Source organism: Mesorhizobium sp. KACC 23794, from assembly GCF_052180275.1.
Classification (GTDB): Bacteria; Pseudomonadota; Alphaproteobacteria; order Rhizobiales; family Rhizobiaceae; genus Kumtagia.
The window spans coordinates 1,959,410-2,000,000 of the sequence record NZ_CP197465.1 but is presented as its reverse complement, the minus strand read 5'-3'; the positions used below and the strand labels follow the sequence as shown (position 1 = coordinate 2,000,000).

At 62.9% G+C, this 40,591-nt stretch carries 36 protein-coding genes and 2 pseudogenes (1 of these 38 only partly in view); 14 read left to right on the top strand and 24 right to left on the bottom strand.

Annotation, left to right across the window (positions count from 1 at the left end; all coding sequences use genetic code 11):
• Positions 1-1,044: 1,044 nt before the first annotated feature.
• On the top strand, positions 1,045-2,004 hold the full coding sequence (locus tag ACSBOB_RS09860) for a DMT family transporter (protein WP_442582228.1): 960 nt from the start codon (positions 1,045-1,047) through the stop codon (positions 2,002-2,004).
• 1 nt (position 2,005) lies between these two features.
• On the opposite strand, the gene ACSBOB_RS09855 is transcribed toward ACSBOB_RS09860, so the two are convergent.
• Genes ACSBOB_RS09855 through ACSBOB_RS09800 form a run of 12 tightly spaced genes read right to left on the bottom strand, consistent with a single transcriptional unit; the run spans position 2,006 to position 14,854 of the window.
• Complete coding sequence (locus ACSBOB_RS09855) at positions 2,006-3,004, bottom strand: oligopeptide/dipeptide ABC transporter ATP-binding protein (protein ID WP_442582227.1); 999 nt, start codon at positions 3,002-3,004, stop codon at positions 2,006-2,008.
• Positions 3,001-3,969: an ABC transporter ATP-binding protein gene (locus ACSBOB_RS09850; protein ID WP_442582226.1), complete on the bottom strand. Its 969-nt coding sequence runs from the start codon at positions 3,967-3,969 to the stop codon at positions 3,001-3,003. Before ACSBOB_RS09850 ends, ACSBOB_RS09855 begins: the two co-directional genes overlap by 4 nt.
• Entirely contained in the window at positions 3,966-4,826 is an 861-nt protein-coding gene (locus ACSBOB_RS09845) for an ABC transporter permease (protein WP_442582225.1), read from the bottom strand. Before ACSBOB_RS09845 ends, ACSBOB_RS09850 begins: the two co-directional genes overlap by 4 nt.
• Positions 4,823-5,830: an ABC transporter permease gene (locus ACSBOB_RS09840; protein WP_442582224.1), complete on the bottom strand. Its 1,008-nt coding sequence runs from the start codon at positions 5,828-5,830 to the stop codon at positions 4,823-4,825. Before ACSBOB_RS09840 ends, ACSBOB_RS09845 begins: the two co-directional genes overlap by 4 nt.
• On the bottom strand, positions 5,827-6,282 hold the full coding sequence (locus tag ACSBOB_RS09835; RefSeq protein ID WP_442582223.1) for a MaoC family dehydratase: 456 nt from the start codon (positions 6,280-6,282) through the stop codon (positions 5,827-5,829). The genes ACSBOB_RS09840 and ACSBOB_RS09835 overlap by 4 nt, the downstream gene beginning before the upstream one ends.
• Positions 6,282-7,976, bottom strand: a complete 1,695-nt coding sequence (locus tag ACSBOB_RS09830) for a long-chain-fatty-acid--CoA ligase (RefSeq protein WP_442582222.1) — start codon at positions 7,974-7,976, stop codon at positions 6,282-6,284. The genes ACSBOB_RS09835 and ACSBOB_RS09830 overlap by 1 nt, the downstream gene beginning before the upstream one ends.
• Positions 7,976-9,211, bottom strand: coding sequence for a Zn-dependent hydrolase (locus tag ACSBOB_RS09825; protein ID WP_442582221.1), 1,236 nt, complete (start codon positions 9,209-9,211; stop codon positions 7,976-7,978). Before ACSBOB_RS09825 ends, ACSBOB_RS09830 begins: the two co-directional genes overlap by 1 nt.
• On the bottom strand, positions 9,208-10,599 hold the full coding sequence (hydA, locus tag ACSBOB_RS09820) for a dihydropyrimidinase (RefSeq protein WP_442582220.1): 1,392 nt from the start codon (positions 10,597-10,599) through the stop codon (positions 9,208-9,210). Before hydA ends, ACSBOB_RS09825 begins: the two co-directional genes overlap by 4 nt.
• Positions 10,596-11,792, bottom strand: coding sequence for a trans-sulfuration enzyme family protein (locus tag ACSBOB_RS09815; protein ID WP_442582219.1), 1,197 nt, complete (start codon positions 11,790-11,792; stop codon positions 10,596-10,598). Before ACSBOB_RS09815 ends, hydA begins: the two co-directional genes overlap by 4 nt.
• Positions 11,789-12,931: an acyl-CoA dehydrogenase family protein gene (locus tag ACSBOB_RS09810; protein WP_442582218.1), complete on the bottom strand. Its 1,143-nt coding sequence runs from the start codon at positions 12,929-12,931 to the stop codon at positions 11,789-11,791. The genes ACSBOB_RS09815 and ACSBOB_RS09810 overlap by 4 nt, the downstream gene beginning before the upstream one ends.
• A gap of 1 nt (position 12,932) precedes the next feature.
• Positions 12,933-13,706 carry an enoyl-CoA hydratase-related protein gene (locus ACSBOB_RS09805; RefSeq protein WP_442582217.1) on the bottom strand — a complete coding sequence of 258 codons (774 nt, stop codon included), beginning with the start codon at positions 13,704-13,706 and terminating at the stop codon, positions 12,933-12,935.
• On the bottom strand, positions 13,703-14,854 hold the full coding sequence (locus tag ACSBOB_RS09800) for an acyl-CoA dehydrogenase family protein (protein ID WP_442582216.1): 1,152 nt from the start codon (positions 14,852-14,854) through the stop codon (positions 13,703-13,705). The genes ACSBOB_RS09805 and ACSBOB_RS09800 overlap by 4 nt, the downstream gene beginning before the upstream one ends.
• Before the next feature lie 163 nt (positions 14,855-15,017).
• Between ACSBOB_RS09800 and ACSBOB_RS09795 the strand changes: the two genes are divergently transcribed.
• From ACSBOB_RS09795 to ACSBOB_RS09760, 8 genes and pseudogenes are all read left to right on the top strand, one after another.
• Entirely contained in the window at positions 15,018-15,428 is a 411-nt protein-coding gene (locus ACSBOB_RS09795; RefSeq protein WP_442582215.1) for a rhodanese-like domain-containing protein, read from the top strand.
• Between the two features lie 101 nt (positions 15,429-15,529).
• Positions 15,530-16,270 (top strand): IclR family transcriptional regulator, encoded by a 741-nt coding sequence (locus tag ACSBOB_RS09790; protein ID WP_442582214.1) that lies wholly within the window; start codon positions 15,530-15,532, stop codon positions 16,268-16,270.
• Between the two features lie 168 nt (positions 16,271-16,438).
• Complete coding sequence (locus tag ACSBOB_RS09785) at positions 16,439-17,278, top strand: MaoC/PaaZ C-terminal domain-containing protein (protein WP_442582213.1); 840 nt, start codon at positions 16,439-16,441, stop codon at positions 17,276-17,278.
• On the top strand, positions 17,275-19,557 hold the full coding sequence (locus ACSBOB_RS09780) for a molybdopterin-dependent oxidoreductase (RefSeq protein ID WP_442582212.1): 2,283 nt from the start codon (positions 17,275-17,277) through the stop codon (positions 19,555-19,557). Before ACSBOB_RS09785 ends, ACSBOB_RS09780 begins: the two co-directional genes overlap by 4 nt.
• Positions 19,554-20,336, top strand: coding sequence for an SDR family oxidoreductase (locus ACSBOB_RS09775; RefSeq protein ID WP_442582211.1), 783 nt, complete (start codon positions 19,554-19,556; stop codon positions 20,334-20,336). Before ACSBOB_RS09780 ends, ACSBOB_RS09775 begins: the two co-directional genes overlap by 4 nt.
• Positions 20,333-21,286: a 3-keto-5-aminohexanoate cleavage protein gene (locus ACSBOB_RS09770; RefSeq protein ID WP_442582210.1), complete on the top strand. Its 954-nt coding sequence runs from the start codon at positions 20,333-20,335 to the stop codon at positions 21,284-21,286. The genes ACSBOB_RS09775 and ACSBOB_RS09770 overlap by 4 nt, the downstream gene beginning before the upstream one ends.
• A 121-nt stretch (positions 21,287-21,407) precedes the next feature.
• Positions 21,408-23,003, top strand: a complete 1,596-nt coding sequence (locus ACSBOB_RS09765) for an ABC transporter substrate-binding protein (RefSeq protein ID WP_442582209.1) — start codon at positions 21,408-21,410, stop codon at positions 23,001-23,003.
• 255 nt (positions 23,004-23,258) lie between these two features.
• Positions 23,259-23,608 (top strand): annotated as a pseudogene (locus tag ACSBOB_RS09760) (hypothetical protein); the annotation flags it as partial.
• Between the two features lie 183 nt (positions 23,609-23,791).
• Here the strand turns inward: ACSBOB_RS09760 and ACSBOB_RS09755 are convergent.
• The 3 genes and pseudogenes from ACSBOB_RS09755 to ACSBOB_RS09745 form a co-directional block, all read right to left on the bottom strand.
• Positions 23,792-24,082 carry a hypothetical protein gene (locus ACSBOB_RS09755; protein WP_442583957.1) on the bottom strand — a complete coding sequence of 97 codons (291 nt, stop codon included), beginning with the start codon at positions 24,080-24,082 and terminating at the stop codon, positions 23,792-23,794.
• 39 nt (positions 24,083-24,121) lie between these two features.
• Positions 24,122-24,295: pseudogene (locus ACSBOB_RS09750) on the bottom strand (hypothetical protein); the annotation flags it as partial.
• Positions 24,285-24,620 (bottom strand): SDR family NAD(P)-dependent oxidoreductase, encoded by a 336-nt coding sequence (locus tag ACSBOB_RS09745; protein WP_442582208.1) that lies wholly within the window; start codon positions 24,618-24,620, stop codon positions 24,285-24,287. The gene ACSBOB_RS09745 and the pseudogene ACSBOB_RS09750, both read right to left, overlap by 11 nt.
• A gap of 706 nt (positions 24,621-25,326) precedes the next feature.
• On the opposite strand from ACSBOB_RS09745, the gene ACSBOB_RS09740 reads away from it, so the two are divergent.
• From ACSBOB_RS09740 to ACSBOB_RS09725, 4 genes are read left to right on the top strand one after another with little or no spacing between them, the layout of a single operon-like run.
• Positions 25,327-28,752 carry a PAS domain-containing protein gene (locus ACSBOB_RS09740; RefSeq protein WP_442582207.1) on the top strand — a complete coding sequence of 1,142 codons (3,426 nt, stop codon included), beginning with the start codon at positions 25,327-25,329 and terminating at the stop codon, positions 28,750-28,752.
• The gene (locus ACSBOB_RS09735) at positions 28,749-29,390 is read left to right on the top strand and encodes a response regulator transcription factor (RefSeq protein ID WP_442582206.1); all 642 of its coding nucleotides are present in this window, start codon (positions 28,749-28,751) and stop codon (positions 29,388-29,390) included. Before ACSBOB_RS09740 ends, ACSBOB_RS09735 begins: the two co-directional genes overlap by 4 nt.
• 2 nt (positions 29,391-29,392) lie before the next feature.
• Positions 29,393-29,782 (top strand): response regulator, encoded by a 390-nt coding sequence (locus ACSBOB_RS09730; protein WP_442582205.1) that lies wholly within the window; start codon positions 29,393-29,395, stop codon positions 29,780-29,782.
• Positions 29,772-30,476 carry a response regulator transcription factor gene (locus ACSBOB_RS09725; RefSeq protein ID WP_442582204.1) on the top strand — a complete coding sequence of 235 codons (705 nt, stop codon included), beginning with the start codon at positions 29,772-29,774 and terminating at the stop codon, positions 30,474-30,476. The genes ACSBOB_RS09730 and ACSBOB_RS09725 overlap by 11 nt, the downstream gene beginning before the upstream one ends.
• 91 nt (positions 30,477-30,567) lie before the next feature.
• Here the strand turns inward: ACSBOB_RS09725 and ACSBOB_RS09720 are convergent, their stop codons facing one another.
• Positions 30,568-30,939, bottom strand: a complete 372-nt coding sequence (locus tag ACSBOB_RS09720; RefSeq protein WP_442582203.1) for an SDR family NAD(P)-dependent oxidoreductase — start codon at positions 30,937-30,939, stop codon at positions 30,568-30,570.
• A 26-nt stretch (positions 30,940-30,965) separates the two neighbouring features.
• Positions 30,966-31,181, bottom strand: coding sequence for an SDR family NAD(P)-dependent oxidoreductase (locus tag ACSBOB_RS09715; RefSeq protein WP_442582202.1), 216 nt, complete (start codon positions 31,179-31,181; stop codon positions 30,966-30,968).
• An 86-nt stretch (positions 31,182-31,267) separates the two neighbouring features.
• On the opposite strand from ACSBOB_RS09715, the gene ACSBOB_RS09710 reads away from it, so the two are divergent.
• On the top strand, positions 31,268-31,447 hold the full coding sequence (locus tag ACSBOB_RS09710; protein WP_442582201.1) for a hypothetical protein: 180 nt from the start codon (positions 31,268-31,270) through the stop codon (positions 31,445-31,447).
• Between the two features lie 193 nt (positions 31,448-31,640).
• Here the strand turns inward: ACSBOB_RS09710 and ACSBOB_RS09705 are convergent, their stop codons facing one another.
• From ACSBOB_RS09705 to ACSBOB_RS09675, 7 genes are all read right to left on the bottom strand, one after another.
• Positions 31,641-32,054 (bottom strand): cupin domain-containing protein, encoded by a 414-nt coding sequence (locus ACSBOB_RS09705; protein WP_442582200.1) that lies wholly within the window; start codon positions 32,052-32,054, stop codon positions 31,641-31,643.
• Positions 32,055-32,151: 97 nt separating this feature from the next.
• A complete protein-coding gene (locus ACSBOB_RS09700) occupies positions 32,152-32,982 on the bottom strand; it encodes an alpha/beta fold hydrolase (protein ID WP_442583697.1) in 831 nt (276 codons plus the stop codon).
• Between the two features lie 228 nt (positions 32,983-33,210).
• On the bottom strand, positions 33,211-33,969 hold the full coding sequence (locus ACSBOB_RS09695; protein ID WP_442582199.1) for an SDR family oxidoreductase: 759 nt from the start codon (positions 33,967-33,969) through the stop codon (positions 33,211-33,213).
• A 1,023-nt stretch (positions 33,970-34,992) separates the two neighbouring features.
• Positions 34,993-36,552, bottom strand: coding sequence for a cyclic nucleotide-binding domain-containing protein (locus ACSBOB_RS09690; RefSeq protein ID WP_442582198.1), 1,560 nt, complete (start codon positions 36,550-36,552; stop codon positions 34,993-34,995).
• A 643-nt stretch (positions 36,553-37,195) separates the two neighbouring features.
• Positions 37,196-39,595, bottom strand: a complete 2,400-nt coding sequence (locus tag ACSBOB_RS09685) for a xanthine dehydrogenase family protein molybdopterin-binding subunit (protein WP_442582197.1) — start codon at positions 39,593-39,595, stop codon at positions 37,196-37,198.
• Between the two features lie 83 nt (positions 39,596-39,678).
• On the bottom strand, positions 39,679-40,347 hold the full coding sequence (nthA, locus tag ACSBOB_RS09680; RefSeq protein WP_442582196.1) for a nitrile hydratase subunit alpha: 669 nt from the start codon (positions 40,345-40,347) through the stop codon (positions 39,679-39,681).
• Between the two features lie 4 nt (positions 40,348-40,351).
• Positions 40,352-40,591: the 3' portion of an SH3-like domain-containing protein gene (locus ACSBOB_RS09675; protein WP_442582195.1), read on the bottom strand. Its footprint extends 57 nt past the window's final position; the window shows 240 of its 297 coding nt (coding positions 58-297); its start codon lies beyond the right edge, outside the window — the gene reads right to left on this strand; its stop codon occupies positions 40,352-40,354.

The window sequence follows — 40,591 nt, the reverse complement described above, 5'->3', positions numbered from 1 at the left end:
TCTTCAATCTTCAATTGTCAAAGAACAGACACCACGCAGACGCGGTGTCGCGGCCCATTCCGCTTTTGGCTTCGGGCCCGTCGAGTGTCGCTCACGCGGCTCTCTTGAATTTCTCGGAGGGCAGATTTAGAAGCGAACTTCTTCGTCGCCAGCGGCGCGCCGCCCTCGTTGGTGAGGCGTATATAGTCGCCGCCCCTCCAAACTGTCAACAACCTTTTCCCCCTTTCTTGAATTTTTTGCGACAATCCCAAAAAAACCCCAAAGACCCTGCGTCAACCCCCAACAGACAAGCCCCAATCCCCGCAACACCCCCCCCTCGCGCACACTTTCCAAGCGGAAAATCAAACCAAAACCCATATCCGGCTATCGATTCCCCATAATCACTCAACGCCGCCGTACACGAAGCCAAACCGCAGCCCCAAAGAACCCCGAGCCGAGGTGCCTACACCGAGGAACTCACAACCGAGGGGCTCGCAACCACAATCCCGAACTGCAAAAGACGTCGAACCATCGCGGACATGCGAGGGCTCCAATCCCTGAGAAGGTCGAGCCAACGTGAGTAAGAGGACGCACAAATTCTGCCCGAGGTGCGGAGGCGTGTCGTGCGGCCAGTTCCGGATTGCAGTTACCTCTCGCTACATTGCGTTACATTGCGTTGCGTTCAGTTCGATCGCGACGAAGGTCGGCTGCGCGGGTCGGACGATCAACAGATAGGCGAAACAGGCCGAGATTGAGCGCGTCGTCGCCGGGAACTCCGAGGTCCGCGGCGCGCAAGATCTGGCACAGATGATGCGGGAGGACGTCATGGTAGCACGCTGCACTGTCGAGCGGCCGACGGGCGATCTCGGTCTTTTCATGGCGTCAGCCACCACTCCTACGCCACGCGGCAGGAGCCAGCCGTGGCTGCGCCACTCAATCCAAAGGACCTTCGGCAAATACCGGACGGTTTAATTCGCCTGGAGGGCTTCAGGGCCAGGCCGCCAAACTTGCGTGTGTTGAAGCACAAAACTTTTCAAATCCGCGCTTGAGTATGCGCCTCGCGGCGTGCAGGATGATGAAATTACGTTTCAAATATTGAACCGATTTGCGTCAGGGCGGGCGGTGCACAGCAACTCACAGACCCCTGCCCCTTCGTCAAAACACAAAAACGGTGAACAGCCCGGCCGCTTCAGAGGCATCCTGCTGATGATTGCCGCCGTGGCGGTGCAATCCTGTTCGGAGGCCGTCGCGAAACTGATGACGGCGTCGCTCCCTCCGGTGCAGGTCACATGGATGCGCTATGCCGTATTCGCGGCAATCATGGTTGGGGTTGCCCTGCTCGCCGGTCCGGCCAAGACCTTGCGCTCCCGGCTGCCGGGCCTTCAGATTCTGAGAGGAGCGGCAGCGGTGGGCGCGGCGACGTTCTTCATCACGTCCCTCTCCATGCTGCCGATGGCGGAGGTTACCGCCATTTCTTTCGTGTCGCCTCTGGTCGTCACCGCGCTGGCAATTCCGCTGCTGGGCGAGATCATCGGCCTGCGTCGATGGACGGCCATCGCGATCGGGCTGGTGGGAGTGACAATGGTGCTGCGGCCCGGCACGCCGGACTTCAGCATCTACATGGTCTTTCCGCTTGCCGCCGCTACCAGTTGGGCTTTCGCGCTTGTGGTTACCCGGCTGATGAGCGTGTCTGACAGCCTGCTCGTGTCGATGACCTACGCCGGATTGGTTGGCTTTGCGCTGACCTCCGTGCTGGTCCCGTTCGTCTGGGTCAAGCCGGATATCCTGTCTCTCGGCCTTGGTCTCGCGACCGGACTTTTCGGCACCATGGCCCAATATCTGACGATTAAGGCGTTGTATCATGAGCGGGCGTCGGTACTCGCGCCGATTTTCTACACCAGCCTCGTCTGGTCCATCCTCTTCGGCTATCTGCTGTTCGGCAACCTGCCGGACGCCTGGACCTATGCAGGCGCTGCGACGATAATCCTCAGCGGCCTCTACACGCTCGGCCGCCAGCGCCGGTAGGTCACGTCGGCGCGGCCGCAAGCGCCTCTTCGGCAAAGTGGCAGCGCACCTGTCGGCCGGGCGCGACCTCCCTCAGCGCCGGCATCGACGTCCTGCACGCCCCCCGTTCGATCGGGCAGCGCCCGCAGAATCTGCATTGCGTGGAGGACGGCGAGATCGGACTCAGCGGATCGCCTTCAAGCTTGATCCGCTCAAGCTTGCCGGGCCGCAGGGTGGGGATCGCGGAGAGCAGCGACCGGGTGTAAGGGTGGGACGGGCTTGCGTAGATCTCGCTGGACGGTCCGCGCTCCACGACTTGCCCCAAATACATGACGACGATCTGGCTGCAGAGCAGCCGCACGACATTGAGATCGTGGCTGACGAAAAGCAGCGCGATCCCCTGCTCCCGCCGCAGTTGGTCAAGAAGCTGCAAGACGGTCGCCTGAACCGACACGTCGAGCGCCGAGGTCGGCTCGTCCAGGACGAGCAATCGCGGCTCGACGACGATCGCGCGCGCAATGCCGACCCGCGCTTTCTGCCCGCCGGAGAGCTGATGCGGCAGCCTCGACAGCAGGGGCAGCGGCAGGTTGACGGCCTCGGCCGCCGCCTCCACGCGCCGCCGCAATTCAGCCTTGCCCGTCCGGGGCAGCAGCATTCTCGCCGGATCGGCGATGAGGTCGAATGCCGTAAACAGCGGATTAAGGCTTTCCGTCGGATCCTGGAAGACCATCTGTATCAGCCGCCGCAGATCCGACCGGGCAAAGCGTGCGGCGGACAGCCGTCCGATATCCTCGCCCTCCAGGAGAAGCTGGCCCTCCGTTGCGTCGAGAAGACGCGAAACCAGCCGCGACAGCGTCGATTTCCCGCAACCCGATTCCCCGACCAGCCCCACCGCCTCGCCCGGATTGATGACCAGATCGACCCCGTCGACGGCATGCAGCTTCGGCGGCGCAGAAAATGGCCATTTCGCAGCCAGCGTGAAATGCTTCTTGAGGTTTCGCGCTTCCAGCAAAGCGGTCATAGCGGATTCCTGCAGGCGACCGCGTGACGGTCCGCGACAGGGCCGAGGTGCAGCTTCTCTGCGTCGCAGACCGGCAGGCGGCGGTCGCAGCGCTCGGCAAAACGGCAAAACGGCAGGTCGATGCGGCGCAGGTCAGGCAGCGAGCCCCTGATCGCCTGCAATTCCCCGATGGTGTCGACAAGCGAAGGAACGGAGCGCAGAAGCTGGGCGGTATAGGGATGGCGCGGGCGAGCGATGATCTCCGCCGTCGGCGCGACTTCGACCGCATGCCCCGCGTGCATGATGATCAGCCTGTCGCAATATTCGGACGCCAGGGCGAGATCATGGGTGATGAGGGCGACCGACATTCCCCGTTCGCGGGCGAGATTGCGGATGAGGTCCATGATGACGGCCTGCGTCGTCACATCGAGGCCGGTCGTCGGCTCGTCGGCGATCAGCAGACGCGGCGCGCAAGCCAATGCGATGGCGATGCCGATCCGCTGGCAAAGCCCGCCGGACAGTTCGAACGGATAGGCCTTGCTGCGCCGTTCAGGGTCAGGAATGCGTACCTGCTTCAGCGCCCCGATGGTTCTGGCGCGGATTTCGGAGGCGGGCGCGGGCATGTGGCGTGCCAGAACGTCGGCGATCTGATCGCCCACCGCCCGAATGGGATTGAGCGCCGTCCGGGGATTCTGGAAGATGATGGAAGCGGCCTTGCCGCGCCACCGATCGAGCTCCGAGCGTTCCATGCCGAGCACATTGCGGCCCTGGAACAGAATCTCGCCGGAGCGGATGCGCGCTGCGTGATCGAGAATGCGCATGATCGAATAGGCCGTCACCGACTTGCCCGATCCCGACTCCCCGATGATGCCGACCATCTCACCGTCGCCAATATCGAACGATACGTCATCGAGCACATGCACCGTGCCATGGCGCGTGATGAAATCGACCGTAAGATTCTGGACCGACAGAAGCGGACCGGTCATGTCCGCATCCTCGGATCAAGGATGTCCCGAAGCGCGTCGCCCATCAGGTTGAACGCGAAGACCGTGATCATCAGCGCGAGGCCGGGAAAAAGAACGACCCACCACTGCCCTGAGGCAATGAAGCGAGCCCCTTCGGCAACCATGATGCCCCATTCAGGGGTCGGCGCACGGACGCCAAGGCCAAGGAACGACAGGCCTGCGGCGTTGAGGACCGCCCAGCCGAGATTGACCGATGCCTGGATGACAAGCGGAGCTGCCATGTTCGGGATCAGGAATCGAGTCAGGATCCGCCAGTCTCCGGAACCGCCCACACGGGCCGCCTCGACATAGCCAAGCCCGCGACGCACGCGTATCTCGTTGCGCGCCAGGCGGATGTAGAAGGGCAGGTTCACCACCGCCGTCGCGTAGACGACATTGGCGACCGTGTTGCCCAGCGCGGCGACCATCGCCATGGCCAGCACGAACAGCGGAAAGGCCATGAGCACATCCACCATCCGCGAGACGGTGCCATCCAAGAAGCCGCCCCAATATCCGATCATCGCACCGATGAGCGAGCCGACGAGACATGAGAGGATCACGGCTCCGAAGGCGATCATGAGGTCGAGCCTGGTGGCGACCATGACGCGGGCAAAAATGTCGCGCCCCAACTGGTCCGTGCCGAACCAGAACGCGGCCGATGGCCCCTGCAGGGCATGGGCAGGGTTGGTCTTCAATGGGTCGTGCGGAACCAGGGAAGGAGCCAGGATGGCAACCAGCAGAATGAGCAGGAAGAGGCCAAAGGCAACGACGTTGAGCGGGTTGCCCAGCACCACATGGCGCACGACCTGCATCCGTTCCCTGATCGCGATTGCCGTCATCGCGTGGCCCTCGGATCGATCAGGGCAACCACGACGTCCGTCGTCAGGTTCACCAGGATGAAGATGCCCGCCATGACCAGCATGAAGCCCTGCAGCGGCGCATAGTCCAGGTTGATGATGCTATCCACGGCGAAGGCCCCGACGCCCGGCCACGAGAACACGCGTTCCACCAGGACGTTGGCGCCCAGCATATAGGAGAAGGTCATCCCCATCGTCGTGACGATCGGCAGCAACGCGTTGCGGAACGCATAGGTCATGATGATTTTGCGGCGCGACAGGCCGGAGGCTCTGGCGGTTCTGATGAACTCCGAGCCAAGCACCTCCAGCATGGAGGCCCTGGCCATGCGGGTGAGCGGCGCGAGAGCAAAAAGCGCCATCGTGACAGCCGGCAGGATCATCTGCTTGAGCGCGGCGGTGAAGAGTTCGAAATCGCCGGCGACGAGCGCATCGATCGTGTAGAATCCGGTCACCCTGTCCGGCTCGAACAGGAAAGGATCCAGCCGGCCGATCGGCTCGGGAGCGACGCCGAGCATGAAATAGAAGAGAAAGATAAGCAGAAGGCCCGTCACGAATGTCGGCATCGACACGCCCAAAGTAGCGATGAGGCGCGACAGGTGGTCGATCAGCGATCCCGGGCGTAGCGCCGCCGCGATGCCGAGCGGCAGCGACACCCCAACGGCGATGAAGAATGCGAGGAAGGTCAGTTCCGCGGAGGCCGGCAGCCGGTTGGCGAATTCCGTCAACACCTGCTGCCCCGTGCTGAGCGAGTTACCGAGATCGCCCTGAAGCAGGTTGCCAAGGTAGATCAGGAATTGCTCCGGAAGCGGCTTGTCGAGGCCCAGGCTCTGGCGCACCGCCTCTATGTCCTGCGCTGTCATTGACGGGTTAGAGGCGAAGAAAACCGCCGGATCGCCCGGCAGCACCCGCGTGAGCAGGAAGGTCACGAGCACCACGCCGAACAACGTTGGTACGGCCGACAGAAGGCGCAGGACGATGCCGTTCATTCATCCTCCGGCCGGTTCAGGAGGAGAATGACATGATCGCCGCTGACCACCACCGTGCCGTCAGACTTGACCAGAAAACCACGCTCGGTGGCAAGCCCACGGCCTGGCGTCCTGGTTGGACGCCGGTCGACAAATTCAAGGCGCAGATGCACCTCTTCGCCGGGCAGCAGCGGAGCGGGAAACTTGACGTCGTTCCACCCGAGCGAGGCGATCACGGACCGCTCGAAGCAGCCGAACGTCGCTTTCAACCCCTCGATCAGCGCGAGGTTGAACAGTCCGTGCGTGATACGGCCGGGAAAACCCGCCGCGCGCGCGAACGCGTCGTCCATATGGACAGGGTGGGCCTCGCCCGTCAGCCGCGCATAGGCATCGATATCGGCCAGTTCGATCCGACGCGGCGCGCTGTTCATGATCGTGCCGGGAACGAAATCCTCATACCACAGCTGGGGCATTATACGTGCCCCTCCCACGCTTCGGCCTGAAGCGCGCGCCAGTCGACCTTGCGGCTGCCCGAACGTGGCAGGGCATCGCGGAACTCGACCTCGCGAGGGACCTTGTAGGCGGCCATCAGAGTCCGCGCGAAATCAATGATGTCGTTTTCGCTGACTTTGCCGCGCTGGTCCGGATGCAGCACCACCACGGCCCGTACCTTCTCGCCACGCCGCGCGTCCGGCGCGGAGATGACCGCGCATTCCGCCACCGCGGGATGGCTGTAGAGCAGCATCTCGCATTCGGCCGGCCAGACCTTGTAGCCCGATGAGTTGATCATGCGTTTCAGCCGATCCACGATGAAGTAGTAGCCATCGGCATCGACATAGCCCAGATCGCCGGTGCGCAGCCACCGCCGTCCGTTCAAATCGATCAGCGCTTCGGCGGTGTCCTTCGGGCGGTTCCAGTAGCCCTGCATGACCTGCGGCCCACTGATGAGGATTTCGCCCAAACCGCCCTGCGCACAAGGCATGAGCGTCTCGGGATCGGCCACCAGGGCATGGGTGTTGTAGATCGGCAGCCCGAGACACTGCGGTTTCGGCGCGTCGAGCGGGTTCAGATGCGTGGCCGATATGGTCTCGGTCAAGCCATATCCTTCCGCGAAGCGGAGCCCCCACCGCTCCCTCAGGCGTCGCACCACCGTAGCCGGCATCGACGCACCACCGCCGGTCATGACCTTCAGACTGGAGAAGCAGTCGTCGGTAAACCCTTTGGACGCCAGGACATCGATAACCATGGTCGGCGCGGCCGACCACCAGGTCGGGCGATGACGGCGGAAGAGCACGGGTATGGCTTCGGCGTCCCACCGGGTCATCAGGATCAGCGCGGCGCCGCACTGGATCGCGGAGGTCATCGACGCCATCATGCCGGCGACGTGGAACAGCGGCATGAAGCTTGTCATGACGGAGTGACTGTCGAGGCGATACCAGCGCACCTGCGCCTTCGTGACAAACCGCGCACCGCGGTGGCTGTGCATGCAGGCCTTGGGTCGGCCCGTCGTGCCCGAACTGTAGGGCAGCACTGCCAGTTCATCGTCGCCCGAAAGCAGAGCCGGCGCCGGCCAATCCTCCGCCAACGCTGTTTTCAGATCCGTGAAACCTTCGCTCGACGCAGGTGCGGCCATGCGCATCACCTCCGGCAGATCGGAGGCGCCGCCCGGCGCCATGTCGGCATAGCGGACGCGTACGATCCGGTCGAACGAGGTGCCGACGAGCGGCGCGAAGCGATCGAGCACTTCCTCGCCGACGATGGCAAAACGTGCCCCGCTGTCAGTCGCGAAATAGGCGAGTTCGTCCGTCGTGTTCATCGGGTTGACCGGAACCACGACACCGTTCGCGCGCAGCACCGCGTAGAAGGCGATTACATATTGCGGGCAGTTCTGCAGGTCGATCATGACCCGGTCGCCACGCTTCAGCCCCTGCTGGGCAAGCCATCCCGCGAGCCGCTCCACGTCCCTCAGGAGTTCCGCGTAGCTGTAGGTCGTACCGTAGTAAAACATCGCCACCTGGGTGGGAAAGGCAGCGGCGGAGCGAACGAGGTCGGAAGCCAGATTGCCGCCGGGCACCGTGATTTCGCCCGGATCCTCCGCCGGCCACAGCGGCGACTGCGGACCGACCTCGAACGGATAGGTGCTATCGCGGGACAGAGCCTCCTGCATCAGCCGGCGATTCCGGATGGATGGGCGGCGATGCGTCTGTCGTCGCGGCGCAATTCGACGACCGTCCGATGCAGGACATCGATCGCGGCCTCGATCTGGCCGAGGTCGGTTTCCTCTTCCGGGCAGTGACTGCGCCCGCCGACCGACGGCACAAACAGCATCCCGGCCGGCACAATCCGGCCGATGATGCCGGAATCATGGTTGGCCCCGGATGGAAGCGTCATGGCCGGATGTCCAAGGCTTGCGGCCGATGATGCCAATGTACGTTGCAACCAGTCCGCCATCGGGACCGGCGTGTCGGAATAGGTACTCCGTATCCGCAGTTCGAGCTTCTCCTCCGCGGCGATCCTGTTCGCCAGTTCCGCAACGCTGTCGAGAAGCTTTGCCAATGTGGCTGAATTGGTACTGCGCATTTCCAGGCCGAGCGTCACCTCGCCAGGCACGACGTTGCCCTGGTTGGGCGAAACGCGGATGATGCCGATCGTGCCCCGCAGATCGCCGTCGCCCGTCGCCAAAACCTCTTCGCGAAACGCCACCGCAAAACGCGCGGCGCCGGCGAAGGCGTCACGCCGCAAGTCCATCGGCACAGTGCCGGCATGATCGGGCTGCCCCGCAAATTTCAGGGACAGACGCTCCTGTCCGGCGATCGAGGTCACAATGCCAAGCGGCACGCCGGCATCCGCCAGAACCGGCCCCTGCTCGATATGAAGCTCCAGCCAGGCCGCGACCGCACCCCAGTCTCTCGGTGCATTGCCCAGCTCAAAGCCTGCCTGCGCCATGGACTCGGACAGGTTCACGCCATCGGGCGAGCGCGCGCGCGTCAGCGCTTCCTCGTCGTGCAGACCGGCCATGGCGCGGCTGCCCGTGAACGGGCCGAAGCGTCCTTCCTCGTCGCGAAAGGCTATGACCTCGACCGGCGCCCCGGGCGTACCTTCGGCCTTGATGCGCCGCGCGACCTCGAGCCCGGCCAGCACACCGATCACGCCGTCAAAAGCGCCGCCATTTTTCACCGTGTCGAGGTGCGAACCGATGAGGATCGCGGGCCCCTCACCCTCCAGTCGCAGGATGGCGTTGCCGAAACTGTCATAGGAGGCTTCCAGGCCGCTGGCGCGGCCTTGCGCCAGAAACCATTCGTGCGCGGCGATATCGGCAGGACCGAAGGCTGGTCGCGACCAGCCGCCGGTAGGATCGGCTCCGATCCCGGCAAGCGCGGAGAAGTCGCGGCGGAAGTTCATGGAGCCGGCCTCTTGGCCGATGCCCGGGCGACGAAACGGCCCTGCCCTTCCCGCCCCAGAAAGACCCCGTCCCTGACCACGACCTTGCCGCGATAGATGGTCTCGGTGGCAAAACCGGTCAGGTCCATGCCGCTATAGGGATTGTAGCCGATGTCGCCGTAGTCGCTGGCCGGAGACATGGTTCGGCGGGTGACCGGATCTATGATGGCCAGGTCCGCGTCATATCCCGGCGCAATCCTGCCTTTTCCCGTAAAGCCGAATATCTCCGCAGGCCAGGTCGAGAACAGTTCTACGAAACGCTGCAGGCCTATCCGCCCCTGGTCGACGCCCAGAGTGAACAGCACCGGCAGGCGCGCCTCGATGCCGGTTATGCCGTTCGCGACGTTTGCGAAGGAAGGCAGACCGAGCGCCTTCGCCTGCGCCGAATAGGAGACCTCGTCCGACGCGACGAGTTGCAGGCCTTTTTCAACGAGCCCCTGCCAGAGGCGATCCTGGTTGGCGCGATCCCGCAGCGGCGGCGACAGGATGAATTCGTGGCCGTTCCCGCGCTCCAGCGCCTCGTCGGTCAGCGCCAGATAGTGCGTGCATGTCTCTGCGGTAACCGGCAGGCCTTCGGCCCGCGCCGCCTTCACCAGCGCAATCGCATCTGCTGCGACGAGGTGCAGGATATGAACGCCACAGCCGGTGGCGCGCGAAAAGGCGATGGCGCGCCCTATGGCCTCGATCTCCACGATTGGCGGACGCGTCAGGGCATGCCAGCGCGGTTCCGTGTGGCCGGCAGCAACCGCCTCCCCGCGCAGGCGCTCGACGATGCCGGCATTCTCGGCATGCAGCACGATGGACATGTCGTTTCGCGCTGCCTCGGCCATCAAGGCATAAAGCTGTCCGTCCTCAAGCTTCAGGCCGTCCTCTTCGTAGACGGTATAGACCTTGAAGGTGGTCACGCCCTGCGCGCGCAATTCCGGGAGTTCGGCAAGCGTTGTCTCGTTCACATCGGTTGCGATCAGGTGGAGCCCGTAGTCCAGCGTGACGTTGGCCTCGGCCTGCCTGCGGCGATGCGCCAAACCCTTCAGCATCGAGCCACCCCGGCGCTGCAGGGCGAAATCGACGATCGCGGTCGTGCCGCCGCGCAATGCCGCGATGCCGCCGGAACCGAAATCATAGACCGAGCGCTGCCCCATGAAGCCGACGAGCAGATGCACATGCGGATCGACACCGGCAGGAATGACCAGCTTTCCCGTGGCGTCCACAAGCTCGGCGCCCGAATGTGCGCGGACAGCTTCACCCGGTGGCAGCAACGCGGCGATGGCCTCGCCCTCGATGACCACGTCGAGATAGCGTGCGCCCTCCGGCGTGACGACCTTTCCGCCTGTTACGATCAAAGTCACCGCGCGGCCTCCAGCGCCTGTTCCAGATCTGCAATCAGGTCTTCTATGTCTTCTATACCGACTGAGACGCGCACCAGCTTGTCCGAGATGCCCATAGCGTGCCGCTGTTCCGGAGGGACCGAAAAATGCGAGGTGTTGCCGGGCTGCGAGATCAGGCTTTCCACGCCGCCGACGGACGGACCGATGCCGAAGAGCCGGGTTCGATCGACCACCGCCTGAGCAGCTTCGGCGTCGTGCATCTCGAAGGACATCAGCCCGCCGAAGCCGGACATCTGCCTGCGGGCAAGCGCGTGGTCGGGGTGGTCAGGCAAGCCCGGATAGAGCACGCGAGCAACCTCCGCACGCCCGGCCAGAAACTCGGCGATCGCATGGCCGGACATGTTATGCTGCCGCATCCTGAGCGCATAGGTGGCCATGCCCCGCATCAGGAGCCACGCCGAATGGGCGTCGACGACAGCGCCGGACACCTGCTGGAGGTTGCGTATGTCGCGGGTCAGCGCACGGTCGCCACACACTGCACCGACGAGGAGATCGCCATGGCCGTTGAGATATTTCGTCGCCGAATGCACGACGACATCTGCCCCCAGCGTCAGCGGCCGCTGGTTCATCGGACTGCCAAGCGTGCCGTCGACGATCAATTTCGCGCCGATCCCGCGCGCCACCTCGGAAATGGCGACGAGGTCGACCACCCGCACCAGCGGATTGGTCGGGGTTTCGGCATAGATGACCCGGGTCTTCGGCGTGACGGCGGCCGCCACATCGGCAGCCTCCAGACCCTTCGCCCAGATCACGTTCACCCCCTGGGCGGGAAGGATGGTGCGCAGATATTTGGCGGTGCCGCCATAAATGTCGGGCAAGGCAACAAGATCGTCACCGGCCCTAATAAAAGGTGCGATTGCGCCGGCGATCGCCGCCATGCCGGATGAGAAAAGCACGCAGGAATGCGCTTCCTCGAGCGCCGCCACCCGTTGCTCGGCGGCGAGTACCGTGGGATTGCGAATGCGCGAATAGACGTAGCCGCGCCGTTCTCCTGTGTTGATCGCCATCAATTCCGCGGTGTCGGCGGCCACGAAGGTGGCCGACTGGAAGATCGGCGCGGTGATCGCGCCCGAATTCTCGGCTGGATTGAGCCCGGAATGGACGGCGCGGGTGCTGATCCGCAGCCTGGGCCGGGAATCGGGCGCGCCGCTCATTTCGTCAGTTCGCGCGAGATGATGATGCGGAGGATTTCGGAGGTGCCGCCGCCGATTTCCGCCAGTTTCGAATCGCGGAAATGGCGCTGCATGTCATATTCCATCAGGTAGCCCCAGCCGCCCATCATCCGCATTCCGTTGAGCGCCGCGCGGACATAGGTCTCGGACGAATAAAGGTTCGCCGTGGCGCTTTCCTTGTTGTTTGGAATTCCACGATCGACCAGGTTGGCCGAGCGGTAGAGCAGCAGCCGCGCGGCTTCGATCTCCATGTCGATGTCGGCAAGCTTGGCGCGCGTCAGCTGGAAGCTGTTGATCTTCTGTCCGAACTGCTCGCGCTCGCCGGTGTAGTTGAGGACGTAGTCCAGCACTTTCTGCGCCGCACCGACATTGACCGCCGACAGGCAGCAGCGCTCATAGTCGAGCGTCTTGAGGACGTTGGTCCATCCCTTGTTCAGCTCACCGATGATCGCATCCTTCGGCAGCCGCACGTCGGTAAGGAATATCTCGTTCAGGTCCATGGGTTTGAGACCGAGCTTCTTGAGCCGCCTGATCTCTACGCCCTTCGTCTTCGCCGGCAACAAGAACATGGTGATGCCCTTGTGCTTGGGCGCCTCCACGTCCGAGCGCGCCATCAGCAGGATGTAATCGGCGATCTGTGCCGCCGAGCAGAACATCTTCTGGCCATTGATGACCCATTCGTCACCCTCAAGCACGGCCCGGGTGCGCAGCGAGGCGGCGTCCGAGCCGGAATTCGGTTCCGACAGCGACAATGCGAAGCGGATTTCTCCGCGTGCGAGCTTCGGCAGCAATTCGCGCTTCTGCTCCTCGCTGGCAAAATGGACCAGCGCGTCCGTCGCGATCACGATCGTCGTATAGTAGAGGTTCGCCGCCGCCTCGAAATGATAAGCCAGTTCCTGGAGGAACACGGCGAGATCGGTGCAGCTTCCGCCCATGCCGCCATATTCTTCCGGGATCGGCAGTCCCAGCCATCCCTCGGCTGCGAGCTTCTGGTAGAGTTCGACCGGGAAACGCTCCTGCTCGTCGCACTCGCGAACATACTCGATCGGGCACTCGCGGGTCAGAAATGCCCGGAGATTATCCCGCATCAGGCGCTGTTCGTCCGAAATCTCAAAATCCATCTTACTTCCCTGTCCAGCGAGGAGTGCGTTTTTCCGCAAAGGCCCGCGGTCCCTCCCTGTAGTCCTCGGAGGTACGCAGCCGATCACGCCACGGAAGGCCGGCATAAAGCCGCTCGAAGGCCGCACGATCGGACAGGCTCTCGACTTCGCGCGTTACCTCCAGGAGGGCCGCCACGGCCAGCGGCGCACCGGCAATGATCTGGGCGGCCATGTCGTGTGCGGTCTGCACCAACTTTTCACGCGCAACAATCCGGTTGATGAAACCGTGGCGAAGCCCCTCCTCGGCAGTCAGCCGACGGCCTGTCAGCAGGAGTTCGGACGCGACGTTGACCGGCAGGCGCCGGTGAGCCCGCCAGAGGCCGCCCGCTTCCGGGATGAAGCCGCGCTGCAACTCCGGCAGCCCGAATTCGGCTTCAGGCACAGCGATGACCAGGGTGGAGTAGAGAGCGAACTCAAAACCGCCGCCAACCGCCAGCCCGTTGACCGCGCAGATTATCGGCTTGATGAGGTCGTGGCGGTTCAGCGACATGAAACCGTGCGGCCCGAAATCCTCGCCATCTTCCCCCGCGGCGACCGCTTTCAGGTCCCACCCGGCAGAAAACATCCTTTCGCCAGCGCCGGTGACGATACCCACACGCAGCGACGGATCCTCGTTGAGCCGTGTCAGCGCGGCGTCGAGATCACGGCTCGCCTTCTGGTCTATCGCGTTGGCGGGAGCGTGGTCGAACGTAATCTCCAGGACATCTCCCTTTACCTCGGTCCTGACCCGGCTCATACGCGAAACTCCCGCAGGATATCGCGCGAAATGAGATCGCGATGGATCTCCGAGGTTCCCTCCCAGATGCGCTCGACGCGGACATCGCGCCACATGCGCTCGATCGGCCATTCCTTCGAGACACCCATTCCACCCAGCATCTGGAGAGCGTTGTCCGTCACCCGGCCTGCCATCTCCGACCCGAACAGATTCACGATCGAGGCCTCACGCTGCGTGATCGTGCCGGCCTCGAGCTTGGCGGCTCCGTCCAGCACCAGAAGCCGCGTCGCCTGTATCTCCATCGCCATGTCGGCCAGCTTGAACGACGTACCCTGGAACTCGCCTATGGTCTTGCCGAAGGCCCGCCTGGTGTTGGCATACGTCGCTGCGATCCCCATCGCGCGCTCTGCAAGGCCGACCATATTCGCGGCAAGCATGATACGCCCCGAGAAGATCCAGCTCTTGGCTATGGCGAAGCCGCCACCTTCTTCGCCGAGAATGTTGCGCGCGGGAACGCGCACATCCTCAAGAGCGATCGAACAGGACTTGAACCCGCGATTGCCGACCAGCGCGAGCGGCCGCACCGAAACGCCCGGAAGGTTCTTGTCGACCAGGAAGCAGGTGATCCGCTTCTGCGGCCCCTTGGGCGCTTCGTCCACGCCGGTGACCGCGAACAGGATGATGAAGTCAGCCACCATCGCCATGGTGATGAATATCTTCTCGCCATTGATCACATAATCGTCGCCGTCTCGAACCGCCTTGGTTGATATCTGGCGCGCATCCGAACCCGCGCCTGGCTCGGTCAGCCCGAAGCACTCCCAGCGCTCTCCGCGGATGACCGGCTTCAGATAGGTTTCGACCTGGTCGCCGACGCAGCTCTTGAGGATTGGTGCGGGTCGATTGCAGATGATGGAGAGTGCTCTCGTGGTCCGGCCGAACTCGATTTCGGCCGCCGAACGCAGCGACTGTCCCAGCCCGCCACCTCCGAGTTCCTCGGGCATGTTGAGCGCGTAGTATCCGGCCTTTATCGCCTTGGATTTAAGCTCGGCGAACAGGTCGGGAGGAACCTGATCCTTTTCCTCCACGAGTGTTTCATGCGGAATGAGTTCCTGCTCGACGAAGGCGCGTACGCCATCCGCAATCATCCGCTGGTCATCGGTAAGAGACACGCTTCTGACACTCCGTGTTTGGGTCACCGTCCCCACGGTGCCCGAACGTTTCAATATTTGACACCACGTTTTATCAATTTGCACAACTTGTCAATGCGCGTATAGTGAGACCGCCGCCGACAAAACGATCGGCACAGTCTTGATTGAGCGAGGACCTGGCACCATGCCGTCGAACATCACCAGACCGGTCAAGGACATGATCGCGCAAGCCAATGCCAGGATCAGAACACTCGGCATGGACGAGGCGCTGGCGATGCATGGCAAGGACGATGTCGTGTTCGTCGATCTGCGCGATCCGCGTGAGTTGCAGCGCGAGGGCAAGATCCCCGGCGCTTTTTCCTGCCCGCGGGGCATGCTGGAATTCTGGATCGATCCCCAAAGTCCCTACGCAAAACCAGTGTTCCAGGAAGACAAAACCTTCGTCTTCTATTGCGCGTCGGCCTGGCGTTCGGCGCTCGCGACCCAGACTGCCCAGGAGATGGGCCTCGCTCCGGTTGCGCATATCGAGGGCGGCTTCACAAACTGGAAGAACTCCGGCGGCGCGGTCGAGGCAGTGGAGCTCAAGCGTCCGTGAAATGCTTGTCCTACAACGCCCGGTCGCGGTAGGAGGATTTTCGCTTAATTGAGAGAATTATGGTCGATGGCTGAGTCGACGGATGTGGCGGAGGAATAGTCATGAGCGGCACTGTCGAAAAGGCGCTCACGCTACTTGAACTGCTGTCGAGCTATGACGCACCCGTGCGCATGGCAGAGCTGTCGCGGGCCGCCGCAATGAACAAAAGCACCACTTTCCGCATGCTCGAAGTCATGTCGCAGTTGGGTTACGTCACGCAGGACGAGCCCAACGGGCGCTACATGATGACCACACGGATGTGGGAAATCGGTGTCCGTGCATTCCACCGCCAAGACCTGCGGGCGGCCGCCAGACCCTACCTTCAGGAGCTTGTCGACGCGACGGGCGAAACCGCTCTTCTGACGCGCCGCGACGGGGCGGATGTCATCATTGTGGAAAAGGTCGATTGCGCGCAGCACCTGCAGGCAATCGCGCCGTTGGGCAGCCGCTCGCCGGTTCACGCTTCTTCCTTCGGCAAGGCGTTCCTGATGGCTGAGCCGGAACCGAAGCTGGCGGATCTCAAACTGATCCGCTTCACCGACAAGACGATCACCGACGTCGAGGCGTTGCAGGCCGATATCGATGAAGCGCGCCGGAGCGGCGCGACGGTCGGCATTGACGAATATCGCGAAGGCGTCTCGGGCGTGGCGGCGCCGGTGATCGGAACGGACGGCATCGCATACGGAACGATCGGCATCAGCCTTCCCACCTTCCGTCTCGCACCCAAGGCCATGCCACGGCTCATGAAGAACGTTATGGAAGTCGCGCGACGTTTCTCCGAACAGATCGGCTTCAGCGCGTAGCGGTTCAAGGATAAGCATCCGACATCGAATATTGCGGCCGGTGGCGGCAGGCTTGCCGCTGCCTGCGGCCACTCGTCCAAGAAAAGGTGTTTCAATATTCGGCACCCTGTTGCAATTCTCGAAACAAGGTGCAAGGTTTGGCCAACCAATGGGATCAGGAAGGTTGGCGTGGCGATCGACCCCGACAAAATCCTCGCACTCAGGATGCCGGAGCGGCAGACCACCTACAGCGAGCGCGACGCCATGCTCTATGCATTGTGCAGTGGTGCTGGAGCGCATGGCGATCTCTCCTTCGTTTTTGAAGACGGGCTAAAGGTCCTTCCGAGTTTTGGTCAGAACCTCTGTTTCGACGATTCATGGCTGCCCGACGCCGGCATCGATCTCGCCGACGTCGTGCATGGCGGGCTCGACCTGCGGATGCGCAAGCCTTTCGCTGCCTCCGGCCGCCTGACAATCCGCCCCTCCGTAGCCGGGATGACAGACAAGGGTGAAGGCCGACCGGCGATGGTGCTGCTGAAGACCGAGGTCCTCGACGGCGCCGATGCCATCTTCACATCCTACTCCAATATGGTCGTCATGGGCGGCGGCGGCTTCGGCGGCAATCGCGGCGAGAGCTTCGAGATCATCCGCAATCCCGAGGCACGGCCGGACAAGACCCTGGAAATCGAAAGCCGGGCCGACAGCCCGCTTCTCTTCAGGCTGCTGGGAGACTTGAACCCGCTGCATGCCGTGCCCGAGATTGCCCGCGCCGCCGGCTTCGACCGGCCTATCATGCATGGCGCGAATACATTCGGCCTCGTCTGCCACGAAATCCTGATGCAGTTCTGCGGCGGGGACCCTGCGCGCATGACCCGCTTCGCGGCACGGTTCAGCGGCCCGCTATATCCCGGCGAGCGCATGACGCTCTCCTGTTGGCATGATGGCGGCAACGTGCGGTTCGCCGCGCGCACCGTCGAGCGGGATAGTCCGGTTCTCGACGGCGGCATCGCCGAGATCGATCCGGCATGAACGCGACCCTCAGCCATTGGGGCATTGCGTATCCGGTCGTCGAGGGTGGCCGGCTCGTCGCGATGTCTCCATCGGCGGACGATCCCAATCATTCGCGCATCAGCGACAACTATCTGGACGCCGTTCACAGTCCCATGCGTATCGGGCAGCCGATGATCCGGCGCGGCTATCTGGCTGGCGACAGCGGCGCGGCCCGTGGCGAGGACGTCTTCGTGCCGACGTCGTGGGAACATGCCACGCGCGTGCTGGCCGGGCACATGCGCGCGATCATTGCCGAAAGCGGCAACGAGGCGATCTTCGGCGGCTCCTACGGCTGGGCCAGCGCCGGCCGCTTCCACCACGCGCAGAGCCAGATACATCGCTTTCTCAATCTGGCGGGCGGTTACGTGCGCTCCGTCAATACCCACAGTCACGCCGCCGCCGAGGTTGTCCTGCCGCACATCATCGGCAGCCAGGACGGGATGGCCGACAACCAGACGCCTTGGGAGTTGATCGTCGGCCACACCGAACTCTTTGTGGCATTCGGCGGACTGCCGCTCAAGAATGCGCAGGTCAGCGCCGGCGGCGTCAGCCGGCACCGCGTTCCCGAGCAGCTACGCGCCGCCCGGGCGCGCGGCACCCGTTTCGTCAACATTGGCCCGTTGCGAGACGACGTCGATGCGGCGCTGGACTCCGAATGGATCGCGCCGCGCCCGAACACCGACGTCGCGCTAATGCTCGGCCTCGCCTATGTCCTCGATACGGAAAGGCTTGCAAACCGTGCGTTCCTGGCCAGCCACACGGTCGGCTACGACGAGTTCCGCGCCTATCTCCTGGGTGAAAGCGACGGAACGCCGAAAACACCGGAATGGGCATCCGCCATCACCGGTCTTTCACCCGATCTCATGCGGGACCTGGCGCGGCGCATGGCGAAGAGCCGCACCATGCTGTCGCTGTCATGGTCGCTGCAGCGAGCGGATCATGGCGAGCAGCCGGTGTGGATGCTCGTCACACTAGCGGCAATGCTCGGGCAGATCGGCCTGCCTGGGGGCGGTTTCGGCACCGGCTATGCGGGCGCAAACCGCGTGGGGAACGCACCGCTGCCTTTTTCCTGGCCGGCCTTCCCTCAGTTCTCGAACCCGGTCCGTCGCTTCATACCGGTCGCGCGACTGGGAGATATGCTCGAACATCCAGGCGCTCCTTTCGACTATAATGGCGAGCGCCATCTCTATCCGGACATCCGCCTGATCTGGTGGGCCGGTGGCAATCCATTTCATCACCAGCAGGACCTGAGGCGACTCCATCGTGTCTGGAAGAAGCCGGATCTCGTGGTCGTGCAGGAACCGTTGTGGAACGCCATCGCCCGGCATGCCGACATCGTCCTGCCTTGCACCCTGCCGATCGAGCGCAACGATCTCGGCATCGCCAAGGCCGAGCCGCATCTGGTGGCGATGAAACAGGTGCTGGCACCGGCCGGCCAGGCGCTCAACGACTACGACATCCTGGCAATGGTCGGCAGCGAACTCGGTCTCGGCGAGCAGTTCACCGAGGGCCGCAACGAGATGGACTGGCTGCGGCACATATATGGCGAGAGCGTTGCCGTGGCCGTGCGCCATGGCTACAACCTCCCGGATTTCGAAACGTTCTGGGCGATGGGCGAACACAGGTTCGAGCCTCGCATCGAGCCCAAGGCGCTGATGCAGGATTTCCGCCGCGATCCCGTTGCCCACCCGCTGCCGACGCCGTCCGGCCGGATCGAAATCCGCTCGGAGTGCGTGGCAGGCTTCGGCTACGACGATTGTCCGGGTCAGCCGACCTGGTTCGAACCAGCCGAATGGCTGGGGAACGCGCCTGAAGGTGCGCTTCACCTCGTATCCAACCAGCCATCGCGCAAACTGCACAGCCAACTCGATCTCGGCCGGCACTCCCGCAACGGAAAGATCGGCGGACGGGAGCCTGCCCGGATTCACCCCTCGGAAGCGGGCAAGCGCGGCATTCGCGATGGCGACGTCATTCTCGTCCGATCCGCACGGGGCTCGTGTCTCGGCGGCGCTATCCTCAGCAATGATATTGCCCCGGGCGTGCTACAGATGTCGACCGGCGCCTGGCTCGACCTCGACGCCGAAGGGCTTGACCGGCATGGCAATGTCAATGTGCTGACACTCGACAAGCCAACCTCGCGGCTGGCGCAAGGGCCGACGGCCCACACGACCATTGTCTTCGTGGAGAAATTCGAGGGCGAGGCGCCGGAAGTACGGGCCTTCGAGCCACCTGAACTGGAGTATCGGGAACTGACATGACAAGTGCAGACTATTGGGCCAACCAGCGGGTGATCATCACCGCCGGCGCAAGCGGCATCGGCCTGAGCATTGCGCAGGCAATGCACGATCTGGGCGCAAGGATCTGGATCTGCGACATCGCCGAATCCGCACTTGCTGAAGCAAGGGCGCAATTGCCCGGCATAAACATCATGGTTTGCGACGTGGCGGACCCTGCGGCCTGCGATGCCTTCGTTCGTGCCGCCACGACCGACATGGGCGGCCTCGACATCCTGGTGAACAATGCCGGCATTGCCGGCCCGGCCGCACCCGTTCAGGAGATCAGCACCGAAGACTGGAAACGCTGTTTCGAAGTCAATGTGAATGGCCAGTTCTTCATGGCCCGCGCGGCCATTCCACACCTGAAGAAGAACCAGTCCGGCTCGATCGTCTGCATGGCTTCGGTTGCCGGGAAATACGCTTTCGGCCTGCGCTCGCCCTACGCCTCCTCGAAGGCGGCGGTCATCTCGTTCGCCCGCGCGCTTTCGGTCGAACTGGGTCCCGACCAGATCCGCGTCAACGCCATCGCGCCGGGCGTCGTTTCCGGTGACCGGATCAAGCGCGTCTTCACGGACCGCGCCAGCAAACGCGGCATCAGCTACGACGAAATGGCCGCCCTCGCCCTACGCGCCGTTTCGATGAAAACCATGGTCGAACCCGAAGAAATCGCGGCGCTTGTCGTCTACCTGACCGGGCCTTCCGGTCGGCCCATCTCCGGGCAGGTGATGCAGATCTGCGGCGGACTGGAGTACACGGAATGAGCACCATCGACAAAGCCGACCGCGACCGGGCGATCATCACCTGCGCGATAACGGGCGCCACCCATACGCCCACCATGTCGGAGTTCCTGCCGACAACGCCGGACGCGATCATCGAGCAGGCGATCGACGCGGCGAAGGCCGGGGCCGCGATCATCCATCTTCATGCGCGCGACCCTGAAACGCACCGTCCGACCGCCAATCTGGATATCTGGCTCCACATCCTGCGCTCGATCCGCAGCCAAACCGACGCGATCCTCAACATGACCACTGGCGGCTCGACCTTTATGTCGATCGAGGACCGCCTTCATGCTCCGTCCACTGCGTCGCCGGAACTCTGCTCCTGCAACATGGGCTCCATGAATTTCGGCACCTACGCGATGATCGACAAGTACAAGGGTAAATGGAAGTTCGACTGGGAGGAGGATTATCTGGAAGCCTCCCGCACCGCGATCTTCCGCAACACCTTCGGCGACATCGAAACCATCCTCGCCTCGCTCGGCAAGGGCGGAACACGTTTCGAGTTCGAGTGCTACGATGTCGGCCATCTCTATAATCTTGCGCATATGCTCGATCGGGGACTGGTCCAAACCCCGATGTTCCTCCAGTTGATCGTCGGCACGCTCGGGGGCATCGGTCCCGGCCCGGAGAACCTGATGTTCATGAAAGAGACTGCCGATCGCCTCTTCGGCGCTGATACCTATCAATGGTCGGTACTTGCCGGCGGACGCCATCAACTGAACATGGCGACCATGGCGGCGACCATGGGCGGCAATGTGCGGGTCGGGCTGGAGGACAGCCTCTACGCCGGGCGAGGCCGCCTGGCGCGGTCCAATGCCGAGCAGGTCACGATGATCCGCGGCGTGATCGAAGGGCTGACCAAGGAAATCGCCACACCGGCGGATGCGCGTCGGATGCTGGGACTGAAGGGAGTTGAAAAGGTCGCCTACTGACCGGCGGTTTGATCCGGGCGGGTGACGGCAGCAGCCACGCCCCGGCAGAACAAAAAAGAAGAGCGCTGCATGGAATTAAGGGTGAACGAGATCCGAACCGGATCAATCCACGGAGACTGACATGAAACGACGTGAATTCCTGGCACTCGGCGGCGCCCTCGGGGCAGCCACAATGCTCCCCGCGAAGTGGGCGTTCGCCCAGTCTCGCGCCAACAGCCTGCGGGTCCTGAGCGAAGGAGCCGCCAACTCCTTCGACAGTTTCTCGGTCGGTGTGAACCGCAATTCCCTGCAGATAACCTGGAATGTCTACGACCGCCTGATCAAGTTCGGCTACAAGAAGCGGGACGACGGAATCGGCTACTACGATTATTTCGACATCCAGCCGGAATTGGCCGAAAGCTACGAAGTCTCCGAGGACAAGAAATCGATCACCTTCCATCTGCGCAAGGATGCCGTCTTCCATGACGGCAGCCCGGTCACGGCCGACGACGTGAAATGGTCTCTCGACCGTGTCGTCGCGAGCCGGATCGGCCTTGCCCAGTTCACCACAGGCTCGATGACGGAAGCCTCGCAGTTCGTTGTGGTCGACCCTCACACCGTACGCGTCGACTTGCCCCAGCCGGATCGTTTCGCTCTTCCGAACCTCGCCCTGACCTATCCGATCATCGTCAATTCGAAGCTGGCGCTGCAGCACGCCACCGATGCCGATCCCCTTGCGTCGGAATGGCTGAAGTCAAATCCGGCTGGCGGCGGCGCCTACAAGGTGGCAAGAGCCAATATCGGCGAGCGCATTCTGTTCGAGCGTTTCGCGGACTGGAAATCGGGCGAACTCCCGGGTTTCGAGCAGGTCCTCTGGCAGACCGTTCCGGCGGCCGAAAGCCGCGTCGCGGCGCTCATCAAGGGCGACACCGACATCGCGCAGGACCTTCCGCCCAAGGACGTGATCGAACTCTTGAAGAACGACAACGTCAAGGTCGTCGGGGTGCCGACATCGAGCTTCCAGTTCATCGGCATGAACAACCAGATAGCGCCCTTCAACGATCTGCGCGTACGCCAGGCAATCGCCTATGCCCTGCCGTATGAAGCCATGTTCCAGGCGGCGCTGTTCGGCCGGGGCGAAGCGCTGTACGGCGGCAAGCCGGGTGCTCCCGAAACCACGAAGTTCCCGCAGCCGCTCGGCTATTCGACCGACCTCGACAAGGCCCGCTCGCTGATGGCCGAGTCCGGTCATGCCGACGGCTTCGATACCACCTTCTCGTTCGAACTGTCGCTGGCTACGGTCGCCGAGCCGGTCGCGCTGCTCTTGCAGGAAGCGCTCGGCCAGATCGGCATCCGCGTGACCATCGACAAGGTTCCCGCGGGGCAGCTGGGCACGCTCCTCCAGGAAAAGAAGATCCCCTTCTATTTCGAGGGATCGACCTCCTACCTCCTCGACCCGGACTACTTCTTCCGCGTCTTCTATTATGGCGACACCCGGTGGAACTTCGGGGCCTATAAGAATCCGGAGTTCATCACGCTGGTCGACAAGACGCGCTATGAGACCGACCAGGCGGTCTATGACGCGGATATCAAGCGGATGATCGAGCTGGTGAAGAATGAGATTCCAATCATCCTGCTGTGGCATCCGTCGCTCGACACCGGCATGGTCAAGTCGGTCGAGAATTACAGCTACACCTTCCATCGGCAGCTCGATTTCCGGCCTTTGACCCGCGGCTGAGTCACCCCCGGAGACGGCACCATGCGCCGCGCGGCAAATGGTGCCCTCCAATCGGCGACGAGTTCTGAGGCGGAGTTCGCTCCAGAAATGCCGACTGCGATTTCGGCGGACTTTGGAACTGATTGATATTGGTGCCGTGCGCGTGCACGACTTGGCTATGGGCCGCCACATCAGCGGGTGGCCTGATCGGCACCACAAGCCCGCGATCGGCGATGGCGGCATCGCCCCTTGACGACACCGGCGCTCGGGGCGTTCGACGAGACCAGATGCAGATTCTATCGTCGTCCGGCAGCGGAAGCAGTCCGATCGTTCCTGAGGCTGCGCTTCGGGCTGCACCTCGGATTGCGTCAGAAAAACCTACGCAGTTGATGGTTTATGAACGGGCAAGCTACCGCGGTCCGAGTGCAGGCTCGCAGACATGAAGCGCGGGGAGATCCGGTGGAGCGAAGGCGACAAGGGCTGGGAAGTTCTGATCCCTTCCATCACTTTCAAGGAAGCCAACTCGTCTTATTTCGGGTGCAAGCCATTTCGACTGGTTCTTCTAAACCTCGGTGGCCTCTAGGATCACATCGAGGCCTATCGATCGGCATCGGCGCGTACTCCTCGTCGGGACACGGGCGACACGGAAGTTTTGGGCGTGGTCAGGTCATCTATGATGATCCCTGCCAGATTGGTTCGGGATTATACGAATGATCTCGATGAAGACAGGCTGAGTGCGTTCAGCAGCACGGCGAAGCGCTGCAGCGAAGTCTGCTGGTGAAAGATGTTTCACGACCTCCTGCAACCCTTCATTCAAAGTCCGTGGATCGGCTGATCTTGTCCCATCGAAGCGCGGCCACGGATCGGACAGCATCCGACTTTGCGACCCGGGCCAACGCATCACTCCCAAGAATTAGTTGCTCGGGCGAATCATCCGCACGCGACAGGTCGAAGATCACACCGGCGACCTTGTCTGGATTGCCGGGCTCATTGCCGGCATAATTCTCGGTCATCCGCATGATCTCGCCAATGCTGGGATCATATTCATCGAGCAATAGAAGGACGTGGCCGCGGGCCACCCGCGTCCAGTTCGTTCGCATGCTGCCCGGCTCGATGGCGATGGCCTTGACGCCGAATGGCAGGACCTCCTTCGCCAGCGATGCTGTGAAACCGCTGACCGCCCACTTTCCGGCGCCGTAGGCGGTGGCTCCGGGACTCCGAAGCGGGCCGAACTGGACGAGATGTTGATGATATGTCCCGATCTTTGTCTCCTCATGGACGGGAGCGCGGCGCGGGTCAGGTTCACAACCCATAAAAATTCGTGTCGATCTCGGCTTTGAAATCGGCCTCGGTGGTCTGTTCAAACGGAGCGACGTGAGCATAGCCGGCATTGTTGAGCAGCACGTCAAGACGGCCGAATGTGCGGACAGCGGTGTCCACGGCATTCTGGGCGGCCTTCATGTCGGTAACGTCGAGTTCGACGAGAACGACGTTTTCAGGATAGCGCTGCTTGAAGTCCGAAAGCCTGTCGATATGCCGGGCGGTCGCTACGAGGGTGTCGCCGCGTGAAGCGACTATTTCCGCCGTGCTTCTGCCGATGCCGCTGGCGCTGCCGGTAATGAGCCAAGTTTTGGACATTTAGTTCTCCAAGTCATGCCGAAAGGTGCAAGAGGCGATCCAACTGGCGAGGAGCGTCGCCGCAATCGCCGCACGGGGTATCTGTCGAATGGTGAGGGCGTTCTGATGTGTCAGCACCAATGCAGTTAGTGTATTCGCGCCGATGGTAGAGGCAGTTCCCGCTCGCCTTGGATTCTGGCCTGCTTGGCGTGCATGCCCGGGCAGCAGCTGTAGCCGTTCATTCATGCAGAGCGAATATCGACCAGATCCCGAATCGGCCCTTCGATGGAGCTTTGCCGAGTAGCTGCAAGAACCCCACCAAGCTTTTTTGACGAGGTCCGCTCGAAATAGTTGACACGAGGTTCCGCGACTTTCCGCGCTCCGGCGTGAGCCGATGGTCTGGTGGCGATGTTCACAAGGATCTCCTTGAACGCGATTGAGGTTCAATCGCCCACAAATCATGCCGCGATGATCGGAATCCGGCCATCATGCGTGAGGCCGATGTCTTCACTCGGATGGCCTTAGAGGCCTCATCCCGAAGGTTAGGCTGGCGCGCCGGCCGGTTCGCCGCATTCAGCGCGATGCATGGATTTCCATGAGATGCGGCTCAGGCATGACCGGACTAGAGTGGCGCGTGAGTTCGTCAGCCTGGGTCCGGACATTGAGCACAAGTGCTATACGCATCGTCGACGGCCCCCGAGCCTTGCTTGTCCAGCAGGAGAAAGCAATGACGACAGCGTCCAACCCGCCTTCCGAAATCGACTCCGAAGCCTTGCGTGCGGCGCGGCTCATCGAAAGCGTGGTCGGCAACGCATGGGCGGCCAACGCGGCCGGCAAGCTCATTTACATGACCCCGGCGACGCTGTCGCTTCTCGGCATGGCGCTGGAGGAATTCAGTTCGCCTTCGGCACAGGGGCCTTCCGGCTGGAAGCGGATAATCCATCCAGACGATTATGACGTCGTCGCCGCGACATGGCGCCGCTGCCTGCAAACAGGCGAGCACTATACGGTCGAACATCGCATGCTGCGCGCCAGCGGCGCCTACGGCTGGAGCAGAAGCTCGGGACAGCCTTTGCGCGACGACCAGGGCCGCGTCGTCGCGTGGTGCGGCGCGATCATGGACGGCGACGTTCCGTCCACCGTCAAGGAACGATTTGCGGACGTGGCCGAGGCCGCGCTCGAGGAAAAGGCCGCGCCCGATGTGCCGCATTCGCTGGGCAATATCCATCCTGACGATCGGATCGGGACGGCTCATGCTGCCGCGCGTGCTTTCTGGACAGGCGTTCCCCAGGTCACGAGGCATCGGCAAATCCAGGCCGACGGCAGCTATCGCTGGACCGAGACCCGATCGGAACCCGGCTATAGTGTGAGCGTCGACATCGATGAGTTGGTGACGGACAGGGAACCCCTAGCCACGGCGGGACTGCACGCATCGGGTGACGACGAAGCCGAGCCACTCCGGTCGGCGAGAGCTGTCGAAAGCATATTCGGCAACGGATGGGCATTCGATGCGGCCGGCAGGTGGATTCACCTGCATCCGTTTGCCCAGAATTCCCTTGGGGTAACGCCGGAGGATCAGAACGCTTCGTTGCAGGAGGGGCATACGGCCTGGAAGCGGCTGCTCCATCCGGACGACTATGACCAGGTCGCCGCCACCTGGCGTCACTGCCTGGAGACGGGCGATCACTTCAATGTCGAGTTTCGCTTTCGGCGGTTGACGGGCACCTATGTCTGGGCTCGAACCGCCGCGCGGCCAACACGCGACAGTCAGGGCCGCATCACGGGATGGTTCGGCATCGCGCTGGACATCGATGTCTACAAGAAAACCGTGGCGGCGTTGCGCGATCGGGAGCGGGAGCTCTCACAGCTCGTAGACATGGTTCCGAGCCATATCTGGCGGCTGAAGCCGGACGGCGAACCGACCTTCTTCAACAAGGGCATGGTTGATTTTCTAGGATTTGACGTCGCGGATACCGAAAGGCCCGGCATGAGCCGGCTCGCGGTGCTCATCGAGACTGCTGTCCATCCGGCGGACGCGGCGGCGTTCAGGGACGCCCTCGGCCTTTGCCTAGTCAGCGGCGAGAACTTCGCGATGCGGTATCGCCTGCGCCGCGCCGACGGTGTCTATCGCTGGATGTCGAGCCGCGCCGCGCCGATGCGTGATCAGGGTGGGCGCATCCTTCAATGGTACGGCATCTGCCATGACATCGACGACCAGGTGAAGGCCGAAGAGGCGCTGCGGCGCAGCGAGCGGCAGCTCCAGGAGATGATCGACGCGGTGCCGGTCCGCATATGGAGAACCGCTCCCGCAGGTGGAACGATCTATTTCAACAAGCGCCACCAGGATCATCTCAAATCCGTCATCGCCAACCCCGGGTCTCTCGGCGAGCAGCGTATCGAGAATCTGATGCAGGAGCTGATTCATCCGGAAGACGCTCCCGGGATTGGGCGTGCCTTGCGCGGTTGTTTCGAAACCGGCGACGCCTCCTCGATGCGATTTCGCTGGCGCGAGAAGGATGGCGCCTATCGCTGGACGGAATGCAGGGTCGAGCCCCGGCGCGACGAACAAGGAGCGATCGTGCAATGGTACGGCGTTTCCCTCGACATCGATGAAGAGGTCCGTGCGCAGGAAGCGCTACGCGAAAGCGAGCGATCACTGCGCGAACTGGTTGAAACGCTCCCCGCGCGCCTATGGTGCACGACGCCAGCCGGTGAGCCGTTCTACTTCAGCAGGCAGTTGCGCGAGTTCTACGGCTTCGACATGAATGCAAAGGACGAGCCTGACAGTGCTCGGCTCTCCAGCATACTCGCCGCGACGATCCATCCGGACGATTTGGAGGCCGTGGGGATGCTGTTTGCCGAGAGCCTGGCCACCGGCGAATCTTATATGGTCAGGCATCGCCAGCGGCGATTCGATGACGTTTATCGATGGGTTCAAACGCATGCCACTGCTATGCGCGGCGCCGATGGCGCGATCGTGCGCTGGAACGGCGTCAATTTCGACATCGACGACCTGGTGCGTTCGCAAGAAGCATTGAGGGAGAGAGAACGCTTCCTGTGGCAGCTCGTCGAAACTTTGCCTGCCATGATCGATTGCGCCGCGCCGGATGGCGAGCCGGTCTATCGCAGCCAGCAACTCCGGGAATTCCTGGGATATAATCTCGAGGACCTGGACGGGACAGGAAAGTCCCGGCTGTCCGGGACACTCGAAGCCGGTGTTCATCCCGACGATCTGGCGGGCGTCAAGGAAAGATATGCTTATTCGCTGTCCAACGGCGAGCCTTACGCGCGGAGGCACCGCCTGCGGCGCTTCGACGGCGAATATCGCTGGGTCGAGACCCGGGCCGCGCCTATGCGCGACGCGGACGGCGCCATCGTCCAGTGGAACGTCATCTGCCTGGACATCGAAAGCGAGGTTCGGGCGCAGGAAGGGTTGCGTCTGGCGCAGGAAAGTCTGGCGCGCGCCAGCCAGGCGGCGAGCCTCGCGGAGCTCTCGGCTTCGATCGCCCACGAGGTGAATCAGCCATTGGCGGCGATCGTAGCAAATTCGCATGCCTGCCACCGCTGGCTCAATGCCGAACCGGCAAACATCGAGCGGGCGCAGAAAACGGTGGAGCGTATCATCCGGGACGCCAACTCTGCCGCGGATGTCGTCGGGCGCATCCGCGCCCTGTTCAAACAGTCCGTCGAGATGAGGGACAGCACCAGGCTCGACAGCGCTGTCGCCGAGGCGCACGATTTGATGCGCGAGGAAGCGGCAAGGCGGCGCGTTCGCATGAACGTCGTGGTCGAAGACGATCTGCCCCCTGTCGCGCACGATCGCGTTCAGATCCAGCAAGTCCTGATCAACCTCATCCGCAACGGCCTGGAGGCGATGGACTCCACTGCGGGCGACAGGGTTCTTCGTGTCCAGGTGCGCCGGATCGGCGACGTGGTCGAGACAGCGGTGAGCGACCGTGGCCCGGGCGTCGTGTCGCCCGACAGGATGTTCGAGCCTTTCTTCACGACGAAGGAGAATGGGATGGGCATGGGGCTCGCGATCTGCCGTTCGATCGTGGAGGCGCACGGCGGACGGTTGTGGGTGGAAAACAACGAACCGGGTGGAGCGACATTCGCCTTTACGTTGCCGGTTGAAGGGAAGACGGCGCAATGACGGCTGCCGATCACATCGTTTTCATCGTCGACGACGACGAACGCATCCGGGAAGCGCTCGGCGAACTCCTGGAGTCGCACGGCATGCGCGCCATCGCGTTCGGATCGGCCGGCGATTATGTCGGCGCGGACAAGCCGGACGCCCCCGCCTGCCTCATCCTCGATGTCGAACTGCCGGACATCAACGGTCTCGATCTGCAGAGGCAGATTGCCGAGGGGGACCACCCGCCGATCGTTTTTATCACAGGGCACGGCGATATCCCGTCATCCGTCAGGGCGATCAAGAGCGGCGCCGTGGATTTCCTGACCAAGCCCTTCAGTGATGTGGATCTCATGGCCGCAATCCGCGCGGCGATTGCTCAGGATCGACAGACAAGATCCGAACGCGCCGAACTGGGCCTGCTGAGGCAGTGCTATCTTGAGCTCACCCCACGCGAACGCGAAGTGCTGCCACTGGTGGTGAGTGGCCTTCTCAACAAACAGGCGGCCGCCGAACTGGAGATCAGCGAGGTTACGCTGCAAATCCATAGAAGGAATGTCATGCAGAAAATGGCGGCGGCGTCGCTTGCCGATCTCGTGCGTATAGCGGAGCGGCTGGAAATACCGATCACCCACTCCCGCCGAACGGGAGGGAATTGAGCGTGAGCAAGGGAAGACCGGTCGTGGCGATTGTCGACGACGATCCAAGGCTGCTCGAGTCGTTGGAGGATCTTCTGGAGTCCGCTGGCTATGTGGCCCGCAGCTTCTCTTCGGCGAGGTCGTTGCTCATTGGCGGTCTGACCGGCCTGGACGTGCTCATAACCGATATCGGAATTCCTGGCATGAACGGCCTCGAGCTTCGCGACCTGGTGAAGAAGACGCGTCCAGAATTGCCGGTTTTCTTGATCACCGGTCGCCACGAGATAGCGGATCAGGTCCGCGCCCAGGGCATCAGCGGGTTTTTTCGGAAACCCTTCGACGCCCAAGCCCTGCTCGCGGCCGTCGGCGAAGCGCTACACAATCGAAAGATGGAGGGGACTCGTGAGAATTGACCAGCCATTCCAGCCCAGACCCGCGGTATTGCCACAGCGACGGAAGATTGAGGAGGAACAGCCGCTCGTCGTCGTTGTCGATGACGATGCGCCCGTCCGGGAAGCGCTGTCCGAGCTGATCCTTTCGGCGGGGTTCCAGCCAGTTTGCTTTGCCTCGACCCGCGAATTGCTCGAGGCCGACATACTTGGCAAGCCCGGCTGCTTGATCCTCGATGTGCGCATGCCCGGCGCGAGCGGCCTCGACCTGCAGCGTCAATTGGCCCAATGCGGCAACCCCAAGCCGATCATCTTCCTCACCGGCCACGGCGACATCCCGATGACGGTGCAGGCGATGAAAGCTGGCGCGGTGGATTTTCTGACCAAGCCGGTGCGGGACCAGACCCTGCTTGACGCTGTGACCGCAGCCATTGGCATGGATGCGGCGCGGCGGGCGGAAGCGGCTGTCGTCAAGCACAATGTCGAACACTTCAAGACACTGACGCCCCGCGAGCGCGAGGTTTTGCATGAGGTGGCGCGCGGGCGCCTCAACAAGCAGATCGCCTTCGACCTCGGTATCAGCGAGGTGACGGTGAAGCTGCATCGCGGCAATGTCATGCGCAAGATGGAGGCCGTTTCCATCGGCGACCTGATCCGGGCGTGGGAAACATTGCCTGCGCCGTTGCGCGAGACCGGCGCCGGCAAGACGTTGGCTTGATCTGGCCCCTGCGTCATCAACTGGCGTCGCGGAAAACCACATCGACGCCGGGGAGACGGACTGAAAGGCGAATTCGTCGGGTGCGATGGATTCAAGCGGACAGCCCGACGCTTGTGGCGCCTATTCTTCGAAGGGCGCGTTCGACACCAGGTCGACGGAAGAGGGAACCCGATATCCAGGCACATGGCGCTCGCCGAAATCCCGGACGAAATTGTCGTAGGTTGTTTCCGGCCTGGACTCGGCGATATGGCAGAAGCACCGGGTCATGCGCCGCTCCGGGCTTGTGGCCGAACGTGCTCGATATGTTGACGATCGCACCCTTTGCCGCCGCCAGGTGGGGAAGCGCCGCCCGCACCAGCAGGCTTGGGCCGACGACATTCACGGCGAAGATGTTGACGATCCGCTCGGCGGTGGCTTCGCTAAGCGACATGATGGCGCCCGCCCCGGCATTGTTCACCAGCACGTCCAGACGCCCCAGAGGTCGATTGCCTACGCAACAGTGCATGCGGCATCCTCGGGCTCTGCGGCATCGGCGACGAGGCCGACGATATTCGGATGCCCGGCGGCCACCCCCTCCAGCAATGCCTGGCGGCGTCCCGTGATGAGGACCTTTGCCCCTCGCCTTGCAAAGCCCAGCGCCGCGGCGCGGCCGATGCCGGAGCTTCCGCCGGTGACGATGACGGGCTTGTCATTCAATGTGGACATGATCTTGTTCCTGGCCAGTCCGTGGGCCGGACGAATTGTCTGATGGATTGCGTCGTCTGTACGGGATGGGAAATCAGCGATAGCCGATGCCGGTTGACGTAGTTGAACAGCATCCGCTCCAGCATTTCCTCCTGCTCGAACAGGGCGCGCGTCGCGTCGCGGATATCCAGTATGCCGAGTGGCTTGAAGCGGACGTCGAACACGGGGACGTTCTGCAGGTTTCGCGCGGCCATGATCTGCCAGACCGCCTGGACGTCATCCTGTAGGCCGCACGGATCGACCGGCTCATCAGTTCGGACACCGGCTGCGCCGGGGACGCTAAACCGGCGAGGTGCGACGATGTCAGGGCGTGCAGTTTGTCGATAAGCATCGCAGTACCCTCGTCTCGTCGTCCGTGCCGCCGAACCGATCGAACGCTTCGGCGGCGCGGCCCTGTCGTTATCCGCGGGATCCTCGACCTCATTCGTCGATGTAGGTCGTCAGTTCCGTTTCGGCGGTATCGACGACGAAGACGGCGAGCAGCTTGGCGGGCTCGGTCTTGCTCGCATTCTCGCTGACGCCGTGGCGGTCGCCGGGATATTCGGAAAAGCTCTCGCCGGCGCTGAAGGTCGTGACCGGCCCGTCATTGACCTTGCTGCGGATCGCGCCCTCAAGGACCGTCGCAAAGATGAAGGCCGAGTTCGGATGCGTATGGGCGGAGGACGTGCCGCCCGGCTCGTATTCGACCAGCACGGCGCGCATGCTCTTGCCCGGCACGTTGGGCAGTTCGTGGTCGTAGATGAGCTTCACATGTTCGCCCACCGAATCGTGGGCCATGGCCCCGGTTGCGAAGGTGGCGGCGAGGGCTGCGGCACGGAGAATGGTTCTGATCATCGTCTTGGCTCCAGTTTGCGGTTGAGGATGGATGGGTGATCGCCAGCCGGCGGGGGGGCCGGCGATCGGGCTCTCGCCAGGGGGACGCGGCGAAAGCCTATGACTTGATGAAGGCGAGCAGGTCGGGGTTCACCGTCTCGGCATGGGTCGTGCACATGCCGTGGGGAAATTTCTCGTAGGTCTTGAGGGTTGAGTACTTCAGGATCTTGGCGGAGAGCACCGCCGAGTCCGCGATCGGCACGATCTGGTCGTCGTCGCCGTGCATCACGAGTGTCGGCACATCGATGGCTTTCAGGTCTTCCGTGAAGTCGGTCTCCGAAAAGGCCTTGATACCGTCATACTGCGCCTTGGCGCTGCCCAACATGGCTTGCCGCCACCAGTTCTGAACGACGCCCGCAACCGGCGTCACGCCCGGCCGGTTGAAGCCGTAGAACGGGCCACCCGCGAAATCGAGATAGAACTGCGCCCGATTGCCGGCGAGAGATTTTCGCAAGCCGTCGAACACTTCGACCGGAAGCCCGCCGGGGTTGGCTGGCGTGTTCACCATGATCGGCGGCACGGCGCCTATGAGGATCAGCTTCGCGACGCGCCCCTTGCCATGGCGGGCGACGTAGCGGGCCGCTTCTCCGCCGCCCGTGGAGTGGCCGATATGGACTGCATTGCCGAGGTCGAGATGGTCGACGACGGTTGCCGCGTCGGCCGCATAGTGGTCCATGTCGTGACCGTCGCTCACCTGTGCTGAGCGGCCATGGCCGCGCCGATCATGCGCGATGACGCGAAAACCCTTATCGAGAAAATAGAGCATCTGCGCATCCCAATCGTCGCCGCTGAGCGGCCACCCGTGATGGAAGACGATCGGCTGGGCATCCTTCGGCCCCCAGTCCTTGTAGTAGATCTGCGTCCCGTCTTTGATGGTGATCGCGTTCATGGTCGTTGTTCCTGGATTGGGAGAGGGTAGAGCCTGCCCGCGCTCCGCCCGTGCAGGCGCGGCCAGAGGCAGCCCGGCTGCAACCGTGACGGCCAGTCCGTCCAGCAGGACGGCGCGGCGCGATGGCTCGTAGCGGAAATGAAAGTCGTCTCTCATCGTTTCGATCTCTCGTCTTGCCTGAGACCGGGACGCGCCCGACAGCGGTAGTGTCTCGGCGGCGAACGCCGATCAGTGCCGCTGGAGCGAGGCGTGAGGGAGCCACTCTTCGAAACGGATCGCGCCGATGCGCGCCTTGCCGGCCGGCACCAGCGAGCCGTCCTCCAGTTCCGTGCCGAAATACAGCGCATGCGGGTCCGCGATCACCTTGCGCGGGTCCTTGGTCTCTTTCAGGAACCGCGCCACCATTTCGTTGAAGCGCACCCGCTCTGGCCCGGCGATGTCGATCGTGCCGTTAAGCGGCGACGCAAGCGCCACATCCGCCATCACGTCGGCGACGTCGTCTGATGCGATGGGCTGGAACGAGACGGGCGGCAGGTGGATGGTGTCGCCGACCGTCGACGACTGCGCGATGCCGCCTAGGAACTCGAAGAACTGCGTCGAATGGACGATGGTGTAGGGTATCCCGGAAGCCATGATCAGTTTCTCCTGGGCCACCTTGGCGCGCAGGTAGCCGCTCTTGGGCAGGCGTTCGGTGCCCACGATCGAAAGCGCGATGTGATGCTTCACGCCAGCCTTGGCCTCGGCGCCGAGCAGGTTGCGGCCGGAGGTCTCGAAGAACTCCAGCACGGCCTTGTCCTCGAACGACGGTGAATTCGCCAGGTCGATGACGACCTGCGCTCCCGCCAGAGCCTCGGCCAGGCCTTCGCCGGTGATCGTGTTGACGCCGCTGTTCGGCGACGCCGCGATCACCTCATGACCCTTCTTGCGCAGCCTCTCGACCGTCTTCGAGCCGATAAGTCCGGTGCCGCCAATAACCACGATCTTCATGTCGAATCTCCTTGTTCGCGCTTCAGGGATGGGATTGACCACCCAAGCGGTCCTTGCAGCCGCTGGGGATTATTTCGATTTCGCAACTGAGAATGCGATGGAGCCGCCGGCCAAACCATCGGACGTAGGCGTCTGTCGGACGATGCGAAGGTCTAGGGCAGGCTCGTCCAGAGGATGGGACCCGCTCTTGGGGACGGGTGCAAGGCGGCGCTCCAAGCATCGTCCGGCTCAACGATCGGCGTGGATAGCGATCGATTTTGTACGCCGCGAAGTCCGCGCCAGCGGCTTCGATCTCCGCGATCGACGGGCGGATGCCAGTTCCGCATAGTCCCGAATAGGCCGATCCGCCGAGATCATGGCGAGGCATATGCGGCGATATGGCTCGCGCTGGTCCTCGATCCAATCGATCGGGGAGGTCTTAGCTTGTACGGCCGGGCAACGGGGCAGCAGGCATCGTTCACAATCTGGGCAACCAGGTCGTGTCATCCGCGCTGAAACGCGTGGCGCGTGATCCAGGCGATCGCCTGGGGTTGCAGAAATGCGGTTCTGAACCTCGCGTTCAATGCGCGCGCCGCGATGCCGGTAGCGGGTTGATTTCCGTCGCGGCGGAGGCGGTTTTTCAAGGTGCTACCACCCTTGTCGGGCTTCCCATCGGGGACAGGAGTATCGGGATGACGTGGGAGACCGTGGCCCTGCCTTCGATCCGTTCTCGCCACGAAGGGCCTGGCCCTGGGCGGCGTCGGCCTGCCGATGGTGAAGCATCTCACCGAGGAGCATGGCGGGAGTGTCGATGTCGAGGGCGCTCTTGGATTCAGCACAAACGTAATCTTGCGATTGCCCCCGATACTCGCCTGAAACAGCGATGGGCAATGGGAAGGGCGGAACTGCGGTAGTCAGTCGACGAGATTGACGCGATCCGTAACCAATGACTTACAAATAGTTCAGAGAAACGCCTGCGCAACAGAGGCAAGGGAAACGGCGACGGCTACGCCGACGTCGGTTGTTGGTATCGCGGTGGGTCCCCTAGCCTTTTTCATGTCCGGCTGGCTGAGTTGATGAAACGTGCTTGAACGGGACGGCGCGAAACACCGCCTGGATGGCCCTGAGCAGCGCGATTCTTGAACTGGTGTGACGTTGTCCCGGCGCGCCGGGCTCATCGAAGGCAGCCATGCGGGCCGACAGGATCGCCGCGAGTTCCTCGGCCATCTCGGGCCGGGCGAGCAGCAGTGGAGCGAAGCTATTCTGGTCAATCTCATAAACCACGACGTGACTCGCCGCCTGCAGCGTGGACACCTCGCCGATGCCGGCAAGCAGACCCGTCTCGCCATAGAAGTCGCCGGGCGCGAGCCGGCCGGTTTCCTGAAGGTGGCCATCGCCGTCTTCCCTCTGACGGACAATGACACCTGCCCGGACGATCATCAGGGATGGCAGCATCTCGCCCTGCCGCGCGATAGTCTCGCCCTCGCGGTACGTGCGCACCGTGACTGTCGCCCCAAGAGCCTCCTGTTCATCGTCGGTCAGTGCCGAGAAGAATGGGATAGCCCTGATGAGGTCGACTGGAGCAACCCGCGGCGGCGCGGCCGTCTCTTCCGTGGGCAGGTCGGTCAGGGAAACGGAGGAGACGGCCGGCATGGCCAGAAGCAGGCCGGTAGATTTGGAATGCCGATAGACGAGGTCGAAGATTTCATTCCGCGCCGCGACGCGCTGGCCGATACTGGCGACACGAAAGATGAGTTCGAGTTCGATCGCCATCGCATCCAGCCCGTTGATCTTGACCAGGGGCGGCGGCTCCTTCTGGATCGCGTTGCAGCTCAAAAGGGCTGTGCGCATCACATCTACGACAATGGCCGGCATCTTGGTCGGCGCCATCCGCACTGTTAGGGAAAGCCCGTGGCTCTCGTCCGGACTGCTGACATTGGTCAGCCCGAGCTTGGCAAGGAAACTGTTCGGCAATGCCACGACGTTGTGGTCCGAGTTGAGGAGATGCGTCGACCGCCAGTTGGTTTCGACAACCCGGCCCTCGGTGCCGTCGCTGAGCACGATCCAGTCGCCAAGCACATAGGGACGGCCGAGATTGAGCGCGATGCCCGAGAACAGGTCGCTCAACGTGTTCTGCAGCGCCAGTCCGAGGATGATGGCGAATAAACCGGACGTGGCGATGAGCGTTCCGACCGGCATGGCGAAGACGAAGGCGAGGATCGACAGCAGCGTTCCGGCATAGACCACACCGACCACGAGGTCCTGCAGCAGGCGTGCCTCGCGCGGCTTGCGCTCGACGACCAGATAGATGCGTACGAAACCGATCAACGCCCAGGCGAGATGGAGCCACCAGAGCAGCTTGACCACCCCCGCCAGGACTGTGGCAGCTATCGTCACGTCTCCGCGCGGGGCTTCGTACGGAACGACATGCTGGTCGAGCAGCATCACCGACATGGTGAGGAAAAAGCCGATCTGAACGATCAGCCGCGCATTGGCCCGACGTCTTGGAATGAGATGCCAGACGACGATACCGGCAAGGCCGACCGAGGCGATGGAAAGAAGCGGGAGGCTCCATTCGTCTGGCGCCATAGTGAGTTCAGCCATGGTTCTGCCGTTGCCCTGTTCGATCAATACAGCCCCGTTTCCTGCAAGAACCGACCGCGTATCCGAGGGACGATGAGCGGTAGGCTCAGTGCCACATCAACGTTCGATTTCCGGCCCGGGAGCCTCGCTTGCCGGATGATCGGACCGCCCTTTGGACGGACGGGATCCTGCATCGTTCCGGCCCCTCTTGTTGGGTCAAGGGCGCACAACCATGCCAACCTTTTCGAGACGCGAGCCATCGTACCAAGGACGCGTGCGTTCGATACGTTGGTCTATGATGTCCTTGGAGATCGACCTTGGCGGACTATCCGGAGTGCCAGGATACCCGCCCGCCTGTAATCCAGCGCCGTCACTTGCCGAGAAGTTTGAGATCCTGACTGGATAACGCTGTCGGGCATTGGGCTCATCCCGTCTCCAACACGAGTTGGCAACAGAACCAGAGAAAACCCTATTGCCGACCTGCAGCTTCGCCCTCCCCTTACGGAGAACAAGATGCCGATCTCGTTGATGGCCGTTGACTCACATCAGATCGGTCAGACGCCCGCGTGGTGATGAATTCCCCAAGGAGTTCCTGTCTCCTCGATCATCAGCCCGCGGAAAAGTCATGGCGACTGCGCGACAACCGAAGAATTGGGCGAAATTTCTATGTTGCCGAATTTTTCCCGGTGACATTGAGCGCCTGCCAAATTCTCAAAGGGGTTGCGGGCATGTCGATGTGATCGACACCCGCCGGCATCAGCGCATCCTTGATGGCGCTCATCGTCGCAGGGAGGGAGCCTACCGTGCCGGCCTCTCCGGCGCCTTTCACGCCAAGCGGATTTGTGGCGGTGGGGACTGCATGGCTCTCGACCTGCATCAGGGGAAGGCCGTCGGCCCTCGGCATTCCGTAGTCCATGAAGGACCCGGTGACGATCTGACCGTCATCGGCGTAGACGACCTGCTCGCTCAACACCTGGCCTATGCCCTGTGCGACGCCGCCATGAATCTGGCCTTTGACGAGCCTCGGATTCACGACCGTTCCGACATCGTCAATGACGGTGTAGGAGACAATGTCGGCAAGGCCGGTCAGCGGATCGACCTCAACCTCGCAGATGTGACAGCCATTCGGAAAGGTGGGTTTGTCGAGGGCGACGATGGCGCGCTCGCACAGGCCGATCTCAAGCCCCGCAGGCATTCGTGCGGGGACGAACGCCGCACAGGCGATGTCGGTCAGGGAAATGTGCCGATTGGCGCCGCGGACCGAAAAGTGACCGTCGGTGAACTCGATCGAGCGCTCGTCGGCCTCGAGAAGATGGGCGGCGATGATCCTGGCCTTGTCGATGATTTTCTGTGCCGCGCGCGTGAAGGCGGCGCCGAACGCCATCATGGTGCGCGATCCGAATGTGCCGCGCCCGTGCGCCACGATGTCGGTATCGCCATAAATGATCTGCACGTCGTCAGCCGGCACACCGAGGATTTCCCGAGCCATCTGGACGAAGACCGTCTCGTGGCCCTGGCCTTGCGAATGACTGCCGGCCAGGATCTTTACCTTGCCGGTGGCGTCGAACCGGATTTCCGCGGATTCCTCGAATGGCCTGCTGTGCGGGCCGCCTGCGACTTCGATGACGCAGGCAATACCGATGCCGCGCAGCATGCCCCGTGCCTTTGCCTGCGAGCGGCGGGCTTCGAAGCCGGACCAGTCGGCGGCAGCCATGCATTTGTCGAGGACGGTCTCGAATTCACCGCTGTCATATGTGAAGACGAGCGGCGTTTTGAAGGGCATCGCCTCGGGCGGGATCATGTTCAGGCGCCTGATCTCGGCCCTGTCCATGCCGAGCCGGCGGGCCGCCTTGTCGATGATCTGCTCGATGTAGAACGACGCCTCGGGACGGCCGGCGCCGCGATAGGGACAGGTCGGCAGCGTGTGGGTGAACACGCCCTGGACGCGGACATCGAAGGCGGGCGTCGTGTATTGCCCGGCGAGGCCGCCGATGTTGTTGGTAGGTGAATGCAGGCCGTCGGAGGCGATATAGGCGCCGAGATTGGCGAGCGTCGACACGCGCAGGCCGAGGAACCTGCCGGCTTCATCCAATGCCAGCGAGACCTCCGACACATGGTCGCGCGACTGGTGATCGGACAGGAAAGCCTCCGAACGGTCGCAAACGTGCCTGACAGGTCGTCCGGTCAGGCGGGATGCCCAGAGGACCAGGACGAGTTCCGGGTGAAAACTTCCCTTGAGGCCGAAGGCGCCGCCAACGTCCGGCGAGACGAGGCGGAAGCGATCGGGCGGCAGGCGAAAGACGGCGGCGATGTCGTTGCGCATTTCGTGCGGCGACTGAAGTCCGGCATGGAGCGTGTATCGCTGCGTTTTCCGATCGAAGGCGCCAAGCGCCGAACGCGGCTCCAGCGAACTGGTCGCGACGCGGCTGATGACGAAGCGCTCCGATACCACGTGTCTTGCCGATGCGAAGGCGGCGTCGCAGGCAGCCGAGTCACCCCACCGCTGGTCGAAACAGATGTTGTCCGGTTCGGAGACCCATACGCGCAGAGCTTCCGGCGAGGCCGCAAGGCTGACCTCCGTCACGCAGTCCGTCGACTCGTAGGCGACATCGACAAGTTCGGCTGCATCCCTGGCCTGGTCGTGCGTTTCCGCGACGACGACGGCCACGGCGTCGCCGACATGGCGGACGGCGTCGACGGCGAGCGGCAGGTAGGGCGGCACGAAATTCGTCTGGCCGTTGCGGCGCTCCCGCCGCATCCGCACCGGCAGGGGATGGAAGTTTTCCGCCGCCATGTCATCGCCCGTCAGCACGGCGCACACGCCGAACGCGTTTCGAGCCGCCCCGGCGTCGATCGAGAGGATGCGCGCCGCCGCATGCGGCGAGCGCACGACCACCATGTGGAGGGCGCCGGACATAGCCGCCGATATGTCGTCGGTGTAGCGCCCCAAGCCGCGGAGGAAGCGTATATCCTCGCGTCTCTCGACCGATTGGCCGATCCCTCCCTTTACCACCGTCTCGCGCCCCCTTTCTGGGTGCCAATGACTGTCAGTTTCGAACAGCATGCCGGTTGCCGCGTGCGGGGCGCGCCGGGACCGCTTGCCGATATTTGAAAGCGTGGTGGCGTAGCCGTGGCCGGAGAGAAGCCTCACCGCGTCGGAGAGTCCGCCTGCCGCACCCCGATCATCGCGTCGCTGCCAACCAGTTCGACCAGCATCTCCGCCGACCAGCCCTCGGTGCCGGCGGGGCGCATCGGCAATACCATGTATCTAAGATCCGCCAAGCTGTCGTGGACCCGGATTTCGACGTCGTCCGGCAGAACCGTCCCGAACTCCTTCAGCACCTTTCGCGGTTCGCGCACGACCCGCGAGCGATATTCGGAGCTTTTATACCAGCTTGGCGGCAGGCCGAGCACACCGCGCGGGTAGCAGGAGCAGAGCGTGCAGACGATGACATTGTGAATTTCTCGCGTATTCTCGACCACGACGAATTCCGGACCGCCAAGGCCGAGTCCCATCGAGGCCAGGGCCGCCTGGCCATCCGAGAGAAGCAGGTCGCGGAAGGCGGGATCGGTCCAGGCCCGCACAATCATCTCCTTGCCGCGTATGCCGCCGTTGCGTCCCTCCAGGGCCTCTATGCATTGCTGGATCTCGGCGGGCGAGATGATACCCTTTTCCTCGAGCAACTCCCGGATTGCCTGGTCCATGATGCGGATTTCAGGATCGTGGTCGCGCGCTGCCGCGTGTTCGATCGGCGCATGATCGTCATGATGGTGGCCGGCGTGGTCGTGAGTTCCGTGGTCGTGGGAGCCGCTCATCTTCTCACTCCATGCTCTCTGCCGGCAGCAGCCAGTGCTCGTAGATATCCACAATGATCCGGTCCGCGCTCGACGTCGAAGCGTCGCGCCAGACCTCATGCCAATCGAATTCTACCCTGTAGAGATACCGGCGGGGTAGGCCGGGCTCGCCCTGCGCCAGCAATTCCGGGTTGAGGAATGCGCCGCGAACGTCGAGGATGCGTCCGGTCTTTCCCTTGACGTAGTTCGGCGTCCGCACATGGCC

Coding starts and splice junctions, on each gene's coding strand:
- ACSBOB_RS09855 (WP_442582227.1), bottom strand. CDS start 3,004: ATGACCGCTTTGCTGGAAGCGCGAAACCTCAAGAAGCATTTCACGCTG.
- ACSBOB_RS09850 (WP_442582226.1), bottom strand. CDS start 3,969: ATGACCGGTCCGCTTCTGTCGGTCCAGAATCTTACGGTCGATTTCATC.
- ACSBOB_RS09845 (WP_442582225.1), bottom strand. CDS start 4,826: ATGACGGCAATCGCGATCAGGGAACGGATGCAGGTCGTGCGCCATGTG.
- ACSBOB_RS09840 (WP_442582224.1), bottom strand. CDS start 5,830: ATGAACGGCATCGTCCTGCGCCTTCTGTCGGCCGTACCAACGTTGTTC.
- ACSBOB_RS09835 (WP_442582223.1), bottom strand. CDS start 6,282: ATGCCCCAGCTGTGGTATGAGGATTTCGTTCCCGGCACGATCATGAAC.
- ACSBOB_RS09830 (WP_442582222.1), bottom strand. CDS start 7,976: ATGCAGGAGGCTCTGTCCCGCGATAGCACCTATCCGTTCGAGGTCGGT.
- ACSBOB_RS09825 (WP_442582221.1), bottom strand. CDS start 9,211: ATGAACTTCCGCCGCGACTTCTCCGCGCTTGCCGGGATCGGAGCCGAT.
- ACSBOB_RS09815 (WP_442582219.1), bottom strand. CDS start 11,792: ATGAGCGGCGCGCCCGATTCCCGGCCCAGGCTGCGGATCAGCACCCGC.
- ACSBOB_RS09810 (WP_442582218.1), bottom strand. CDS start 12,931: ATGGATTTTGAGATTTCGGACGAACAGCGCCTGATGCGGGATAATCTC.
- ACSBOB_RS09805 (WP_442582217.1), bottom strand. CDS start 13,706: ATGAGCCGGGTCAGGACCGAGGTAAAGGGAGATGTCCTGGAGATTACG.
- ACSBOB_RS09795 (WP_442582215.1), top strand. CDS start 15,018: ATGCCGTCGAACATCACCAGACCGGTCAAGGACATGATCGCGCAAGCC.
- ACSBOB_RS09790 (WP_442582214.1), top strand. CDS start 15,530: ATGAGCGGCACTGTCGAAAAGGCGCTCACGCTACTTGAACTGCTGTCG.
- ACSBOB_RS09780 (WP_442582212.1), top strand. CDS start 17,275: ATGAACGCGACCCTCAGCCATTGGGGCATTGCGTATCCGGTCGTCGAG.
- ACSBOB_RS09775 (WP_442582211.1), top strand. CDS start 19,554: ATGACAAGTGCAGACTATTGGGCCAACCAGCGGGTGATCATCACCGCC.
- ACSBOB_RS09770 (WP_442582210.1), top strand. CDS start 20,333: ATGAGCACCATCGACAAAGCCGACCGCGACCGGGCGATCATCACCTGC.
- ACSBOB_RS09765 (WP_442582209.1), top strand. CDS start 21,408: ATGAAACGACGTGAATTCCTGGCACTCGGCGGCGCCCTCGGGGCAGCC.
- ACSBOB_RS09755 (WP_442583957.1), bottom strand. CDS start 24,082: ATGCGAACGAACTGGACGCGGGTGGCCCGCGGCCACGTCCTTCTATTG.
- ACSBOB_RS09745 (WP_442582208.1), bottom strand. CDS start 24,620: ATGTCCAAAACTTGGCTCATTACCGGCAGCGCCAGCGGCATCGGCAGA.
- ACSBOB_RS09740 (WP_442582207.1), top strand. CDS start 25,327: ATGACGACAGCGTCCAACCCGCCTTCCGAAATCGACTCCGAAGCCTTG.
- ACSBOB_RS09735 (WP_442582206.1), top strand. CDS start 28,749: ATGACGGCTGCCGATCACATCGTTTTCATCGTCGACGACGACGAACGC.
- ACSBOB_RS09715 (WP_442582202.1), bottom strand. CDS start 31,181: ATGTCCACATTGAATGACAAGCCCGTCATCGTCACCGGCGGAAGCTCC.
- ACSBOB_RS09710 (WP_442582201.1), top strand. CDS start 31,268: ATGCCGGTTGACGTAGTTGAACAGCATCCGCTCCAGCATTTCCTCCTG.
- ACSBOB_RS09705 (WP_442582200.1), bottom strand. CDS start 32,054: ATGATCAGAACCATTCTCCGTGCCGCAGCCCTCGCCGCCACCTTCGCA.
- ACSBOB_RS09700 (WP_442583697.1), bottom strand. CDS start 32,982: ATGAACGCGATCACCATCAAAGACGGGACGCAGATCTACTACAAGGAC.
- ACSBOB_RS09695 (WP_442582199.1), bottom strand. CDS start 33,969: ATGAAGATCGTGGTTATTGGCGGCACCGGACTTATCGGCTCGAAGACG.
- ACSBOB_RS09690 (WP_442582198.1), bottom strand. CDS start 36,552: ATGGCTGAACTCACTATGGCGCCAGACGAATGGAGCCTCCCGCTTCTT.
- ACSBOB_RS09685 (WP_442582197.1), bottom strand. CDS start 39,595: ATGCTGTTCGAAACTGACAGTCATTGGCACCCAGAAAGGGGGCGCGAG.
- nthA (WP_442582196.1), bottom strand. CDS start 40,347: ATGAGCGGCTCCCACGACCACGGAACTCACGACCACGCCGGCCACCAT.